This is a genomic window from Mycobacterium sp. URHB0021 (assembly GCF_054057895.1).
The window spans coordinates 346,030-402,354 of sequence record NZ_JBSRZT010000001.1; the positions used below are offsets into that span (position 1 = coordinate 346,030).

Below are 56,325 nucleotides of genomic sequence, written 5' to 3' on the forward strand. Positions count from 1 at the left end.
AGTGCATCTCGGAAGGACACCCATGAGCAAGCTCGCGCTGGCGATCGCCGAACTGCAACGAAGCGAACGCCGCCTCGCGCACAGCCTGCGCGTCGTCGCCGCCCGGCACCACAACGATCACGACATCAGCCACCTCGCGTGCGACCTGGCCGACTGGTCCGACGAGCACGTCGCCGCGCTGACCAGCCACCGCCGTCACCGCCGACTGCGGCTACCCTCGCGTCCACGACGGTTCGTGATGAGCGGCCCACTCCAGGAACGGCTCAGCGACCTACTGCGCCACCGACAGCAGCCCAGCCTGCTACTGCTCGCCGATCTCCGTCGCGTGCACCGCATCGCAGCCGGGGTATCGCTGGACTGGGAGCTGCTCGCCCAGGCCGCACAGGCCGCCAAGGACGGTGAACTGCTCGCAATCACCTCCCGCTGTCACCCTCAGACGCTGCGCCAAATGCGCTGGGCGAACACCATGCTCAAGGAATTGTCGCCCCAAGCACTCGCGAACTGACCGACAGGTAAGCCGCCTGACGGACCAGAATCCCAGCTGAGGATTGCTGCACCGGTGGCTCTCGCCACCTCACAACGCTACGTCCACGGCGCCGGCACCGACATCCGATCCGCTACCGAACTGAACTATCTCTACTACCTGCTCACAGAATCTAACAACGGGCGGCACTCGTAGGCTCGCGTATCGCCAAGCGTTACAGCGGCTCTCATGCCGCATATATATATATATATATATATATATATATATATATATATATATATATATATATATTATGTCGCCCTGGTGTGAGATATGCTGTCCGACAGCGCCGAGCGCGGCACTCCCGGGTGGGAGCCCTTTCAGATAATCCGACGCGCAATTGTGTTTAGCCTGATACCGGCGTTTCGTCAACCTAGCGCGAGAAGCTCTGTCCCACAGGCGATTAGCATTGTGATAATGTCCGGTCTCGAGGTATCTGGCGGTAATCGCACTGAACCTGGCGGACTTCGGACTAGTCGTGTTTTCTCAGTGGATCGGGCGGGTTCAGTTCATTTCCGCGAGCTGCCGATCGTTGATTCCACGATGCTGGGAGTGGCGGACCGACAATGCTGTTGGCCGCTCCCCCGCCGGGGGACTAGCGCGGATTACGGCGAGTGCGCCACCCTACATTCCGAACCTCGCCACCTTCGATGAGCCTCGAACCAGTGCCATCGAGGGTGTGGCCACCGCGCTCACGCCCATTGCGTTCTTCGAGACGGTCATGGTCAGACGTTGTGAGAACCTGGTCGACTCGGACACCAGGGTCGATGTGAACACCGGCATCGTCGCGGCGGGTCGGCTGCAGTCGCTGATCGATTCCAGGGACCGCAGGCCGCGATCTGTTGGTGATGAAGGACAGGTGACGCGGTCAAGTTCACATTGCCGCAGGAGATGTGGGTGGAGATCATCGAGAAGCTGGAACAAGCATCCGGAGGCGCTCGACGTCGGCGCGGACTCCTTCAATGATGCCGACGACGAGCCCTTCGATCCGACTGAGTTCCTCGACGAGGACGACGAGTTTTGACCTCCGCACCGCCCACCGTCACCGAGGGCACGTTGGGCCAGGCGTGCTCGCGCACACTGACCAGCATGTGGTCCAGCGCCTGATGCGCGCTGTCCAGGTCGGTGGTCGGGATCTCGCTGATCAGCTCGCCATCGCGTCATAGAGCCGGGCGACGTCACCGGGGCTGACCTGCTGCGGACAAGACTGGCGCAAGGATCGTAGCGGGGAGGCGATGCCTTGCAGCTCAGACCATTCAGCCTGGTGGGTGGCGAAGTAGGTGCGGATGGCGTTCTCATCGGCCGTGTTGACCGCCGCCTCCGCCTGTGGATGGGCGCTCAGCCAGGCCCCGGTGGAGCTGGCGACCTGGCCCAGGGCAGAGGACAACCCGGAGGCCGTACAGCCCGGCTGGGCGGTCGCTATGGGCATGCTGCTGGAAGCGATTGCGGCCCCCGCGATGGCGATGGCGGTCAGGGTCTTGATCATTGTTCTCCTTCGTGTCCTTTGAGCTGGGTGGTGGTCCAGCGGCGGGCCCTTCAACGCCACCGCCGATCCACGTCACGTGGAGCAGAGTCGGGACTCGCTTCGCGCCGCCCACGATTACCCGCACCCAACACCTCGAAACGGGCACACCAGTGGCGATGCCACTCGGATCACGGATGTCAGCACACCTCAAGGGATTTCGCCAACCTTTGCCGCGATCTGGGCGTCACCCAGTCGATGGGTGGCGTCGGGTCGAGTGCCGACAACGCGCTCGCCGAATCGTTCAACGCCACCCTCAAACGCGAAGTCCTCCAAGACCGCAGCTGCTGGCCCGACGCCGCTACCTGCCGCCGTGAAGTTTTCCGGTGGCTGGCCCGCTAAAACACGAAACGACGACACTCCCGCTGCCACTACATCAGCCCTGTCAACTACGAAAGGATCCGCGCACCCGCTACGCTGCCTGAAGCCGCATAATCACAAATCCCGTGTCCACTACCCGGGGTAAAGGCCCGGTGCCCTTGTCCGCTCGGCGATAGGATCCTGCCGACGTCCTGTGAGCTGTACGCCTCGTAGCGCGACATCGGCAATTTATAGTCAAGAATCCCGGTCGGCGTGGTCAGCAACACTGTGTCGTGCTGCACGTCCCGATAGATTCGTTTGAACTCCTCTAGGAGTTCAGCTTGCGTTGCGGTTGCTTCGATCAGCGTGTCAAGAAGCGCGTCGGGCGGGAGCGTTGGCTCCTCCACCAATATGTCCGCACTGGATTCCGCCCTCGATTGCACCTGATCGCGATCGACCAGAATCGTGACTATCAATACCCCGTTGTCCGTCCCAACCTGGCTCACCTTCGAGTAGATGGAGGCCAGTCGCAACTGTCGGCGCACTTCGCCGTAGCGACGCTCGTCGATAAGCGATTCGCTTTCCGCGTTCTGCGGTGGTCGAGCGGTATGCCTTGACTTCCAGAACGTGGCCGTCCACGCTCACATCGACGTCGGTCTCGCGGACCCCGGGCAGATCCATCGCCACAATCAGCTCATCACCCTCACGGACAGCGGAGATCGGTATTTGCTGGATTCGAGTCGCTACGGGCAACGTCGCGAGATAGCGTTGAACCACGTCGTGGCTGCGCCCGGTCTGCGTGGCATCTGGTCACCTTCCTGCACCATAGACCCATGGGTCGGTGCGTCTTCGACGTGTTTTCGCGAAGGGACCGCCGTGGGTGCCGCGGACGCCGTGCGACGGTCACTCGCTCGCCATCTCTTTGTACGTTTGCAATGTTAACTATCAAGGTCGTAGCGATCGTAGTGGCGGCGGGACCGGGCGCGGCATGGCCGCTCGGGGCGCCGTTGCCAGGCGGCGCGGATCCGGTGCGACCAAATTCGGCCACGAACGCCACGGCTTGCACGTGAGAGGATCGGTACTCGGTAACCATGCCCATGACGCGCCTAATTGAGCGACGCCGCCGGACTAGCGACCGGCGACACCGGCTCGCGGCGGGAGGCAGAGACCAGCCAGCGGCGGGTTTCCGGCCCGACATCGAGGGGCTGCGGGCCATCGCGGTGGTAACCGTCGTCCTGTTCCATGCCGGCGTCGTGGGAGTTGGTGGCGGATTCGTCGGCGTCGACGTCTTCTTCGTCATCTCGGGGTTCCTCATCACCGGGATGCTGTCCCACGAAGTCATCAGCACCGGCCGTCTAGGACTCGTCCGCTTCTACGGCGCCCGTGCCCGCCGCCTGCTGCCTGCCGGATGCACGGTGCTGATCGCCACCGCGATCGCGTCTGCCATTCTGTTACCGCGCATGCAAGCCCGGGATGTCCTCGGTGACGGTCTGGCCTGCGCGCTGTACGTCGGCAACTACCGGTTCGCCATGCACGGCACCGACTACCTGAACGCCGACGCTGCGCCGTCGGCTTTCCAGCACTACTGGTCGCTCGGTGTTGAGGAGCAGTTTTATCTGCTGTGGCCGGCGTTGATTATCGGCACGGCCTGGATCGTCCACCGCCGGTCGAGGTGGGCCCCGGCCAGCACGGCTCCCTTCATGCTTGTTCTAGCCGTCGTCGCTGCGGCGTCGTTCGCGATCTCGTTGGCCTGGACCCGCACGCTGCCGCCGTGGGCGTTCTTCTCGCTGCCGACGCGGGCATGGGAGTTGGCCGCTGGCGGTATGGTCGCGCTTACGGCCGCCGGATGGCGCCGGCTGCCGCAGTCCGCGGCCGTGATCGCAGGTGCGGCCGGGATGACGCTGATCCTCATCACCTGCACACAGCTAGATCAGAACACACCCTATCCCGGCACGGCCGCGCTCGCGCCCGTGCTAGGCACCGGACTAATGATCGTCGCCGGCGGCGCCGCGCCGGGGCAGGGCGTCAGCCGCTTCCTGTCGCTCGCCCCGATGCGGGCAATCGGACGACTCTCGTACTCGTGGTACCTCTGGCACTGGCCGGTGCTGCTGCTCGCACCACCACTACTGGGCCATCCACTGGGTCTGGCCGAACGGCTGGCCGCGACCGCAGTGTCCGGCGCACTGGCCGTGCTCACGCTCGTCTTCATCGAGAACCCCGCCCGGTTCGCCAAGCCGCTGCAAACCTCTGGGCCCCGCAGCATGGTTCTGGGCGGCGCCCTCACCGCCATCGCCCTATCTGCCGCTCTGGTGCTGCTGATGCTCAACCCGGTGCCGGTAGGGAATGGGGCGCCGGCCCCGGCCGTCACAGTCACCGCACCCGATCTCACGACACCCTCAACGAGCCCGTCGGAGGCGGCGGTGCAGCAGGCCACCGAGCAAGTCCAGGCCGCCGTCGCAGCGTCGGCCACCACGCACGAGGTGCCCTCAAACCTCTCCCCCTCACTTGCCGACGCACCGAGTGACAAGCCGTCGGTGTTCCTCAACGGGTGCGTACGCTCCTGGCGCGAAGTGGGGCAGGACGAGTGCGCATCCGGCGACACGGCCTCCCCCACCACGGTGGCGCTGGTCGGCGACTCTCATGCCGCGATGTGGAATCCGGCCTTTGAGCAGACCGGCGGACAGCGCCACTGGCGGCTTGAGACCCTGGGCAAGGTGACCTGCCCGCTGCAGGACCTCTCGCCGATCAGCAGTCCCTATCTGGGCCGCGAGTACACCGAATGCGAGCAGTGGCGCGGTGAGGTGATGTCGCGGCTGCAGGCGGAGCGTCCACGTCTGGTGGTGCTGAGCATGTCACGGCGTTACGGCGCCGACTTCGGCTTCACCTCATATGATGCCGCGTGGTTCGACAGCCTCACCCGCCTGGTGGCACAGCTGCGTGGCATGGGATCCAAAGTCCTTGTGCTTGGCCCGATTCCGGACCCGCACTCGACAGTGCCGACCTGTGTGTCGGGCCACCTGGATGATGCGAACGCGTGTTCACCGCAGCGGTCGGTGGCCGTCAACGACGCCGCCATCGCCAGCGAGGCGGCCGCGACGAGCGCGGGCGGGGGCCAGTATGCCGACATCACCGAGTTGTTCTGCACCGCCGAGCGCTGCCCGGTCATCGTCGGCGACAACCTCGTGTACCGCGACGACAATCATGTGACCATCGAATACGCCCAAGCTCTTGCCCCAGTCATCGCGGTGTTGACCGACCGCGCCCTGGCGCCGGCCTAGACAGCCGATACTGACCGACAACTCATCCGACTTGGCAGGGGTCGCAGTTCGCGCTGGCTGGGCCACAATCTGCCCGAAGTAGCCGAGCAGAAGCCGGCTCACCCGCGATGCGGGTGAAGCCTGCCAGCGGTTTGGTCGAGCCGTGGGGCATATCCACACAACGCTCCGCCAACGTTGACGTGGTGGGCCCTATGAACCGTCCCGCGTTTGATGCGCACCTCCTTTCTTGGGAAGGTGCATTTCATGCCGAGCAAGTACGACCCGGAGACGCGGGCCAAGGCCGTCCGTCTGGTGCTGGAGCATCGCGACGACTATCCCAGCGAGTGGGCGGCGATCACGGCGGTGTCCAAGCGGCTGGGGATGAACGCCGAGACGCTGCGGAACTGGATCCGGCAGTACAGGTCGACGACGGGCAGCGTGACGGGGTCAGCAGCGAGGCTGCCGCGGAGATCCGGGCGTTGAAGCGGCGCAATGCCCAGCTGGAGCAGACCATCGAAATCCTCGAGGCGGCCACGTCTTTCTTCGTGCGGGAGAGCGACCCGCACAACCGCCGCTGACCGGTTCGGTCTGCGCGTTCATCGCCAACCACAGAGACCGTTTCGGGGTCGCTCCGATCTGTCCCGTGCTCACCGAGCACGGCGTCCAGGTCGGAGGAATTGTCAAGACCTGTGGATTGGGATGTTTCAGGCGACCTCCGTTTCGGTTGATTCGGCCGGTTCGGGCGGTGTGATGTCCACGGGACGTTCGAGCAGTTTGCCCTTGTGAAACACCGCGCCGGCTCGGACGAGGGCGACCAGGTGGGGGGCGTTGATGGCCCGCCAACGGGCTTGCGCGGCATCAATGAGCTTGTAGGCCATGGCAATCTCGGCCGCGCGGGAGCTTGGGCCCTTGGTGACCTTGGTCCGCAACCGCACGGTGGCAAAAGTGCTCTCGATCGGATTGGTCGTGCGCAGATGAATCCAATGCTCGGCCGGGTACTTGTAGAACTCCAAGAGCACGTCGGCGTCCTCGACGATCTTGGCGACCGCCTTGGGATACTTGGCGCCGTAGTCGACCTCGAAGGCCTTGATCGCGACCTGCGCGTGGTCGATGTCCTCGGCGTTGTAGATCTCCGTGATCGCCGCCGACGCCGCGGGATGCGCTGATTTCGGCAGCGCGGCAAGGACGTTGGCCTGCTCGTGAAACCAGCAGCGTTGCTGCCGGGTGGCCGGGAACACCTCGCGCACCGCCTTCCAGAACCCCAGGGCGCCGTCACCAACGGCCAGCACCGGGGCGGTCATCCCGCGACGCTTACAGTCACGTAGCAGGTCGGCCCACGACTCGGTGGACTCGCGGTATCCGTCGGCCAGGGCGACGAGCTCCTTGCGGCCATCGCTGCGCACACCCAGCATCACCAGCAAACAGAGCTTCTCCTGTTCCAGGCGGACCTTGAGGTGGATGCCGTCGACCCACAGGTAGACGTAGTCGGTGCCGGACAAATCCCGGCCGCCGAACGTCTTGGCGTCGTCTTGCCACTGACTGGTCAGCCGGGTGATCGTCGTGGCCGACAGACCAGCACCCGTACCCAGGAACCCCTCCAACGCAGGACCGAAGTCACTGGTCGACAGACCGTGCAGATACAGCAGCGGCAGCACCTCGCTCATCTGCGGGGACTTACGCGCCCACGCCGGCAGGATCGCCGAGAAAAACCGCTGCCGCTCACCAGAATCAGGATCGACACGTTTGTCGTTGACCCGCGGCCCGCTCACCGCGACCGCACCCGCGGCGGTGAGCACCTCCCGCTCGGGGTGATACCCGTTGCGGACCACCAACCGGTGACCGTTCTCGTTGACCTCATGAGCATGGGCGTCGATGTAGGCGGCGACCTCGGCCTTGAGCGCTGCGGCCAGCATCTGGCGGGCACCGTCGCGGACGATCTCATCCAACAACGATCGACGGCCAGCACCGTCGTTTCCGTTGGGTGATTCCCCATCGTGAACTACCGTGAGCACGGGCGTGCCTTCCCGAACCAGCGCACCAACGCCGGCTCTTGATCAGACCAATGGACATTCAGATCATCCTCGGGAAGGTGCGCCCACTCTCACGCCACCTCACCGAGGCTCATCACAAGTTCTGATCATTGCTCTCCAGGTCGCCCGGCGCACGTTCTACGCGTGGGCCACGCGGGCGCCCTCGAAGCGGTCTATGTCGCGGCCATCACCGAAGTCCTGGCCGGCTTCTACGAGCCCGACCAGGATGGTCGCCGCCCGCCGGAGTCGTTGTACGGGTCGGAGAAGATGTGGGCTCACCTGCAGCGGCAGGGGTTTCCCGGTGGCCAAGTCCACCGTGGAGCGGCTGATGCGCCGCCACGGTTGGAAGGGTGTTTGTCGGCAGAAGTCGGTGCGCACGACGATCGCCGACCCGACTGCCGATCGGGCACCGGATCTAGTGGATCATCAGTTCCGGGTGCCCACACCGAACGTGTTGGTCGTCGCGGACTTCACCTACGTCAAGCTCGTCACCGGGGTGTTCGCCTACGTTGAGTTCGTCATCGACGCCTACGCCGGTACGATCATCGGCTGGGAAGCCGCCAGCACCAAGCCGACTCGGTTCGTGGAGTCCGCGATCCGTCAAGCCGCTGCACTGGGCGCCCGGCAAGGCCATCGGATCGACGGTGCGATCCACCACCTGATGCCGGATGACAGTACATCGCAATACGTTTGGGCGAGACGCTCTCCCTGTCGGGGTTGCGGCCCTCGATCGGAAGCGTCGGTGATGCCTACGACAACGCGCTGGCCGAGACGACCATCGGGCTCTACGAGAACGGATGCATTCGCGCCGATTCACCGTTTCGGCGCGGCCCGCTACGCAACCTCGCCGACGTCGAGCTCATCACCGCCGACTACGTCGCCTGGATTGGATATGCAGGTGATCGGCGCGCCTTCGAGGATTCTATGAGGCAGGCGCGGATCCTGTGATCGGGAGGTCGTCGTGTTCATGCCGTGCTTGGTACGACCGGTCGAGGATGGCGGCGTGCCACGGCTGGGGCACGGCTTGGTCGACGACTATCTCGAGATGGTCGCTGCTCGGACCCGGCCGAATACGGTGCTGGCCGCAGCGTTCGGTCTGAAGGTGTTCTTTTCGGTGGGTGGTAAACCCCGGAGGAAGTCGAGACCGCCGATGTGTTGTCGTTCATCGCCGAGCAGCGAAAGCCTCGTCGCGGTGCTGGGGTGGTTCGGATCTAGGATGGCGAAGCGGGGTTGTCGGCGCGCACGATCAAGCGCCGACTGGCTTCGGTCACCGGCTTATTCGACTACCTGATCGTGCGTGGCGCGGTAGTGAAACACCCGGTGCCGTGGGGGTTGTCGACCCGTACGCCGAGTCGGGTGGTGCGTGGGGTGCCGTTGATCCGCACGCCGCGCACCCTGCCGCGGGTGATCGACCCCGACGACGCTGAGGCCCTGGTGGCCGTGCTGCGGACGCACCGGGACCGGGCGATGGTGCACGCGATGCTGCTGGATGGACTGCGGCGCTGCGAGGTGTTGGGGCTGCGACTGGGTGATGTGCGGCCCGGCGAGAAGCGGCTGTTCATCGCCGAGGGCAAGGGAGGGCACCAGCGGATCGTGCCGGTCTCGCCGCGATTCTTCTCGACCCTGGTCGACTACCTGCAGCTGGAGCGGCCCGACACCGCGTCGACGGATCGCGTGTTCGTGGTACTTAAGGGCCAACGACGGGGAAACCCGTTGAGCGCCGCGGGGCTTGACGAGATCATCGCCGGTGCGCGTCGCCGCGCCGGGATCGAGCACCTGACCTGCCATCAGCTGCGGCACACCTGCTTCACCCGGCTGCGTGAGGCCGGGATGGCATTGGAGGTGGAGCTAACGGGCGCGCCGACTACCTCCTACTGCCGCGAGGGCCGGCGTTGAAAGTCCAATTCTGAGGCGCTCATCGAGCAGCTCGTCGACAGCCTCGGTGGTTGGCCGACCACCAGCATCCCTCGTCGCCGCGCGGACCATAACGAGGAGTCGGAGCTCCTCATCGATCACGTCCATGGTCCTCATACCGGCGGCGGATTTTAGTGGTCGATGCGAATCGGTTTGGTGTGTTCTTGGCGGTGTGATCGTCTCATGAGTTGATGAGGAGTGTGGTCGGCGAGCGTCTTTCTGGGTCGGTCGTTTAGTTCTGCGGCCACGTCGTGGAGCTGTTGACTGGTCCAGTGATGCAAGTCTGATCCTTTCGGGAAGTATTGCCGTAGTAGTCCATTGGTGTTCTCGTTGGTGCCTCGCTGCCAGGGTGAGTGTGGGTCGGCGAAGTAGATCCGCAGCCCGGTCGCTTCCTCGATACGGGCATGTTGGAACATCTCGTTGCCCTGGTCCCAGGTCAGTGTTCGACGTAAAGATGCTGGGAGTCGCGAGTATTCGGCAATTAATGCATCGGCGACGGACTGCGCTGAATGGCTGTCGGGAAGCCGGACTAGCTTGGTAACTCGGGTCTTGCGTTCGACCAGCGTCGCGATCGCCGAGCGCTGCCCCGCGCCGATGATCAAGTCTCCCTCCCAATGGCCGGCTTGCCGACGGTTTTCCACCGCAGCGGGGCGATCGTGGATGGACTTCATGGCTGTGCATTGCTTGAGGGCGCCGTCCTTGGTCCTGCCGCGGCCCCGCTTGTGCCGATAGGTCCGACCGGTGCGCAGCGTCGCAGCACAGACCGCGACGATGAGTTGGCGGTAGATGGCGTCGTAGATGGTTTCGGCGCACACATGCCAAGCCAGGCGTCGCGGGTAGCGGCGTCGCAGCCAACGGCTGATCTGTTCAGGCGACCAGCGTTTGGCCAGCTCGCCGGCGACGACGGAGGCCAGCGACGTCTGCTGGACGAGGATCGGCCGCCTAGGTCGTCGACGTCGCAGATGAGCCTGATTGTGGGCAAACCACGGCTGATAGGTCCCGTCGGGTTTGCGATTGCGTGCGATCTCCCGGTAAACGCTCTGGAAGCTCTTACCGATCCGCGCGGCAATGGCTTTTACCGGCTCGCCCGCAGCGAGACCGTCGGCGATCTCGATCCGATCGTCTTGGTTGATGTAGCGGGAACTGATCGGGCGCGTCTCGGTGATGCTCACGCTGCCAGCATCGATAAACCACAGCGAGCCACAGCTCATCGACACGCCTACCCGGCGAGCCGCTTCCGCCCTAGGCATCCCCGTCCGAATCAGTTCGAAGTACGACTGCTTGACCCGCACCGGTAGGCGGTTCTGTCCTCCACGTGGCATCGCTCATCTCCTGTCGAAGATTCGCAACGTCCGCTAGAGACTGCCGGCTATATACCCCCTTAAGGTTCAACTCGAACATGCTGGGCGCTCCGGACCGTACGACTCAGCCGTGTAGCCGCCGCCGAGGTTCGGCCCGCTGCCGGGAGAGTCGACGACGGGCCGAGTGTCCATGGCCATGAGAAAGTCCCCATCTATGGCCAGTAGGAAGTCCCCACTGGTGGCCAAGTAAGAGTCCCCACTCCTTTGCGGGCTCGTCGTGTCTTCTCCGGGAGCTGAGGGCCTGGGCGATGACGGTGATAGCGCCAACTGTCATCTCCATCGCCCAGGGAGCTCTATTGAAGTCTGCAGGGGAGCGTATGAACATCATTTCCGCTTATCACCAGGTCGGCACGTATCGCGGCGCGGCTGAGCTGGTGCGGCACAACCCACAAAACGGTCAAACGGGTCATTGAACGGACCAGGGCCGGCGGCCCGGCGCCGCGGGAACCGCGGCCACGCAACCTCGACGCGTTCACCGATCTCGTCGCCGCACGAGTGGACAAGTCGAACGGCAGAATCTCGGCCAAGCGGCTGCTGCCGGTGGCCCGCGCGGCCGGGTTCGAAGGCTCAGCACGCAACTTCCGCCGACTGGTCGGGGAGCAAAAGTGTTGTCGCACAAAAGAACAGACATCAGCGACGTCCAGCGGTCTGGTCACCAGGAGACTATCTGGTGATGGACTGGGCTGAAGCCGCACCGGAGTTGTTGGTGTTCTGCGCGGTCCTGGCCTAATCACGGTGGCGGTTCGTGCGCTTCGCCACCGATCAGAAACCCTCCACCACATTGGCGATGGTCGCCGAAGCCCTTGAGGCGATCGGCGGGGTCCCAGCCAAGATCCTGGCCGACCGGATGGGGTGCCGAAGTCGTCGTTGCCGGTGATGGGCGCGGTGTTGGGGACCGGCTCGGGTGTCTTGCCGGCGTCGCGCATGCTCCGGTAGGTCGACAGCGCGTCGGCCACCGGCGCATCGGCGTCCATCTCGGCCAACAGGTCACCATCACGGTCCAGGCGCTCGAGCACCTCCTCGAAACGCAGATGACGCAGATCGGGATCTTCGATCTCATCCCAGGTGCGCGGCGCCGCGACCGTTGGCTCTTCGCGGCCGCGCAGCGAATACGGCGCGATAGTGGTCTTGTTGCCATTGTTCTGGCTCCAGTCCACGAACACCTTGCCCGTGCGCAAGCTCTTGGTCATGGTGGCCGTCACCCGCTTGGGCATGGGCTTCTCCAATTGCACCGCGATTCGGCGGGCCAGCACCGACGCGCCGTGCGAGCTGATCGGCGTCTCCAGCGGCACGTACAGATGCAAACCCTTACTGCCGCTGGTCAACGGCAATATCGTCAGTCCGATGCCGGTGATGAGTTCACGCACCTCATGGGCCACCTCGCACAACTGCCCGAAGGTGACGCCCTCGCCGGGGTCCAAGTCGAACACCACCCGGGTGGCCAGCCCCGGCCTCTATTCGGCTCCGCCCTCACGGCTCCACGTCTTGACGAATCGCCATTGCGGCACATGGATTTCCAGCGACGCCTGCTGCGCGATCCAAGCAAGCGCTTCGGCACTGTTGATGATCGGATACGTCGTGGTGCCCGACTTGTGGGTGATCGACCCCCGCACCAGCCATTCCGGTGCCGACGACGCGAGCTGCTTTTCAAAGAACGACGGCTCATCAACGCCGTTGGGCCAGCGCTTGCGGGTACAGGCGCGGCCCGCGATGTGCGGCACCATTGCCGCGGCGACGCTGACGTAGTAGTCGAACACCTCCGCCTTGGTGGTACCCGTGGCCGGGTAAAGCACCTTGTCCGGGTTGGTCAGTTTCACCCGACCGAAGTGGTCCACCACCTCACGGTTTACCCACCCACGCACGCAAGCAGACGCCCAGTTCCCGTCTCGTCGGTGCGTCCGTCGTTGGCGTCACACCGCATTGGGCTGGGGGGCACCCCCCTCGCTGATCATGGTCAGCTGATCGCCTTCGAGTCGAGCGTGTTCTCGCCGACGCGGACACCGTGTGACGGATCAACGTTGCTGCTGTGATTGCGGCGCCCACGCCGCAAGGCAAGTACCTACGCGCTGAATCGTTGAGGACGCGGCAAGGCTGGGGCCTGACCGTAGCGGCGTAGGCGGGATTTGGCCCTGTGCTTGTGTGCTTCGGGCGCCGCGGTTCGGGTTGGAGCGGTCGAACGCCGACTAGACGGTATGGGGAGGCCCCAGCCTCCCCATACCGTCTAGACCGCTAGGGCATGCCCGCTTCGTCGACGACGGGAGGCGGCCCTGGGCGGGAAGAGCCATCCTGCTGACGCGGACACTGCAACGGTGTAGAACATATTCGTAGTACAATATTGGTGTGAGTGAAGTATCGATACGAATGCTCAACCAGGAAACATCAAAGGTGTTGGCCCGTGTGAAGCGCGGCGAGGAGATCACTCTGACAGAGCGCGGCGAGGTGATCGCGCGCATAGTGCCCGCGCACGCCGGCCCTCTGGACCAGTTGATCAGTACCGGCAGGGTGCAGCCAGCGTCGGTGCGCGGCCCGGCGCCCCGACCAATGATTCCAATGCGTGGAGGTCCCGACGCTGGCACTCTGCTAGAGCGTATGCGTGCCGAGGAACGGTATTAGGCCGTGATTTACCTGGATACCTCGGCACTGGTCAAGCTCATTCGCGTCGAACCCGAGTCTGACGCCCTGGGCGACTGGCTAGATCAACACACCGAAATGCGGTGGATAACTTCGACTTTGGCCGAGGTCGAGCTAGCCAGGGCCATCCGCGCAATCGCCCCCGAAGGGCTGTCTGCTGTGCCGTCCGTATTGGCCAGACTGGACCGCTTCCAGATCGACTCGGTCATTCGCGCCACTGCGGCGGCCTACCCAGATCCAGTCCTTCGCTCGCTGGACGCAATACACCTAGCCACTGCTCAAACCGCCGCATCGACTGCACCTTTGACGGCGCTGGTCACATATGACGGTCGCCTCAGTGAGGCAGCCGACGGCCTGGGGATCACTGTCGCCGCCCCCGGCCGGACGCCGTGAAAGCGTGCGGTGTGGGTATCGAGCTGTCCTATCCCGAAAGGATCGTTTGACCACACAGAAGAACACGTTGCGCCAGACACCTGACCCGAAACTCTGCACCGCTGTTCATGCTGGGCGTGACAACGTCGGCGTTGACCGATGATGCCGGGGATCGCGCTCTGGTGATGGGCCGCTACCTGGCACTCGGCTTATGCTGCGAGGCATGGCAACTCGACGAGGTGGCTACCGACGAAAGCGGTTCGGGCCGCGTCTGGAAGGACGGTGCGCGCAGGTGCTGAGCCCGGCGGCCGGTAACGCATCGCTGGCGCCGTCCTAAAGCGGTTCGGGCGCGCGTCCATTCCTTCGGTCTGGGTGAGCCACAGCAGATATCCAAGCGCGGCAGCACGATGACGGCGGCCAGCCCGACGGCCACCAGCAGTCCAGCCAGCGCGGCCTCGGCGCCAGCGGCGTCGGCGATGGTGACCTTGTCTACCAGCATCCCCGGGTACTGGCCGACGCCCCAGCCGGTGAGACGGCGGCGACGGTAAGGGTCTGGAGCCGCAGGCGTTGCGCGAGGGCGGTGTCGCCGGCGCGGGCGGCGTCCGCGGTCAGGAACACACCGGCCAGGAAGATGCAGGTGGCCACGGCTAGAACGCCGCCGGCAACTGGATACCGACCACTCCGGGCGCCCTCCTTTTCCATGCGTTGACACCGCGCAGTCGAGGTGGCCTTGCGGTAAGCCCCAGCACCGTCGAGCCTCCGTCAGCCCGCTTCGGGCAGGGCCGAAATCCATCCACCCGAGACGGCGACGATGTTGGACGCATTGATGACCTGGTCGCACCGGCACTCGGTTTAGCTATAGCTAGCACGCTGATGACCGTGATTCGCACGGGCCAGCCCTCCGAGGTGCGGCTTCGCGACGATTCTGGGCGGCTGACCGAGTTGACCAGGGCCAGCGGCGTGCGTGCAAAGAGCGGCTCCGAAGCCAACGCTGAGATGCAGGCACGGTACCTGGGTCCAGGCGGGGATCTGGTGAAGGGCCGAGGTACGGCGTTCAATACCGGCGACGGTCTTCAAGTGATCGGCATCGTCCGCTTGCCGCGTTTGTCCGCCGTTTCAGCGGGTGTCTCGTTGCCGCCGGTCAGCCAGTTCAGCGCTGGCAATCGGCGACATTTGGAACGCGCGCCGAAGACGTGCAGTGATCTGTCCCGCGTTGGTTTAGGGCAAATAGGTTGGGGCGGAGAACATGCGAACGAGGAGGAGTAATGACAACAGCACACGAGCACGACCTCATCGACGCATCAGTGATCACCGCGAGGTCGAAGCGGTATTCAACCAGATCCAGGCTGGCGGCGACGACGGCAAGCGTGACCTTGTCGAACATGTCATCACCGAGCTGGTGCGTCACTCGGTGGCTGAAGAACAATACCTGTATCCCACAGTTCGATTGGAGCTATGACGTCCACGACCGAATCGGCGGCACTGGCGTCATCGGTGTGCTGCGCAACGGACCGGGCTCCACGGTGCTGCTGCGAGCCGACATGGACGCCTTACCGGTGAAAGAGGCCACCGGACTCGATTACGCCAGCACCGTGCAAACCACCGACACCACTGGCAACGAAGTACCGGTCATGCATGCCTGCGGACACGACGTACACGTCGCCGCGCTGCTCGGGGCGGCCCAACTCTTGGCTGACGGCTCCGATCACTGGAGCGGCACCCTGATCACACTCTTTCTGCCTGCTCAGGAGACAGCCGACGGCGCCCGCGCAATGGTCGATGACGGCCTTGCGAACCTGCTGCCCACAGTCGATGTTGCATTCGCCCAGCACGTCCTGCCCGCGCCGGCCGGCCAGGTTGGCACCCGTGCCGGGGCTGTGCTGTCGGCCGCCGACAGCATGCGCATCACAGTTTACGGCCGCGGCGCACACGGTTCGATGCCGCAAGCCGCCGTCGACCCGGTGGTCCTCGCCGCGATGATCGTCATTCGGCTGCAGACCATCATCGCGCGGGAAGTAGCGCCCGGGGAGTCCGCCGTATTGACTGTCGGCACCATCCAAGCCGGAAGCAAAAGCAACGTCATCCCCGACCGCGCCGAGCTACAGCTGAACATCCGCACCTACAGCAGACAGACGCGGACCGCAATGCTCGACGCCATCCGGCGAATCGTCACTGCCGAATGCCAGGCCTCCGGATCACCCAGAGAACCCGAATTTGAAGTATTCGACCAATACCCAGTGACGGACAACGACCTCCCGACAACCTCTCGCGTAAGTGACGCCTTCACAACGTATTTCGGGGACCGTTGCCAGACGCTGCCAATGCAGACTGCAAGCGAAGACTTTAGTGACATCCCAAGCGCCCTAGGCGCCCCCTACACCTACTGGGGCATCGGCGGCATCGACCCTGTCGCCTACCAGAATGCCACTGACCGCGGACAAATCGGCAAAGACATTCCAGTCAATCACTCCCCCACCTTCGCCCCCGTCATCCAACCCACCCTCGACACCGGAACCCAGGCGCTCGTCGTTGCCGCGATGGCCTGGCTAGCACCCAAATGAGCTAAAACAGCCCTCACTACGACGGCCTTCCGGAGATGCACTCGCCAGAGTCGGACCGATGAACCCGTCTAAACGACTTCTCACCTAAAGGGGGATCCGCCATCAAGATTTGTGCTGGTTCTCCCGGGGGCTGTCAGATAAACGGTGGATTCTGATCTTGGCATTGGTTAGTTGCCAGTCGGAGTGATCCGGCCGTTGAAGGTGATCGCGAACGCATTTAGTGCGGGCTTTCACCTCATTGCCCATCGTGCCTTACCGCGGCCGGTGGGGTCTAGGGATCGGGTCACCAGGTAGAGACACTTCATCGCGGCCTGTTCGGTCGGGAAGTGCCCGCGGGCCCGAATCGCCCGCCGATAGCGAGCATTCAGTGATTCGATCGCATTGGTGCTGCAGATGACACGGCGGATCTCGACGTCGTAGTCCAGGAACGGCACGAACTCGCTTTAGGCGTTCTCCCATAGTTGGGTGATCGCCGGATACTGAGCACCCCATTTCTGGGTGAACTCGGTGAAGCGTTCCTTGGCCGCCGCCTCAGTAACTGCGGTGTACACCGGGCGGATGTCCCTGGCGATGTGGTCCCAATACTTGCGCGACGCATAACCAAACGTGTGGCGCAGCAGATGAATCACGCACGTCTGGACCACCGCCCGCGGCCACACCGTATTGATCGCGTCGGGCAGCCCTTTGAGGCCGTCACCGACCACGATGCACACATCGACAGTGCCGCGGTTCTTGATCTCAGTGAGCACTGAGAGCCAGAACTTCGCACCCTCGCCACCGTCGCCGGCCCACAGCCCGAGGATGTCGCGCTGCCCGGCGCATGTCAGCCCGATCGCGACGTAAATGGGCCGGTTGGTGACCTGGCCATCGCGGACCTTGACGAAGATCGCGTCGATGAACACCACCGGATACACCGGGCAGTCTCTAGCGGACGTTGCGAATCTTCGACAGGAGATGAGCGATGCCACGTGGAGGACAGAACCGCCTACCGGTGCGAGTCAAGCAGTCGTACTTCGAACTGATTCGGACGGGGATGCCTAGGGCGGAAGCGGCTCGCCGGGTAGGCGTGTCGATGAGCTGTGGCTCGCTGTGGTTTATCGATGCTGGCAGCGTGAGCATCACCGAGACGCGCCCGATCAGTTCCCGCTACATCAACCAAGACGATCGGATCGAGATCGCCGACGGTCTCGCTGCGGGCGAGCCGGTAAAAGCCATTGCCGCGCGGATCGGTAAGAGCTTCCAGAGCGTTTACCGGGAGATCGCACGCAATCGCAAACCCGACGGGACCTATCAGCCGTGGTTTGCCCACAATCAGGCTCATCTGCGACGTCGACGACCTAGGCGGCCGATCCTCGTCCAGCAGACGTCGCTGGCCTCCGTCGTCGCCGGCGAGCTGGCCAAACGCTGGTCGCCTGAACAGATCAGCCGTTGGCTGCGACGCCGCTACCCGCGACGCCTGGCTTGGCATGTGTGCGCCGAAACCATCTACGACGCCATCTACCGCCAACTCATCGTCGCGGTCTGTGCTGCGACGCTGCGCACCGGTCGGACCTATCGGCACAAGCGGGGCCGCGGCAGGACCAAGGACGGCGCCCTCAAGCAATGCACAGCCATGAAGTCCATCCACGATCGCCCCGCTGCGGTGGAAAACCGTCGGCAAGCCGGCCATTGGGAGGGAGACTTGATCATCGGCGCGGGGCAGCGCTCGGCGATCGCGACGCTGGTCGAACGCAAGACCCGAGTTACCAAGCTAGTCCGGCTTCCCGACAGCCATTCAGCGCAGTCCGTCGCCGATGCATTAATTGCCGAATACTCGCGACTCCCAGCATCTTTACGTCGAACACTGACCTGGGACCAGGGCAACGAGATGTTCCAACATGCCCGTATCGAGGAAGCGACCGGGCTGCGGATCTACTTCGCCGACCCACACTCACCCTGGCAGCGAGGCACCAACGAGAACACCAATGGACTACTACGGCAATACTTCCCGAAAGGATCAGACTTGCATCACTGGACCAGTCAACAGCTCCACGACGTGGCCGCAGAACTAAACGACCGACCCAGAAAGACGCTCGCCGACCACACTCCTCATCAACTCATGAGACGATCACACCGCCAAGAACACACCAAACCGATTCGCATCGACCACTAAAATCCGCCCCGATTCCAACGGCCGGTTGCACCATTCGGCCATCTCCTCAATCACCTTGTCGGTAATCCGGGAGATGGTGTCCTTGGCGACGGTGGCCCCATAGACGTCATCAAAGTGCGCCGCGATCTCCCGGGTGGTCAGACCCTTGGCCGTCAGCGACAACACGATCTCATCGATGCCGATCAACCTGCGTTGCCGCTTCTTGACGATCACCGGATCGAAGGTGCTGTTGGTGTCCCGCGGCACGTCGAGCTCAACCTGGCCGATCTCGGTGAACACCGTCTTCGATCTGCTGCCGTTGCGGGAGTTTCCGCTGCCGCGCCCCGCGGAGTCATGCTTGTCGTAGCCCAGGTGCTCGGTCATCTCGGCACCTAGCGCGGTCTCGAGGACATTCTTGGTCAGTGGATTGAGCAGGCCGTTCGGACCTACCAGTTCCACACCTTGTTCTTTAGCCTGCGCGAGCAACTGCTCGGCGAGCTGCTTGTGATCCACATCGATCGCCACGGATTCAGTGTTTCGGACATCATCAGTCCTTCCCGCCAAGCTCACGCCCGGCGTGTCAGACCACGACCAGATCAACCGTTATTCAGACAGTCCCTTCTCCCGCCATTGGTTGCGGGCGGTGTGCAGACGCGATCGCTACAACCACGAAAAGCCGGAACCTGATATGTGAGCGAATTTGTCAAGTGGGTAGGTGAAAGCCGCCCCCGACGAAGGTCGCCGGGGCGGCTTTCGTTTGGCTGCCCGTTGGCGGTGCTGACGGTCGTTGCTCACGACGGTGGTGTCCTGCTGAAATGCGCGGGTTGGGTACCGCAGGACGATGTTTCGGATGTGAACGTTACTGCTGTCTACAGACGAGCGTCACTGACGACCTTGGTCGAATCGTGTTGTGGCTCCTAGGTTCTCTGCAGGTTGGTTCACTCACCGCGTCAACGCCGCATCACCGGACCAGCCAAGTCTTCATGGCTGTCGGTTCACATGGTGGCCAGCGACCAGCACCAGCCCGACAACTCACGGGCGACCGCAACGTTGGCCACCAGGGGGTTCTTCTTCCGCTCAGTGAACCCCCGCCACCTGGAGTAGAGGCGCCGGTTGCCGGCGTGACCGCGGGCGCGCAGCGCGGGGTCCACCTTGGCCCACCGCACCCGCAGGCTCGGGCCTGACGTGCTGTAGGACTTGCGGTGATACCAGGCCGCTTCAATGAGCAATCGCCGCACATGGGTGTTGCCGGCCTTGTGATCGACCCCTGCACCCGTGAGGTGGCGGAAGAGTATTCGCTGGGCACCAGGCCGACGTAGGCGCCGATCGAAGAGCCGGTGAACCGCGACCAGTCACCGATCTCCACGGTCAAGGCCAGCCCGGTCAGCGCCGAGATACCGCGTAGGCAACCCAGCCGATTGACCCGGTCGGCGAAGCGTGCCGAGGCCGCCACCTCGAGGATCTGTTCGTCGAGTCGAGCCCGTGCGGCCGTCGCGGCCAGCACCGCGTCGAAACTATGGTCGAAAGCGGCTTTCAGGTGGTGGTCGGCGAAGCGTTGCTTGCAAAGCCATGCCTCGTGGACGCACGTCCATGGTGTCCCACCGGAGTACACGATGCCCTGGCGCAGAAGCAATTTCGACAGTCGATGCCCGACCCTCATCAGATCAGCGCGGGCATCGTCGCGGGCCCGCACCAGATCACGCACCGCCTCGATCTCCGGCGCCGGGACCGTCACGGGGGTGATCTCACCGAGCCGTAGCAGCCGGGCCAGGTGCGCGGCGTCCCGGGCATCGGTTCTTGATGCGATCCCCGGCCGGGCGTTGCAGCTTCGACGGGGCGCGACCAGGCATTCCATCCCGGCGCTGTGGTTGATCGCTCGGGCGAGTCCAAAGCCGGTGGGACCCGCCTCATAGGTCACCCGCACCGGGCCACGCAGCTGATGCAACCATCCCAGTACCTCTCCGTGGTCCGGGCATAATCGTGCCCGAGCGATCTTGCCGGTTTCCTCATCGATCGCGTGCGCAACCTCTGAAGCGCGTGCACATCCAGCCCAACACTCGTACCCTGAACAATCACCGGAGGCCTCCTAATCTGCAAATGTGGCTCTGCCAGCGTGAGTGTTCACCCACACCGGTAATCCACGAATCGTTTTGCAGCCCGAGGCCTTCGGCCTCAGCCAGCCCCATACCACCTTGTGTAATGGGCGGTAGGTGATCAGGGTCTGCAGCCATGATCGCCGACCACCGATCCGAGATCGCTCGCCCCATACCTGTCGCCCATGACCATGTGGGTTGACTCCTAGACGGCTTGCGCCTCGGATCGGTGCGCCCCCGCGAGGAGTGGCTGAAGAGAGGCCTGCAAAGCCGAAAGTTGGTGTGCCTTCCTCGCTTTCCATTCCGCAATCGAGGCGAGGAGACATACGTGTCGGCGATATCGATAACCCCTGAGCGCATGGTGATCGCGATTGATCCGCACAAGGCGTCCTGGACCGCCGCGGTGGTCGACGCATCGCAGCAGCCCGTGGCTACTATTTGAGTCCCAGTCAGCCGCGACGGCTACCGTGCACTGCGACGCTTCGCTAACCAGTGGCCCGACCCGACCTGGGCGATCGAAGGCGCATCGGGCCTGGGTGCGCCGCTGACAGCACGGCTACGCACCGACGGGGTCGACGTCATCGACGTTCCCGCCAAGCTAGCCGCCCGGGTACGGATGCTGTCAACCGGCCACGGCCGCAAGGCCGTGAGCGTGGCGATCGCTGCGCGAAGCGCGCGTACGTTGAATTCCGCTGCGGTCGACGGGGCCGTGACTGCCCTACGCGCAATTGTCGAGCACCGCCACGACCTGGTCAAAACCCGCACCCAAACCGTCAACCGGCTCCACGTCGTGCTCACCAACCTCATCCCGGCTGGCGCGCAGCGTGAGCTCACGGCCAACAAGGCCGCCGACGTTCTCCGCGGAACTCGTCCACGCGATGCGGCCGGCAAAACCCTGCGCGGGCTCGCCGCGGACTTGGACACCGAGATACGCCACCTGGACCGGAGCATCGCCAAAGCTGCCACCGAAATCGAGACCGCCGTGGCCGCGTCGGGCACCACCCTCACCGAGCTGTGCGGCGACGGTGCGAAATTTCTGCACGGATGTGGCGAACCTCAAATTGGTTCATCCCACTGATTCTGTCGGCGCGCAAGGCCGGTCCCGATCATTGGCGGATACAGGAGCGAAACCCGCTGGGACCGTCGTCCTTTCGCGTCTGGTACTCGATGCATGTGCATGTCGAAGCTAACGGTGACATGGTCGGTGAGGTCCGGCTCCTTGGCGTGCGACTACACAGCGTCATGAGTTTCGAGTCCGTTGACGACGGCACCCAGGTCGTAGAGCGGGTACGGATCGTCGCGCCGCGGCCATTGATTGGGAATATGCATCGCGAATCGCTCAAAGCGCACGAGGAGATGCTCGCGGCTATACGGCGCCACTTCGAGCAGCGCTAGGCGGGCGTGGCCGCCGTAACGAACTGGTGCCCTAAGGGAGCGAACAAGTCGGATTCCGCTCGAGTCCTCGCCACCCGCAGGACCATCCCCCACCGCACGCACCCCGAAGACCACCACCGCTACCACCGGCGGCAGCGAGTCACCGTCGGCTGTGGCCAGCCGGTATCAAAAGTTGCGCTCACACCTGGCCAAGCTCAAACTGCACGCCGCCGCCGAAGCCCTGCCAGTGGTCCTGGACCAGGCCACCGCAGAAGGACTGTCGCTGAGCCTCCGGCATTTCCAGGGCGTTTCAGTCGCCATACTCGCCGGTGCTGTCGTAACGCCACCGATGCGGATCGCGCTGATTGCCTCCGACCGCTTCCCGATCCGCTTCGTCATGCACTTCTCTCGTTGGCGGCACCCACGCCCAAGCCGCCCTGGCACATGAGCGCGCAGCGGCCTTACTAGTCGGCGATGCTTCTGCACACGAACGAGACGCAGGCATACACCGCGCTGAACGGCATGCAGACCTTCTCGCTGCTGCCCCTCTAGCAACCTGCGCAACATCGGAACAAATCGGTGCCCCGCGATGTCCGCCGAGGATCGCAATCGGGTTCCGGCGGAAAGTTCCGGCTGGCGCACTCCTCCAGTTTGTTGGTGTGCCGCATCGCCTTTCAGCCCTGTTCGGCTGGTGTACTGGTAGTGAAGTTTGCGACCAGCTCGCGCGCCACCTGGAGGGCTTCATCGGCGCAACGTGTAGTCAGCTCCTGCCAATCTTGCGCATCAACGTTAGCCGGCCATTTGTCGACCTCTTCACACCACCGCTGCTGGAGTGGGTCGAATCGCCGCCGGACAACGGGCTGCCGCTCGAGGTAGGCGCTGCCCAGATCGTCTCCTGCGACGGTTTCCAACAGCCGCTGAAACATCCACCAATAGGAGTCCGTCGAAAACGTGTCGGCCGCCGCACCTTCGGGGTTCGGTCCGGCGCCATGTTGCGTGCCTGCCTTGGCCAGAACTGCCGGCAGATCGGGCGCCATCACCGAGACCGGGAGATAGACGCTGGTGCACGGAGTGGCCGCGGCCCACCACATGAAGGGCTCTGCAGCCTCGGGAAGGACGGCGACCATCGAGGCCGCGGTGTTGCCCCAGGTGAACCCGGCGGGGTGGTCATGCATGCACAGCGTGAGGAAATCGGGCCGCGCCGGGTTGAACAAGGGACCGGCCAGGAAAGTGTCCTCGTAGTGGTCGCTGAGCACCCGGCGCGCGTCACCAAACCGCACCCGGCCGTGCGCCTTGAGTGTGTCGTCAAGCAGCTGACGCGACCGCTGCAGCCGAATGTGGGAAACCTGCAGCGGCACTTTGGGATCCAAGAATGTCGCAGCGAAATCGAGCTTGTCGGGTCCGACCGTCCAACCGTGGGCATCGGCGTGGCGGCGCAGATCGCCGGCGCACTCGTCCCAGTCGCCGCGGATCGTCGCCTCGTTGGACAGCGACCACGACGGCTCCACGACTTGACGTGCCGCCCAGCGCGATCCACTCGTCTCGAAAACCCACACCTGGCGAGGGTCGGCGATCAGATAGGCGTTGTCGTAGGCGGCTCCGGCGCGGCTGGCGCCGCGGGTACCTTCCCCCCACTGACCGTACTGCTCGACGAGATCGGCCATCACCGCAACGGCGTCGTGTGAGGTCGGGGCGCGTTCCAGGGCGAGCCTGACCAATTCCATGCCCAGGATGCCCGGCCGCGGCTCGTCACCGGCCTCGGCCCGCATGACGTTGGTGGCGAGGTCGCGGGTGAAGAGCGCTTCGTTGCCGATCGCCACACCCGCGGCGTTGAGGCCCATCTCGTGTCCCCAACACCAATACGGAGACGAGCCCAAATGCGCAAGGGTCTCCACGGTGTCGTCGATGTCGACGTAGGCGAGATGCTGGGTCGTGCCGGCTGGGCGGGCGGGCACCCGACGTAACGGCTGGCATTCTCGTGCCGGCCTGTCGCTGTTCTTGCCAAGTATGGTCCGCGCGTCGGTGGTCGGGCGCACGGCGAAGGTGTCACAACTCCACGGCCACACAGCGTCTGGCTTCACCGGACACCCTCCTCGGCGGTGGCCGGGCGCGAGTAGTACCGCCCGCCGGTGAATTTGGTGATCATCACATGCAGAATCGGTCCCAAAATCATCGCCACGAACGAGGCCAGGTAGATTGGATAGACCTCCAAGATGCCCAGCGCGCCGACAGCGACCGCGATGCCCAGCGACAGCAGGCCGCAGGGATTCCACCGTCTGACGTCGGACTCGTGGAATTCGATGTCCTCCGTGCGGCCCAGCTTCATCATGCGCCGGCAGATGAAGTAGTCCGCAAGGATGATCAGCACCCAGGTGTTGGTCAGCACCCCGGTAATGGCCAGGAACGTTCCGAGGTGGTTGATCACGTTGGTGGCGTAGAAGACGACGCCGAAGAACCAGACCAGGAACATCCACCACGGCCGTCCGGGTTTGAAATGCGCCGCTACCTCGAAGCCACTGGCGAGCGCGATGGAGCCCGAGTAGAGGTTCATGACGTTGATCCGGATCTGGGTGATAAGCACGAAGAACACCCCGGCCAGGCCCATGATGTGGACAAACATGAACCCGGGATCTTGAGCGTTGGACTGCGCATCGGGCCCGGTCAGTTCGTGGTAAAGCGTCGCGCCGATGAAGCAGCCGAGAAAGATCACCGTGAACATCGGAATCAGTTCGAGCAGCATGATCGTGGCCGTGCCGCGGTAACGGATCTGGCGGTCGGCGAATCTGCCGTAATCCGTCGCCATCAATCCCTGAAAAATCATCTGCCCGTTGGCCAAGCTCAAGGCGCTGAGCATGGCGGCCATCGTGACCGGGCCTGTCGCGTCCCACCCCAGCACTCCGACCGGGTCGTGGTTGGCCGCCAGTTCGATCAGCGCCCACGCGAGCAGAACGAGGAAGATCGGGAAGCCCCACGACTGCAGGAACGACATGGCGTGCATGCCTCGCCAGACAAAGACAATGGTGAACAAGCCGACCAAGGCGAAGATCACGATGCCGCGAACGGAGTTGATCGGGATGTCGAAGTAGATCGCGATGGCGTGCGAGACGATCGTTCCCTCGAACAGGAAGTAGTAGATGTAGTTCACCGCGTAAATGAACGACGTAACGGCGGCGCCTCGGCTGCCGAACCCGAGGCCGCGGCTAAGCAGGTTCTGAGACAGCCCTTCGCCGGACGCGACGCGCATAGTCAGCATGCCGACCAGCACGGCGCCGATGAAGAAGTAGCCAATGGGAATCAGCAGCCACGGCCAGCCGACCAGGAAGGTCTGTTGCGCGCCGAATGAGAAGAAGAACATGGCCGTGGCGTTGCCGAGCAGGACCATGCTGATCGCCGGAATCGGCCAGCGGAGGTTACCAGGGACACGTTCGGTGGCGAAGCTTTCGATCTGGTCATCCAGCGACGTCGTCGGTCCACGGAACCATCTCGTCAATACCCCAGCTGCCATGGCCGCCGCCTCCTACCCAACGGTTCTACCGAACAGCGGATCGTCAAACAAGGCTCAACGGCCCATCGCACCGGTCGGATCAGGCCGCACGGGAAGGCTTGCGCGGCATCGAGATTTAGGCCTATTAACTCAGGGGATGCCATGGGCTCGATCGTCTATCGAGCTTTATGGCTTTTTATGGATAGATTGCCATAACGCTCTAGAGTTCTAGATATGGATCGAGAGCTCAACCCCTTCAAGCCGGGTTCTGGGCTGCGACCACCCGCACTTGAAGGTCGTGACCAGCAGATTGACGACTTCGACTTAGTGGTCGCACGCAGCAAGCGCCGCACGTATGACCGCGGCATGATCTTGACTGGCCTGCGGGGCGTGGGAAAAACCACTCTGCTCAATGTGCTCGCCGATCACGCCGATCGGCAGGGCTGGCTCACCATCACCATCGAGGCACGCGCGAATGAAGCCGGCACAACGACCGTGCGCGCACGATTAGCACAGGAACTCACCATCGGTTTACGCCGATACAGCCGGATACACCGACTCCACCAACTGATCGACCCGCTCATCGAACTGGCCCGGGGCTTTTCGGTCGGCGTGGGACTGGGACCGGCGAACCTCACCTTCCAATCACGCGCCCAAACCGCGGCGAGCGGAGACATCAGCCTCGACGTCGAGGAACTCGTGGAACCAATCGCCTCCGCGCTCAAGCCCAGGGCAAGCACCTTCGGGCTATTCATCGACGAAATGCAAGACTTGGACCCAGACTTACTCTCCGCGCTACTAGTGTGCTGCGCCTGAAATCCGTGCTATATATTTGGCGAGGGAGTCGAGGATCTCTTCGGCGGTTTTGGTCCAGCGGAACGGTTTTGGGTCATCGTTCCATGCGGTGATCCAGTCGCGGACGTCGTTTTCCAGTGCAGCAACGCTTTTGTGGACGCCGCGGCGCAGGAGTTGGTCGGTGACCAGTCCGAACCAGCGTTCCACCTGGTTGATCCAGGACGAACCGGTCGGGGTGAAGTGCATGTGAAAGCGGGGGTGTTTGTCGAACCATTCGTTGATCGCCTTGGTCTTGTGGGTGGCGAGGTTATCGCAGATCAGGTGCACGTCCAGGTCGGCGGGAACCGCCTTATCGATGGCGATCAGGAACCTTCTGAACTCCACGGCCCGGTGCTGGGGGTGCAGTTCGGTGATCACCGTGCCGTCGGCGATGTTGAACGCCGCGAACAGGCTGGTGATGCCGTGGCGAGCGTAATCGTGGGTGCGGCGCTCGGGCATGCCGGGCATCATCGGCAGCACCGGCTGGGACCGATCCAGCGCCTGCATCTGGCTCTTCTCGTCCACACACAGCACCACCGCTTTCTCCGGTGGATTGTGGTAGAGGCCAACGACATCGACGACTTTGGCGACAAACTGTGGGTCGGTCGAGAGCTTGAACCCGTCGACCAGATGCGGTTTGAGGTCAAAGCGGCGCCAGATCCTCCCGACCGTCGAGGGTGACAGGCCGGCACGCTTGGCCATTGAGGTCCGCGACCAGTGCGTCGCATTGGCCGGCGCCTCCTCCAGCGTGGCCACTACCACCTTTTCCACCTTGTCCAGCAGGATCGACGGCGGCCGACCCGGCCTCGGCTCGTCGACCAAGCCGTCCAATCGTTGGTCGACAAACCGGCGCCGCCACTTGGCGACCGTGTGCTCCATCACCCGCAAGTCGGCCGCGACCTGCTTGTTGGTCGCCCCGGATGCCGAGCAGGCCAAGATGATCCGGGCACGCAACGCCAACGCCTGCGCCGACTTCGCCCGCCGCGACCACCGCGTCAACTGCTCACGTTCGCCGGGGGATAACACCAGGTCGGCCTTGGGCCGGCCGGGGCGCTGCCGGTCGATGAGACCGGCCAGGCGGTCCTCGGCAAACCGTCGCCGCCAGACCTGCACCGTCATCCGCGACACACCGACATCGACCGCGACTTTCTCGTCTGACACGCCAGGGTCCGCGCACCCCAACACAATCCGCGCCCGCACAGCCAACCGCGACGAACCACGCGACCACGCCAACAACTGGTCATGCTCTTCATCACTCAACACCAACCCGACACCCCGACCGACCGAATGAGACATGCTGATAGTGTAGCTATCTACAGCATGAACTTACGGCGCGACACACCGGTCGAGCTCGGCCCCGAAGAAAATCGCCGCTGCTTTCAAGATCTCATTGGCCCGACGCAAGCTCAGCGATCTCCTTGCGCAGCGCCTTGTTCTCATCGGCCATCTGCGAGGTCACACCCGGACGCTGTCCGGTATCGACCTCCGAGCGGCGGATCCACGTCCGCAACGTCTCCGGTGTACCGATGCCCAACACGCCCGCCACCGCGGTGATCGCCGCCCACTGCGACGGGTACTGCGGACGCACCTCAGCGACCATGCGTACCGCACGCTCACGAAGCTCGTCGGGGTACTTGCTGACACGTCCCATAACCCAGATCCTCCCAAGATCGGAAGTCTCCGGAAACGCCGGGAGGAGTCAGCACGTCCAGCTCAGCGGGAATTTGTGCGTCCAGTTTGGCCAAGAACTTCTTGAACTCGACGGCGCGGTGGCGGCGATGGATCGAACCGTAGATTTGCCCGGAGGCCACGTCCAACGCGGCGAATAATGTGGTGATGCAATGACGTATGTAGTCATGAGTCCGACGCTGCGGCAGTCCGGGCATCATCGGCAGCACCGGCGCCGAGCGATCCAAGGCCTGGATCTGGGATTTCTCGTCCACGCACAGCACCAGGGCTTTTCCGGCGGATCCAATTACAACCCCACGACGTCGCGGACCTTGTCGATGAACTGAGGATCGTTGCTGAGTTTGAACGTATCGACCAGATCGGGTTTGAGCCCGAATGCCTTCCAGATCCGTTCCACGGTCGATCTCGACAACCCGGACTCCTTGGCCATCGACGCCCGCGACCAGTGCGTGGCATCGGCGGGCTGGCGTTCCAGGGTGTCCACCACGACCTGCTCGATCCGCACGTCATCGATCGTGCGTGGAGCACCTGGACGCGGCTCGTCGGTTAGCCCGTCGAGTCGACTCTCCACAAACCGTTGTCGCCACTTACACACCGTCTGCGGCCACACCCCCACTTCAGCGGCACCTCCTTGTTGGATTTCCCTGCCGCACAACCCAACACGATGCGACAGCGCTGCGCCAACGCCTGCGAGGACTTCGCCCGCCGCGCCCTTCGCTGCAACGTCTCGCGCTCCTCATCAGTCAATACCACTGCAGTCACTGGACGGCCACGTTTCGCCACCCACCAAGTCTACAATTAATCAATTAACTTCCGGCGCAGGACACTAGCTGCCCAACACCGGGCCAGCCAACGCGAATGGCCCTTCTTCGTCATCGGCGCCGGACTGCCAAATCTGCCCGCTGTGCTAGCCGAATCACGCTCCTATGCCGAGCGGCAGTTTTCCTACAGCACCATCGGCCCGCTCACCGACGCTGCCGCGGTCGATGCCCTCCAAGTGCCCGTGCAACGCTTCGGAGGCGACTTCACACCGAGGCGCTTGAAACCATTGTCGCCGCCAGTGGCAACCACCCATACTTCCTGCAGGAGTTCGGTCAGGCCATCTGGAACGTCCCGCGCAAACGCCCTTTGACGACGAGGACGCCCAGCTGGCCGTCGAAGTCGGCCTATCCCGTCTGGACGAAGGATTCTTTCCGTCGCGACGGCGCCGCGCCACCGACCGCGAACGCCGCTTCATGACCGCGATAGCCAGGACAGGAGCAGAACAACCACGCTCGAGCCAGGTGGCTCAACTCATGGGATCCACGGCCACCGCGGTAAGCGACGTTCGCGATTCGGCCCTCAAGAAAGGCCTCATCTGGGCACCCGAACACGGGCGAATAGCATTCACCGTGCCCCATATGGCCGACTTCATCCGCCGACAAACAACCGACGACGGGTGAACTGCAAGATCTCAGACGTGGGCACCATAGTGAGCCGTGACCGCGCGCCGTGCCGCCAAGCTCTCGATTCGATAACCGAAATTTTACGAGTCCGCCACTATCGGCCCGAATCACAGCCATGCCACTGGATTTCAACTGAACCGACGCGATCGTTCCCAAACCTATGGCCATGGCCCTCGACCGACCTACCGTTAGAGGATCGGCGCGTGCTGATTGCGCTCGCGGAAACAAACAACGGGCGGCGTTCCTAGACTCGCGTATCGCCAAGCGCTACAGCTTCTATGCCGCATATATATGACCTCAACCTAGCACGAGAAGCTCTGTCCCACATGCGATTAGCCTTTGTCCGGTCTCGATGTATCTGGCGGTCTTCGGACTAGTCGTAGCTTCTCAGCGGATGTGGCGGTTTCTGTTCATTTCTGCGACCGCGACTACGACTGCGACGGCTGCGGATCGTGATGCCGCGATGCTGAGACTGGCGGAAACAATGCTGTTGGCCGCTCCCCCGCCGTGGGACAAGCGCGGGTCTCGGCAAGTGCGCCTTCCTTTCATTCCGAACCTGCGGCCGGACATGACAGTCACGATTTTCTGGTGCTGTTAGGAGCGCATGTCGATGACGATACGTTCGAGGGTGCACCGGCACCCAGCGCTCATGGTTGGGCTGGTGTCGACGTAGTACCAGACGGCACCCATCGCTTGCTGGAAGGCCCACGCCCGTCCTCTCTGCCATTCCGCGTCGTCGCAGCCGAGGTGGTCCCTGAGTAGTTGGCGAGGCCGGGCATCCAATAGGTGCCAGGCGCTGACCAGATCGAGCGCTGGATCGGCAGCGCAGAGCCCTCCGACATCAAGGACGCCGATGACGCGCCCGCCGGCAACCAGCATGTTGGGGGGAATGAGGTCGGAGTGGTTCATGACGTCGGGGGCATCGCCGCGCGGGAGATCCCGCATCTCGGCCCCGACCGCTCGAAGAGTGGCGACGCCAAGCAACCCTTCGCAGTGGGTCAAGCATTCCTGCATCCAGTCGTCGTGGGAGAACAGATCGCCGCCGCGACCGTTCCCATCCTAGATTCGTTTGCGGGTGTCGATAGCGCGCACGGCGGCGACGAACTTGCTCAAATCGGTTGCAAAGGAATAGGATTCACTAAAGGCCTCAGCAGCCGCGGGCTCACCGGGGAGCCAGGTGTAGACCGCCCACGGCAAGAAATAGCCGACACCAGGCTCGCCGATGGCGATTGGTCGAGGGGTGGCGAACGGCGTCTGGCCCATCAACTCCTCGGCGGCTGCCGCCTCACGCTGTAGTCGCTCCCCTACCGCCGCATCGTCGTCAGGTTCCAGCGGGAAGCGTGCCACGAACCGTTCACCGATGCGGAAGATGGCATTCACAGTGCCCGGACTCGGTACCGCCTCGATGGGCAGCTGCTGCCACCGAGGGAACTGCTCGGCGATCAGGGCGCGCACAGCGAGCGGCGAAACCGACAACTGGCCGGGATGCATGTCCACAGCCGCAGCGTGGCACGCGCGGCTACCATCGAACAACTGATTTCAGGGGCCGCGATGGTGCGCAGTTTCCCAAGCCATGTCTCGCCTCTAGAGATTTTCAGGACCGATCACATCTCGGATGAACTGGACCTATCTGATCTAAGTCAACTCTGCGGCCTCAACGGTTTGGGCTGCGCGCCGCGGGCGTTGGAGTCCGACACGTTGACGACGCTGGCGTTGTGATCGCTTTCGCGGCCGGTCAGCGTCATGTATCCGTCGTGCCATTTCTTGCGGGCTGCGGGGTCCGTGACCCCTCGGGCGTCCAGGGCGGCGTCGATGGCCCGCGACATCGCGGCTGGACCCTTCGGGAAGGTGCCCCGTCCTGCGAAGCTGACTTCGCCGACGGGAATTTTGGCGGCCGACGAGGCGGGCGCCGCACCTCGAGTAGCTGGGCCGCCGCGGGCCGACGTTGACGATGAAAGACTGGGAATCTTGTCCGAGAGCCCACTGAGGGCGCTAAGCGGCGATAGCCCGGCAGGCCCGCCCATACCGCCGCCCATCGGCGTGCCCGCGCCGCCCATACCCGCACCACCCATGGGGGCACCGCCGCCGTAGCCGCCGCCGGCAGCGCGAATCATGTTCGCCATCGCGATGTTCGTTGTTTGGACTGGGTGAGTAGGGCTTTGGCGCGGTCGAGTTCGCTGCCGAGGTGGTGGACCAGAACCTGCTTGCCCGCTGGGGTGTCGGTGCTGGGCGCGATCGCATTGACCCCGTTGCGGGTATCGCTGACGACGCTGTTCATCCCTGACCGGCCATCACGGAAAATCGGTGGAGGCCGCCACCACTTGCGGACCGACACGGCCATCGGCACCAATCACGTTGTCCAGGGCGGCGATCCCGTTGCCACCAGAATGCTGGTAGCCCTCTGCCCCACTGCCCCACCACGTCGTCGGCACCGCATCGACGGCCACACTCAAATCGGTCTTCACACTCTGCAGCCCAGCCGTGGACGGCAACCCCGTCGCCGTGGCCGCCGGGCCATACATTTCCCGCGCACCACCCAGCGCCCTCGCCGTCGCATCAACCAGGCCCTGCAAGGACATAAGCGGCAGTATCACCCACCACCACCACCAACGACCACCACCAACGGCCGATTCGATCTGCCTTTCCGGGCAGGGCTTTGCTTGGTCGATGCGGGTTAGGCGGGGCCGCTCCAGTAATCAAAAGGGCATTCGGTGGTTGCCATCAGCGAGTGACGTAAGCCGTGGTTAAGTACCTGCGTACCGGCCGCCGAGGGAGTGATGCCGCGGACGAAGTGCTGACGGGGCTTACGCTCCATGGTGGTACGGATTGTCGCAGACACACGTGACGCGGTCTTGCGGCTGCAATCGCCGACTTCCAGCGGTACCGGGCCGAGGGTGCGGCGATATTTAGTTTGGCCACCCCCGTACGGCGCGTGCGAAACCGCGAACCCGAGAGCAGCCTGGGTCACGTCCGTGCACGCGCAGCCGCTAATGTCGAATACCTATCCATCTTTATGGCTATTTATGGAATCGGTGCCATACTCGACTAGAATCGCAGATATGGATAGGGAGCTCAACCCGTTCAAGCCCGGTTCGGGCCTGCGACCACCCGCGCTCGAAGGCCGCGCTCGCCAAGTTGAGGACTTCGACTTGCTTGTAGCACGTAGCAAGCGGCGCATGTATGACCGCGGCATGATATTGACCGGCTTGCGGGGCGTCGGGAAGACCACTCTGCTCAACGTGCTGGCCGATCGTGCCGACCGGCAAGGTTGGCTCACCATCACCATTGAGGCGCGGGCGAATGAGGCCGGCACAGCGACCGTGCGCGCACGGTTAGCGCAGGAACTCACCATCGGTCTGCGCCGATACAGTCGAGTCCACCGACTCCACCAGCTGATCGATCCACTCATCGAACTGGCTCGAGGCTTTTCGGTCGGCGTGGGACTGGGCCCGGCCAACATCACCTTCGAGTCACGCGCCGCGGCCGCAGCCAGTGGAGACATCAGTCTCGATGTCGAGGAGCTTGTCGAGGCAATCGCTACTGCGCTCAAGCCACGGGCAAGCACGTTCGGCTTATTCATAGACGAAATGCAGGATTTGGATGGAGATTTGCTCTCAGCGCTACTCGCGGCTCAGCATCGGTCTAGTCAACGCGAATGGCCTTTTTTCCTCATCGGCGCCGGGCTGCCAAATCTCCCGGCCGTCTTAGCCGAATCTCGCTCCTATGCGGAGCGCCAGTTCACCTACAGCACCATCGGGCCGCTCTCTGACGAAGCGGCCGCGGATGCCCTGCAGGTGCCGGTGCAGCGCTTCGGAGGAGACTTCACACCCGAGGCGCTCGAGACGATCGTCGCCGCTAGTGGTGGCTACCCGTATTTCCTCCAAGAGTTCGGTCAGGCCATCTGGAACGTCGCCGCACAGACGCCTTTTGACACCGAAGACGCTCAGCTGGCGGTGGAGGTAGGACTGGCCCGTCTCGACGAAGGGTTCTTTCCGTCGCGATGGCGCCGCGCGACTGACCGCGAGCGCCGTTATATGACAGCGATGGCCAGGACGGCCGAAGAACAGCCGCGCACTGGCCACGTGGCTCAACTTATGGGATCAGCGGCGACCGCGGTGAGCGACGTCCGTGATTCGGCGCTCAAGAAGGGCCTCATCTGGGCTCCTGAACACGGGCGAATCGCCTTTACCGTGCCACACATGGCCGACTTTATTCGCCGTCAAGCACACGAGGATGCGTGAGCCGCGCGACGCGACACCGCCATCAATCGTCAACGGCGGCTGGCCGGCCGGTCAGTTGCAGCGATCGCAACCTTCGAATCGGCTACACACGTAGTCATCGAGTTCAGTAACTCCTGGGTCGCAGCGCACTGCCACTGAATGCCCTACAACCGACAGCGACATCGGCGGCCGCCACTATAGGCACTTGTTGCTGCGCATCCTCGGCTACGACGGATCCGAGGCCGACAGCAGGCAGGCCGCGGTGTTCCCACCGAGAACCCTCTCGCCTCTCGCCTGCCTGACGCCGTTCGGCGATCTCCCCACCACACCGGACTCGGTCACCAGAGGCGCAGCGAGCTGGCCCGGCGATTTGGCCTACCCGGACGTCGTGACGATCCAGAAGGTGGAAGCTGATGAAGGCGCGCAGGACGACACCACACGGGTGAGCCGACACACGCATGCGCCAGTGCGTCCGTCGACGAGAGCGTCAACAAGGGTGAGCAGCGGCAACCGATTCCGTGGCGGCGGCTCGGATTGATCGGCCTGCACCGCCGGCCCCCATCAAGCAAGTCAGTTTGCTTCGCGGGGTGTTGCGAAGCAGGGCGGCGCCAGGGGCGGCACGCCCGGATAGGTCGGATCAGGATGCGGCACGGACCGTACGTAACGTGCTCTCGCGCAGCAGCTGCTGCACGCTGATGCCGCGGCGGTCGGCCTCGAGCTTGAGGGCGTCGAGATCAGCCGGGGTGAACCGAACGAACACACCCTCGGTCAGCTGGCGGGTCTCGCTTTTCGTCCTGGCCATGGTCACTCCTCTCGGCGGCCGACTGAGTCAGGATGCGGCGCGCACAGTGCGCAGTGTCGTCTCGCGCAGCAGCTGCGCGACGCTGATGTTGCGGCGATCGGCCTCGACCTTGACAGCATCCAGGTCGGTCGGGGTGAACCGAACGAACACACCCTCGGTGAGTTGGCGGGTCTCGCTCAATGCACACTCCTCTAGCACCGTCGTTAGCAGCGCCCCGAGGCGCGTGCCTCAAGTTTACGACATCAATGCCGTTATTTAGCGACATGAGTGCATCTCGGCATGCCGGATGTCGTTAGAATGCTCCTGCTTAAGAGCATAATGCTGTTACTCGCGAAAGGTCGCCCTACCAGGCCTAGAACCAGGAATGACGCAACCGAAACAACCCCCGCCCGGCGTGGAGACGACACCACAGGGATCCGTGGTGCCGTTGAAGGAGGCTGCCGCCCGGCTGGGCAAGGACCCTCGCACGGTGATCCGCGCAATCACAGCCGGCGAGATTCGCGGTGGCGCCTTGCCCCGACCCGAGCGTCTGCGTTGGTACGTCTATGCCGAGGAGCTGCCGCCCGCGGCCGGCTCATCCTCAATCGCTCCCCCGCCAGCGGATGCGGTGATGCATGATCTGCGGGCCCAGATTGTTTCGTTGACCGAAGCCAACCGCCTGCTGATCGCCGCCCAGCAGGACCTACTGGATGCCGACCAGTCCAGCCACGAGGCATCCGAGAAGTACCGCGCCGTAGCCCGGCGTTACCTCGATGCCCTGGGTCAGTTCATGACGCCGGGGCACCTGGGCGACCTCGCCGATCTCTGAGAGCCCGGTAAAGGCTTGTTTTCGTTGGGCTTCCGCGACCGGCCGGTACTGGCGTTGATCAGTAGTTGACGGAGGCCGTCACGGCACCTGCCCGCTCGGCCAACAACGTCACCAGCGTTTCGAGTCCGCGGTCACCCAGGTAGCCGTGTAGCGCATCGGCGAGAGCGACAGGGTTGTGATCGAATTCCCTGAGTGCCTTCGCGACGATACGAGAGGGCGCCTGCGGGCGCTTGTCGGTTTGGCTCTGATCCTTCGTCTTGTCCCTCTTGTCTTGCGCTGCCTGCCATCTGGCGACCTGCTCCCACTGGGGAACCCGGGCCAACGTACGGGCCTCGCGCAGCGCCAGTTCTCCGCGGCGCAGAGCGGCCTGAAGTTCGGGAGCCAGCTGTAACAGGGCGCGCCGTTGCGACACCCAGCCTTCGGTCTTGTGTAGCCGGATGGCGGCTTCCTCCGCGCGGCCACACTCGGCCACGAGCGACTCGACCGCCCGGGCTTCCTCGATGACATCGAAGTCCTGCCGGTCGACGTTCTCGGCGATCGAGGCCGATATCAGAGTGATGCGGTCACGAGCGATGTCGTCGTTGACGACGATCGCCAGATCTGTTCTGCCGTATTTGTGGGCGGCGGCCAGTCGGCGACAGCCGTTGATCACGACGTAGCGTGTGCTGATCACATCGTCGGGATACAGGCCTTGGTAGGCTTTTTGGGTCACAACCACGGCGGGCTGTAGTTGGATGTCGGCGATCGACGCGAGGTCGGCGAGATCACCAAGGCTGTCGCGTGGATTATGGGGATTGGGCGTCAGGTCATCGAGGAGCGCGGCAGCCTGACGAAGCGCGTCCTCGGTCCTCGTCGTGCTGCGCTCGACCGGCGACTGGTCGCCGGTCGAAGCGACAAGGTCGGCGAGGTTGGTGCGTTGTCCTCTTGCCATCAGCGGCCTCCCCCGACGTTGAGTTCGAGTGCGAATTTGTAAAAGTCCTCACGCGCCTGCAACGCCACCCGGTTGAGCGGGTACTCAGTGACCACCTGACCGTCGGCGCTGGCACGTGCGTGCAGTTTGTAGTGACGAATCACGGTGTTGGCCAACGGCCATCCGTTGGCTTTGACGAAATCCTTCGTCTGGTTGAGGTCTTGAATGCCGTCACGCGGATCCCAGTTGTTGATGACCACGATGTAGCGCAGCCCGCGGGGCTCGAGCACGGTCTTGATTGTCCGCGCGGTTGGGTCGAAAGAGAGCGGCTCGGTTTCGATCGGCACGATCACTTGATCGGCCATATCGAGCACCGCACGTAGGACGTCGGCCGCAGGCCCCTTGCCCAGCGGGTCGGAGCCACCGTCCTCGGGATCCAAGTCGATCCACCCGGGAGTGTCCACGTAGACGTGTTCGATGCCGGGTAGATCCTTGAGCTTTCTGAGGCCGGGGATGTCGTCGTGCGCCTGGGCGATGTGGAAGGGCAGATCGTTCATCCGCGACGCCCACCACACCGCCGAGCCCTGGGGATCCACAGACAGCGCCAGAACCGGCGAGCTTGCGTCGGGGTCATCGCCCTTGTTCAGTACGTCGGCTGTCACCGCGGCGAGATTCACCGAGATGGTGCTTTTGCCGACGCCGCCCTTTTGATTGAGCACGACATGTACAGCCACAGAAGGCCTTCCGTTTGCTTCCCCCGCATAGCGGAGTACTTCGGATCAGACGAAAATCACTTTACTGGCTAGGTGCGGTTTCTACCGGCCGGCGGCCGCGTATCGGCGTGTCATCAACAGAAGCTGGGCGCTCGTTGCTCATTGTCAGTTTGCTGCTTTACCGCGGTAAAGCGCTCGGCGACGGGCGCGTGGGCCCTGCCACGCTTGCCTGAAGGCGCTGTTCACCAGCGAAGATGGCCGCGTGATACTCGAATACAGCAAACTTTGATTGAGGCTATGTCTCGATTATTAGGTTTGCTGCTTTACCGCGGTAAACCAGCGAACTCGCACGGCGCTCGAGCGCAGGTCCATCTAGCGAAAGCCGGGTAGCGTCGCCGGCAGTGGTGGCGACCAAGCCAGTTGGCGTGAACCGGTGACGTCACGCCGGATCCCGCGAGTAACTGGAGGCCAGTGTAAGAAAACCCCTCCCGACGAGTCATGGCCGAGGTGTACGGCCTGGCGAATGCGAAGATTCCGCCGGGTTACGCGGGCCGCGCTCATCGCCGTCGGACTCAATCGGCCCTCCTCAACTTACCGACCGCGTCCGGTCACCACTGCGGTTGGCGTGGCCGGCGATCGCGGCCTCCCCGTCGCGCGAATGGACCCACGAGCTGCCGACGAACCGACAAAGAGGTAGGGCGCTTAGGTATGAGGTGACAGCTTCTTACCACCGCGTATGTCTGTGGCGCCGTCGGATTGATGGACCTCCGGGCGTCAGCGTCTCGAACAATTACGAGACCGCGCGGGCAGGGCTCCGGCGGCCGGCATTCACCTTCGCCGCGGTTCGACGCCCTCGGCTAAGCCGCGGGCCGGACGCGATTCGTCTATTCCGCGCTCGCCGGGACCAGCTGGGGCGTCGCAACAACCATCGCCGAGCGGTGCGCGTCGGCATACCCATGAGCCTCGACAGCCGCGGACCGTCGAGTTGGTTCTTCACATCGACGCGCCCGTCTGCGGTAGTCGATACGGTCGACCCACAAACCCGTCGCCGGCCGATACGACCACTCCCCCGACGTGCACACGAGACGTGCGGGCGACAGTCAGTTCAGCCGGCAATAGCGAGAGGCCGTCTCTGTGATCGAACGCTAGCAGCGGTCAGTTTGAATAGACGGCCACGTAACTGCCTCGCAGCCCAGCAGTGATATGCCACCAGGTCATCGCCTACTTACTGTCAACGGTTGCCACGGCCGCAAGGTGGCGTCGCTGTGATTCGCTGACGTGGTGCGTAAATGGCGTGGCGGCGTCACTGACGCTTCTTGGTGATCTTCTGCCGTGATCGCTCCGTTACACCGTCACACTGTCACACGGCGACGCGGTCACTTGATAACGCAGTGACAGCCCATACGGTGTGTGGGCGATCGGAAAACGGTGTGACGGTGTCACCATGCCGCTTGGTGATCGACTGACGTCATCGCTGCGTCACTGCATTGCACGCAGACTCCGCGACACAGTCGCTCCATCACCAGATATCGTGATCGCATGGTGTTGCGATCACTGCGTCGTCACAACACCAGGTGATCGCTCCACGCCGTCACGAGGCGATTCTGTCACTGTGAGACGGCCGAACCCGATCGCGCGGCGACGCAATAACACCGCCATTACATGATTGCCTCACCAGGCCACGTCATCACGTGATCAATCGGCCACGCAATCACGCCGTCATTAGGCAACAGAATGGCAGCATGATCGTGCGACCAGGCCACCGGGCGATTCGGTGACCCCCTCACACCGTCACACCCTCAGAGGGCCACGAAGTCACGCCGCAACAGTGCAACGCAATCACGGCATGATCGAGTGGCTCGACCACTTGATCACAGGGTGACTTGGCGAACGCCTCACGCCATCACGCAGTCGCACGGCGTTCTTGTCACCCCGTGTCGCGATCACCAATTCGCACCGCAACGGCATCACCGCAACATCGGTAGACACCGTCACTGGGCAACGTCGTGACTAGATCGCTCGCTGCCGCAGTTCCGCCATCACACCCTCACGTCGTGATGATGTCGCACCGCCACCGCGTGCCTCTGTCGCGTAATCATCTCGTCGCGGGGTAACGAGAACACCACATAACCGCGACACACCATCGCTCGATCACGCTGCTACGGGGCTCCACCTGCTGTAATCGTGATATCCAAGTTAAAGGAGTGTCTGCTGTGAAAGCAGAGGTTATTGCGATTGCGAACCACAAGGGGGGAGTCGGCAAGTCGTTCACCGCAGTGAACCTGGCCGCCGGCCTCGCCCGCGGCGGTTGGCGGACTTTACTTGTCGACTGCGACCCACAAGGCAACTCGACGTCCATGTACGACCCTGACGATGACGTCGAGTACGACATCTATGACCTGGTCAAAGACGAGGTTCCGCTGACGAAGGTGATTCGCCAGACGCGGATCGACGGTCTCGACCTCGTCCCATCCACCCTCGCCGTCGCAAAACTCGACCAGGAGCTGGTCACCATGCATCGTCGGGAAGATCAACTCACGATTGCGCTCGAACCGGGTTATCCCGATTACGACGCGATGGTGCTCGATCTTTCGCCCAATCTCGGCCAGCTCGTCATCACCGCCCTCAATGCCGCCGATTGGCTGATCGTTCCGACCGATGCCAGCAAGTGGGGGAGACGCGGGGTCAACATGTTCCTCGAGTGGTCCGGGATGTTGCGCAGGCACCAGGTCTTATCGGCGCACTTTCTTGGTGTGCTGCTGACGAAGTACGAGGCCCAAACGGTCATCAGTCGCGAAACGCTGGCGGCACTTCGCAATGACGGCCTGCCCATGTTCAACACCATCGTGCCGAAGCGCACCGCCGCCGAGCGGATGGTCAGTGAGCAGGTAGTTCTGGGCGATCCGGGCGCTGATCCAGATCTCGCTGAGGCCTATGCGAACTTCACCGTAGAAGTGATGAAGCTTGTCGACGAAGGACGACAGAATAGAGGAAAGCACCATGCCTAAGAAGGACACTGCGAGCGCAGTCCTCGGAATGCTGTCGAGCGCGGGCGCACAGACCCGCCGTCCTGCGGCGGCACCCACTCCGTCGAAAGCGCCGCCCGTGGAGCGGGCGCCGGAGCCGGCGCCTGCACCCGAGCCGATAGCGCCAACGGTTGAACCGGAACCGGAACCGGCGTCGGCGCCGTCGGCATCTGTGAGCACCTTGCCGTCCAACCGCAAACCCGCGAGCACGGCCGAAGAGCCGGCGCCGCGCACGCTTCGCCTGCGTCCGGATACGGCTACGGCGCTGCGAGCGGCCTGGTTGGAGGCGAAACGCGACGACGTGTTGCTCACCGCCCAGGATTTCGCTTCATCGTTGATGGAGGACGCTCTAGCACGCCATCACCGCCGGCGCGCAGCGGCCGCGGCGTCGCAGTAGCCGACACGGCCGGCGCCGGCCCGCCACTTTACCGCGGTAAAGTGGCAAACCAGGGGTGCGATGGCTTTTGGGTTATTCTGCCCGCTCAACGGCGTCGGGAACGTCACCAAACACGGCTGCAAGCTCTTCTAGCAACTGTTCTGCTCGAGCGTTCACGGTGTCCAGGATGTCCTCGACCTCGGCGAGCTCGGTGTGGGCCCGTCGTCGCGCCTCGAGGCCTCGGCGATGGTAGCGATCGTCGAGGCGCACGGACCCGCGCATATCAGGCTGAGTCTTCGGCGGCGCGATCGAGGCTGGCCTTGGCCGAGTGCGGCGTCGGTGCGACGGCGCCGTCCCGACGAGGTGGGAACAAGCGATGCCCGCGACCGACTGCTCGGTCATCGGCGTCGGCAGCAGCGGCGTGTATCCCCAGCGGTCGATCCGCACGATAAGGGGTTCGTCGGCGGATTTCTCCGTTAACGGCGGTATGGCGGTCTGCGCGAGACGGTCGTGGGTTTGATCGAAGTAGTAAGCGAGCGTCCGCGGGCTGGCAAAGCCATCCAATAGTGCCTGAACCTGGGTCCAACGGCGATAAACCGCGACCGGGTCGGCGGGGCTATCGATAACCGACTCGAGAACACATTGTCTCCGGGCGTCGATTTCGATCGCATCGCCGGATTGCCGCAGCTCGCCGCGGCGGAGGGTGGCGACCTCCGTATAGGTCAAGCCGGCTCTGACCAAGGTGAGGATCAGCGCGTCGCGCCGGCCGAACATCCCTGCCGGCCAGCTCGTCGTCGGCAGGAGAGCGATGCGCTGTTCGATAAGGTTGTCCAACACACTAAGGCGCTCGGCGCGCCGCGCCGCAAGGGCGGCTTGGACGGCGTGGGCACGGCCCGGTTCGGGCAGGTCACGGCGCCGGTGCACGCCATCGATCGCTGCGACGCGCCGCCGTTGGGTGCCCAGGCGGGCAGGATGGTCAGACAGAAATTCTGCGAGGGTCTGCGGGGATGCCGGCAGCGGATCGAGGTCGCAGGCGGCGCACCAGTCTGTGAACAGCATCCATGTCCGTTGCGTGGTCCGGTCGGCCACTGACGACTCGGTCCAGCCTCTGGAAGCAGTCATAGGCCGAGGTCAACTACGGCATTGTGGACGCCGAGATCCTGTGCGACGTAGCGCTGGACAGAGCTTGGGTTGGCATGCCCGGTCTGCCTCATGATCGAGGTTGTATCCGCGCCGTTACTCCAGGCTTGGGTGATGAATCCGGTGCGCAGCGAGTGCACACCCAGCGTGGCAACGAACGCTTCATCGAAGCCGGCCAGCTGCGCTCGGTGCCGGATCACCCGGTGAACCGAAGAACCCGCGAGCGCGGTCGCCGAGATATTTCCGTTGCGGCTGATGGACCGAAAGAGAGGCGCGCTGGCACGGGCGCGGGATCGCGCTGAGCCACAGACGTGTCGGTCGAAGATTTCACTGGTCTTGAGCAGTCGGATGGCGGCGCGGCGACCGCCCGCATCGAATGCCGCCACCACCTGTAGCCAGCGGACAACCGCGCACGGTGGGCAGGTTTCGTGGGACTCGCTGGCGGGCAGCGGTCGCAGGCTGCCGGCTCGGTCGTGCGGAGCGATACGGAGCTCGATCCCGTGAGGTTGGCGCCTGGGGACATCTGCGCAGGTTAAGGCGACGAGCTGAGCACGACTGAGCGCCCCCGCGTAGCCGATCAGCAGAAGGGCGCTATCGCGGCGCTCATAGACTTCGCTGGTCCAGCCGGTGGTGGACTTGCGGGCAAACTCGATGATGGCGACGAGATCGTCGGTGCGTAACGGCGCGGCTCGTCGCGCGGTCTGCTGGCTTGCATTCGCCCGGCGGCTCTTGATCCTCGCGATGGCGGCTGCCACGACGTTGCTAGCGGTGGGGGAGGGGTACCCCGCCCGGCGATGGAGATGGGAGATTGCGGCCGCCCGCCGCATTACGGTGGCGGGCGCATATCTTGTTGCACCGCTGCGGAGATAGTCCGCGACCACGTGCGGCTGTGCAGGCAGCGAATCGTGGCCCTCTTGTGCACACCACGTGACGAAGCGGTGCCAGTCCGCCTCGTAGGCGCGGCAGGTGTTTAACGACAGTGGCCGGGCGGGCGCAGCGGAAACCGTTGCGTGGACCTGCGATTCGGCGTCATAGTCGGACGGCCGGACTGTGCTGGGGGGCACGCGGCCAAGATTACCTCCGATCGGCATGCTGCATCCGCAGCGACATACGTGTCTGACGAGGGAATTCCGACGACTGGTTGCGATAATCCGTAATATGGCGCGCGAGAACACAGATTTCGCGAGTGACTATGCCTCTCGCCGCAGATCACGCGGTTCGGCGGCCAGTGCCCCACGACCTGGAGCCACGACGTCAGCCCTGAGTAGAAGCGGGCTGATGTCGCTCGTGCCGTTCGGACGCCAGCACCGCTGACCCGCCCGAATCCAGCATCATCCAGCGGCTTTGACGCCAGTAGAACGGTGTGTCGGCCGGGTCCCCGCGGGCTTCGACAAGATAGCCGAGGCGGTGTGCAAGCTCCTGGTGCATATTTGTCACCACTTGCCGGCATCGACGGCAGGCGACGTAACCTGCTGCCGTGTCGCATAATTCGGATGGCAGTCGACCCGGGATCCGGGTGCAAATGCCGTCGGAGTCGAGTAGGCAATTTGGCGCCAGGATCTCGCAGTGGCCCGTTGAACGCGCAGTGATCAGTGCCGCCACGCTGGCGCGAGCTGCCGAAACCCGAGTAGAAACCCGCCGTACGGGTGCTGCCGGCACGCCGGTGGGCGCCGCGGTGACGGTCGCCGCCGGCGGTGGGGGAGTAGCCGAAGGCGAAATTTCGACGATGGCATGGAGGTAGTGGGCGGCGTCTGCGAAGTTGCGGTCGATCCAGATGCCCGCCCACATCCCGAACACCGGCCTCACCGCAAGGGCCTCGCCGGCACACCACGGCCTCGCCGGACACTGAAGGCAACCGGCCAATGCCCGGGTGCGGTCGGTCCGATCAAACCACCGCTCCGGATCCTGCTGACAGGCTAACGGCTGAGCATTGGCCGCGAGCGACTCCGAAGTCGAGGTCATCGCGCACCGCCACCGTCGTTGTTCCGCCTGCGCAGCCGGGCCCGGTCAGCGATGTCTTGCAGGGCTTTTCGTGCCGCCTCACGCCCGGGGCCGGCCAGTGCCGCGCGACCGACATCGCGCCCGCGCGCATTGGCCTCGCGGCCGGCGAGCTGCGCGGACACTCGCGCACGGGCTTCGGCAAGCTCGGCCTGCTCGCGCGCGATATCCAGGGCTGCGGGGCGATCGTCGAGGTTGCCGTGTGCTGCCAAGATCGCGCCCAGCAGGCCGATCGGCTTGTGCGGCGCGTCAGGAATCCAGTGTCCCGTACCGATCCAGTCGGTGATCAGCTGGTTGATGTCGCGGGGAGTCCAGCCATGTCGAGCCGCGCCCGCCAGAACTCGAGCCCACGGAGTTCCAGTTCGATATCGCCTCGCCCACGGTGGACTTTGCTCGTCGGCTACCCACCTGTTTGCCAAGGCGAGGCCCTTATTGTCGAGGATTGTTCGGCGCGCAGCGCCGCTGCTACCGGCGGCTTGCCGACGGTGTGGGGTAGTGAGAACTGATTTAGGTGAGGTTTTATATGTGAACTGAGACCCTCCGGGATGGGGTGACAGCCTATGAAACCGCCAATCGTGCAAGGCCCACACCGACGCCCAGCCTCGGCCACGGTCCCCAACCCGCCAGCTGGCGAAGCGTTCGTCGCGGGTACGCTGCCGACCTCGCATGACTTCGGTGGCCACACCGAGCAGTCGCAGTGCGGTCGAGGCGCGCTGCACTGTCCGCACCGATAGACCGGTGAGTTGGGCGAGTCGGTCGTTTGTCGGCCGGCAGTTACGGCCCGTGCGATGATCTGCGAACGAGGCGCGTGCTTCGGCAACAGCGACAAGCGATTTCAGGCTCACCGGGTTGTTGGGCATGGCGGGCCGGACGTGGGTGTCGTATCGCTCACGGTAGGCGGCGGGCACGGTCTCTCGTGCCCAGCGGCGGGCCCTGCCGCTCCAGCACGGGATGGCTCCCCATGCAGCGTCGACCTCCAGGACGATCCGCGGCAGGCGATCAAAGCAGTGGCCACTGGCACGGCGAATCCATACCGGTGCGGTGCGCGCGGTACCACGCCGCGGTGACCGCGACGTAGAGCCGTGGTATGGCCGGGTGGCGGTAGCCGAGATGTCACGGTGCGCAATAACTAGACCGGGTGAAGGGCGTGCGCTACCGTGGAATGCGTCTTTCATGACGATTCCCTTTCAGCGGGAGAGCGCGAAAGCACCTCGGTTTGAGCGGCAACTCAAACCGGACGACCCTCGGTCCTTCGGACCGGGGGTTTCGCCGTGTGGGGGCTTCGCGAATGCGTATGAAGATGTGGTCTTTGGAATTTCAGCCGCTGGGACGGCTAGCCATGACTCCTGTCTCTTGTTGTACGCCGGGCTGACCGACGGATATCCGTCACGATGCAGGGCGACGGATATCCGTCACGGTCTTGAGCGACGGATATCCGTCGCCACGTCTGAGCATGCCGTAGACACAAAGGGATGTGGCGATGACACGCCGCATCACCTTTCACACCCGTCACGCTCAAGATCGAATCGGCACACGTGGCGACGGCTGGTTCGGGCACATGACGCCAGGGGAAGACTGCACGGCTTGTCACCCCACCGGGAACCGTCTTGATTCCTGCCCGGACGCGATGCTGCCGCCGGCCGAGTTGTGAACATCTTGTGCATAACCAGCTCGATGAACATCGTTTCCCGATCTCAGTCGATACCTTTCAGCTCTCGTTTCTTACATGTCGTTGGGTTGCAGTAGCGGGCTACGCAGCTGCTTGAGAAAGGAGCGGCTTTGGACTTCACGAAGGCATCGAATCCCTCGAGCCGACGAGCGCGGTGCCGTCGGCACGTGTTTGTAGGCATGTGTCGCTTCCGGTTGAAGACTGAGTCTCTGGTTCCGGGTGAATCCTGACCCACTCCGTGAACGATCATGAGGTGTTGAAGGTGGAGGACTGGGCGGAGATTCGCCGGTTGCATCGGGCCGAGGGGATGGCTGTCCGTGCGATCGCGCGGCGGCTGGGAGTTTCGAAGAACACGGTGAAGAAGGCGTTGGCGTGCCACGAGCCGCCGCGCTATGAGTGGGCGCCGCAGGGGTTCGGCGGTGGACGGGTTCGAGCCGGCTGGGCAAACCGGCGCACATGTCGGCCCGCCAAGTGGCGGCCGAGATCGGCGCGCGCGCCGCACGAAAGGGAGCTGCCGCCGTTGAAGCCGACCACCGGGCCCGGGCCGAGCTCGTCGCACGGGTGCGCGGCCGCGATTGACGTGCCTCTTTGACAACCGGCTGCCGCGCGTGCTGCGCACGCTTGCTACGTGAATCAATGTGGTTGCGCTCCAGGGCATCCATCCGGCGGATTCCTTGCCTCGTCAGGGCTTTGCAGCCGAGGGTTGCCTGCGTGGGAGAGACCAGACGGCGACGATTCGGCCAGCTACAAGACCGGGGCCATCCCCGAGGGATACGTGCTGCGGCCGGTCGAGGGATACGCCACCGACAGTGGACTCCTCGACGCGCCGCGGCATCGCCACGCCGCGCTAGGCATCCGGCCGCGGAGGTGCTACGTACCGCTCACCGGTCACGTCAGGGTCAAATCGCGGATCGGTAGGCACAAGGTATTTCACGAACAGGGAGTGCATCTGATCGGTGAGCTGGTTGCGTGTCTCCCTCAACACATCGGCGATCAGTTGCTCGAGTTCGACGTTGGTGTACGTGCTCAGCGCCTCCGGCGCAATGTCGAGATCGACCAGCTCGCCATTGCTATCGAAACGCGCGCGTACCGCATCGTGCAGGGACGGGATGTCAATGCCGTCAACAGCGTCGAGGAACGCCTTATTGCGGGCACGCATGTGCGCCAGTGCTGCCTCGGCTTGCGCGACGTACTGATCGTCAGTGAGCGTCATCAGGGCTTATCCCTTCTCTCAGAACGTGATTCGCGCGCTTCCACACGGCCTTTAACCGGCTCGGCGTTCGGCGGCGTGGTCAACCGCAGCCGCTTCTCTTCGTACAGGCGCTTTTCATCGTCGCCGCTACCGCCTCGGCCGGGTCCACCCATAATCGGCGGCATCATCCCACCGCCCATCGGCGCACCCATCCCCGCGCCGGCCCCCGAGGCGCTCACCGCCGGAGTCGCGGAGCCGAAGGTCGGGGCTGGCGCCGCAGCGGGCGCGGCGGCCGCCGACGCCGGTGCCGCCGCGAGCGGACCGTCACCGGCCGAAGCAGGCTCGGTATCGCCAGGCTCCGCGCCGCCACCGCCGTCACCTATCCCGAGGTCGCCGGATTCGCCGTCATCACCGGAGGGCAACCCGGGACTTCCCGGTTGGCCACCCGAGAGGCCCTGCAGAGCGGACGCGCCTCCTTGGGCCAGTCCCCCGACGAGCTGCGAGCCGGTCTGCTGGACCTTGTCGGCAGCGCCGCTGAGAGCCCCCAATAGACCGCCGGCCGCGCCGGCCACCACCCCGAGCACGGTGGGCAGCACCGACTGCATCAGGTCACCGGCGCCGCCCGGAGGGGCGCCGAGAGCGCTGGCCGCAGGATCGGTACCGAGCACAGCATCGGCACCAGGCTCAGACGCCTCCTCGCTGCTGGGCTCGCCTCCAGGCTCACCGAGGCCGGCCGGCTTGGGTGTAGTGGTTGCGACGCCCGGTTCGAGGGGCTTGGCTTGTAGCTGCCCGCCGGCGGTGTAGGTGGTGTAGCTGTTGACCGCCTGCCGATGGGCAGCGGCGAGATCAGTTTGAAGTTTGGTGACCATCGCGGTGTAGCGGCCAAGACTGTTCGGTGCCGCGTTAGCCGCCGCGGCGGCCTGCAGTCGGCGTTCTAGATCGGCGAAGTATTCAGGCCTCGGGGTGTTCGCGCGAGCTTGACGAAAGTTGTTCGCCTGCAAGGTTGCATCTCGCGACAGCGCCCGTGACTGCTCAGCATGGCATGTGTACGTAGATTCCAGTGTGGCCAAGTGGGCACTGGCCTGCTGGGCGGCTGAGGAATCCCAATTCTGCTCGCTGGTCCACCGCGCAGAACGCAACGACTGTGCGGCGGAGTCGAGCTGCGTCGCGTGGGCGTCCAGCGCCTGAGCTGCCGACTCCAACGCCTCCGGCCCGGCCCCGCGATGCATGAGCGCGGCGATTTCCTTGCCAGATACCGGCTGTACGCCAGGAGACGGAATCGGCGGGGCCAGCAAAGCCGGGGCCATCGCTGCCGGGGCATCGCCGATCGCCACGGAAGTCGGCCGGCCCCTCGACGAGCTGGCCAACGCCGCGGCGTTGGCCAGCTCCTGGTCCTCGTAGGTCAAGGCGTTGCGGCTCAGCCGCGCCGCGGCCCGCGCGGTCTCCTGATGCAACGCCGTTGTGGCATTGACCAATTCGCTGATGGAAGTAGATAGTGCATAGGCAATCTTCACCGAGGTGGTGTCGGCCGCGCACGGCGTCACCGCCGGCGGTGCCCCGCCGCCCGACGAGCTGGCCGTCGACAGACCAGCCCCGGCGGCGCGAACACCGTCAGGGTCGATGTAAAGGTTCGCACTACTGGCCATCAAACAACCGGGCTTAAGTCCTCAGCGCCTGCTGGTTCTCATGCTCCTGATCGGCGTAGGTCTGCAGATCACGGCGGATGTGGCTGGCCACCGCCTGCGCATTCGCCGCCAGTCGTTGGCCGAGTTCGTGCCGCGCCGCCAACGTCGTGGCGTAGGCCTCCCCGACTGTCGACGAACCTATCTTGCCGAACGCGTGGCGGGCGGACTCCAGGGTGTCGCTGTCGACCGCCATGCGCTGGAGCGCGGCCTGGCCCTCGTTCTCCCACCATGAGGCGTGGTCGTCCCAGGCCTCGAAGTCCACCGTTAACCGGTCCGCCATAACTAGTCCTTTCTCCCAACAGGTCGTTTGCCCAGGGTAACCCTGATTTGTAGCGGTTAGCGCGGCCCTAAAAATCCAAATGCTGTGCGCGATAGGCGTGGATGTCGGACTCGCCGGGGTAGGTGTCGTCCGGCGGCATATCGGCGCCCATCTCGTTCATGCGTTGCCGCTGGGCGTAGCGGGCTCGCATGAGCGCTAAGCGGTGCAGATGCAGCAGCCGCTCGGCGAGAGTGTCAGCTGACCAGGTTGCGTTCACCTCGGGTTCGAGCTGAACGCGCACCACACCTCCGCTGCCGTCGAGCTCGACCAGCAGCACCCCGGTGCGCGACGTCTCGACGTAAGTGCGCTCCTGGGTCTCAGCTTCTGACTGCATGCTCGCAGGCTCCCCTATGCCGTGTGGTTACCGATAGGCGGTGACGCCGGGGTAACCGAAGCTGGTGCCGGTGTGCCAGTTGGTGGCGGCGGCACCGCCGCCTGCGTCCCGCCCCCAGCCGCCGGCGGTGCGGTCCAGCCCAAGAACTCCGACGAACTCGGCAGGGCAGAGACTGGCTTGAGCTGTCCATCCAGCCAAATCTTGCCATTGCCCATGTACATCACCGCCGGTTTGGCCTCGAACTGGGCGTAATCGCCGGGACGAAGACTGTCGCGGTCGACAGGGTTCATGACGGGCGACCCTGCCGGCGGAATCTGATCACCGTAGGCGGCACCTACCGAGGACCCGTTGACCACGGCTTTCATCGCCGCCGCGCGCTGGTCGTCAGCAGCGGTGACCGACGTCCCATCAGGCAGGGAGACGGTCTTCGGATCGGCGGCGGGTGCGGCGGCTGGTGCGGCAGCCGCCGCGGTATTGGACACCGGCTGCGCCGGCGCCGGATCAGCCGGGCCCTCGGCGCCGTCCTTGCCGGGCTCGGTCTTGGAAGTGTCGGGCTTGCCCTGGTCGTCCTTGAAGTCCGCATCTTCGGGCTTGTCGGCCTTCGCGTCGCCCTTGGTGTCGGAGAACTTGTCATCAGGCCCGGTCTGGTCCTGGCCAGTTTTGTCAGCGAATTGCGACGCCAGCCCGGGAAGGGTCGAGCCCAGACCGCCGAGAGCCGGGCCCAACGCGTCCAGCGGAGAGCCCCCGCCGCCGCCCAGGCCGCCAAGCATCCCGGGCAGCGCCGAACCGAGTCCGGCCAGCGGCGACATGGGGTACATCCCGCCGCCCATGTCCATGGGGCCCATACCGGCGAGCGGATCGGTGAACGGGTCAGCACCGGCTGCGCCAGTATCGCCCACCGCGGCCGCGCCGCCGTCGGCCGGGAGTGGTGCACTGTCACCGCCGCCGCGACCCGACGAGTCGCCACCGGTGCCGCTGTCACCGCCCCTGGGATCCTTTTGACCGTCCGGCGGCTTCGGGCCATTGGTGCGGTACTCCTCGCCGAGGGCATCCATGATCGATGCCTGCGTCTTGGCGTCTACCTGCGAATCGGCGAGCAGTTTCTGGATCTCGGCGAACTTCTGATCCATGAACTTCTGGAATGCCATCACCGAGGATGGGTCGCCCATCTCGGGTGCGATCTGCTTCGACTTGGCCTGGATGTCGGCCAGGATCGCATTCACTTTGTCGCGGGCCTGTTGATTGGCTTCGAAGATTTGCTTGAGCAGTGCCGCCAACTTGTCGTCGGTCAGGGCCGCTCCATCGACGTTCTTGCTGTACTGATCGCCGGCATTGGCAGCCCCGTCGTTCAACCCGCCGGCGTTGCCGGACGGGGTTGGCGGTACCGGCGGCGGTGCCGCTGGTGGGCCGACCGGACCGAACAGCGCAGTGTTGCTGCGCTGCAACGGAGTTTGCGATTGCGGATGGTCGCCGTCGGAGAACACCCGGCCTACGGCGGTCACGACTTTGACCGCGTTCTCCATGGCAGGCTCGAGCACGTCCCCCACAATGTTGGGAAGACTCGGAAGACCAAAAGTCACGAGCGGACGTCCTCTCTGTTCACCACCTCGTTGCCGCTTATGACGCTAAGCCCGGCACAGGATCGATAGCTACGGGCATAGGAACTAGATCCGGCCGGTCGCGGACCACTTCGGTGGCGGTCTGGCGCAGTCGGGCGATGACATCGTGGTGTCCGACGCCGACCTCTTCACCGATGGCACGCAGCGACATCTTCGGGCGTACCTCAAACAGTCGCCACAGTGCCTGGCTCAGTGTGGTTTCGGAGTGAGTGGTCAGTCGGCCCCGGTTGTGGATCTCGCGGGCCAACGCAAGCCACCGCTGGCCGCGGTCGTACTGCTGCGCCCGCGCGGGCACGGTGGTGGTGCGAACCGGCGACGAGGCTGATTCACGGGAAGGGTTGAATCGCCACAAGATCTGGACCGCGTGAGTCGATCCCAAAATGCCCGCCGGCGGAACGCACGCCACGGCGAAGGCAAGGGCGGTCGGCAGCGGCGCCGTGGCAGACAGGATGGCGTGCAGCGCGTTACCGCCGATACTCACCAGCGCTCCAATGCCGAGCATCGCCCAGAAGAACTGCCTGTTTTTGCGCTGGTCTGGGTACGCAGCGGTAGTCAGGATCCCCATCGTCGCCAAAACAATTGCCCCATCGACGATTCCGGGCCACAGATACGGCAGCCAGCCCGTCCAGCTGCCCGTCCGGCGAGCCAAATCGCTCAGCGCGGCAAAGGACAAGATGAAGCTGGAGACGGCAATGGCCGCGGTGATGGCCACTGCGACCGCCCGACTCGCTCGGACCAGCGCTGGCGCCTCCACAGGTCCGGGGTCTGCACCGCCGTCATGAAACCACGCCTCAACGTTGTCCGGCAGCGGGGGGTGGATGTCCGCCTGGTCGTCATCGGCGAAGGCGATCATGTCGTCAACTGCGGTCATGGGTCTCACTGCTTTCAGGGAGAGGGTGCTGTCACCACAGGGGACTCACACAGGGTTGCCTACAGCCCACCACCGTTGTGCCCGCACACGCGGGAGCCTGTGTCCAACTCATATCCAACAACCCCGACTGCACCCTTAGCGACGCGCCAAAAAACGTGGGCGCAGGACCGTCGCGCGCGACGCTGCCCAGAATCCCGCGGGCAGCTGTCACCGTTTGATGAGGCCGATCGACATCGACGCGTTCAAAAGAATTGGATGTGACCAGTCCGCGTTGAAGTGACATTGGGCAAGGCCGCCTCGTCGGCGTTCCAGTTCGTAGCGCACGTCAGGATGTACACGCACCGTGGCATCGGCCTTGCGCTCCCTGAGCCGGCGGCGACGCGGCGTCGGCATCTCGGGCTGATTGGCGACTTCGTCGAGCAGGCATTGCACAGTGGCTTCACTCAGCACGTTGTCGACCAGCATCAGCTGCTCGGGCTGGGGAAGCAGATCCCGGTGGCCGGCGTGCTCGGTGAGCACCACGCCGAGGAAGGCAGAGCGTTCCAGATCGCCGCGCAACACGTCGACGACCGCCAACTCCTTCTTGCCCAAGGCTGCTTTCACGACCACGCGGTCGCCCAGCGACGGGTGTCCTCTGCGGGGCGATCCCACGCCTGAAGCAGTGTCACCCTTCCCCGCGGTGATTTCTGGAAAGCCATGCCGTCGCGCTTGTCGATGGAGCAGTGATGTGAACCTCGCCAAGCCGGGTGGTCGTGATGCTCTTGTGACTGGCGGCGTGGTTCCTCGGGAATACCGTTGGCGAGGGCCTATTCGGTAACGATCGGGATAAGGCGGGCCCCTTCGGTGCGCTCAGATGATCGGCCGCAGTTTCTGGTTCAGGCGGGGCGTAGGGATCGAATCGTGGAGCGGCGAAGCGGCACGGCGCGTACACAACGCGTTGGGGTCGCGTGCATGGGTCCGTCTGTGGATGCGAGGTGCGCAACTTCAAGCGCCGGGGTTCCAACCTTGGCGCAGGTACAGTGCGCTTGGCGGCCGAAGAGACCGACTTCGACCCATGTCTGTGGCGGCGCGGGGCAATGGGCGTACCGACCGTCATCGTCATCGGCGGTTCCGGATCGGGTCAGGCCGCGCAGGTGTGCACGTCGGCACTGGTGTGCATATCGGTGCTGGCGCGGCGGCGGCGCACCGACGTTGACGGCATCGCAGGGGCGGGAAGATTGGGCAGCTCGATGCTGCGGCGGCGTTCGAACTGCGCGAGCAGGTACGCGTAGGCCGATTCGAGCAGCTCGGGGTTGCCTTTGTCGCCGGGCAGCGACAGGCCGCCCCATACGCCGAACTCTTCACGCCCGGCGACGGCGTTGTATCCGCAGCGGCCGATGAAGGGGCAGTCCTGGCAGGCGCGTACCGCCACAATCCGGTCCTTGAACTGCGAGAACCACAGTTCTTGGCCGTTTCGCGCCCTGTTTGGATCTACCGTGCGGCACGGCGTGGCCTGTTCGGTGTTGTACGTCCGCACCTCGATTTGGCTGTGGCGATCAACACCGCGCGCCCTGCAGGCGGTCTGGCCGGTGGCGGTCTGAGCGTTCATGTCCCGGGTCATCCTTCCTTCGATCAAAAACATGATTTTTCATGCTCGGCATTGTTACCGTAGCAGGATTTCTCACGCTTCTGCATCGTTGTGACCGTGATTTCCCGCAAATTACACACTCAGGCGTAACTCGCGCTTGACATCAACGCAGCTCACTGAACATTTAGAGGGACCGGCTCCGCTTCTCCACCAACCGTGATTTTTCACAGTATGGACCCGGAGACGCCAGGCCGAGTTGCACGACCGGGCTTCGGTCGACAACCGGGCCCGGTGCGGGCTTGCCATCGGGCGCATCGACGCCGGTTCATTCGACTGAGCGCATGGCTGGAGCCGTGATCAATCACAGTTTCACACCGCAGGAGCGGGTTTTTTCCCGGTCTTTAAGGCAAAATGTGGCGCAACATGTCTTGGGATCAGCTCGCGGAGGCGGTCCGGGCGCGGCGCACGGAGTTGGGCCTCAAGCAGGTCGACGTGGCCACGGCCGGCCATGTCTCTGTTGACGTGATCCGCAACATTGAGCACCGCCGGCGCACGCCCAAGCGAGTAAATCCGCGTACGGCGCGCGCAATCGAAGATGCCCTGGATTGGGAACCCGGCAGCATTGAGGACACTCTCGCCGGCGGGAAACCGACGCCCGTTTCTAAGGCTCGCCAGCCCACGACGGGGGCGGGCCGTAAACCACCGCCGGTTAGGCCAAGCGCGGCGGACGATGCGTCGTCGGAGTCAGCAGAGCTGCAAGGTGCAGATAGCACCACGGTTCGAACTGGTGCGGGAGTTGATTCGAGCGAGGCCCGCACAGGGCTGGATGCCGGGGACCGCTTCGCCCTTGCCCGGCAAATCGTGGCTTTGCGCTCGACTCTGTCCGAGCACCAGCGCTCCATCAGCGCCGAGGCCCGCGAGGCGTTGATGACCGAGGTGGCCAACTCCGCCCGCGAAGCCGAAGAGATCATCGTACGGATGATGACTTGGCTCGACGACGCTGAGCGCGGAGAAGCGATTCGGCTTCTCGTTCAACTCCGAGAACCGTTGTCCTAGCACGTGTCTGCCGACGAATTCCACCAACAGGGGTTGCGCCGGGCTTGCCGGGGTTACTGATAGCCACGGATTGTGGTGCCCGCGTTCTACAGTGAGCCATTGCCTAGGCGCGAATCGTCACCGTGGATGCGGCGGGCGGTACCACAAGCCGGGAGCCATCTGTTTGGTGTCGAAGGGCGCTAACTGCCCTTCGGGTACCTGGACGAGGTCACGCACGTCGATCGGGAACTCGGGCAGCTTGTCGGACGCGCCGACCAACGCGCCCGGTTGCGGAACCCAAGTGCCTGAGTCGGGGATGAGTTCCTGGTAATAGGAGGGGCCTAGTGCGTCTGGTGCGAGCTGCACGATCTCTTGAAGTCCACCGGCGCTTTCGCTGGGCCAGAGGGGTTTCGGGATACCACACCCCGCAGGGGGGGAGGAGTTCGCGGTAACCGTTGGGGCCCAACGTGCTGGGGTCCTGGACCACCATCTTGCTCAGATTAAGCACATACTTCTGAGAATCATCGGGCGAGGGGGGTGCCAGTGGTGCATCGAGCGCCTGTGCCCCGCCGGCGGCCAGGCGGGGCGGTGGCTCCAGCGGAGCGCCAACCAACAAAGAATTCTCCGGCGCTGCGCGCGTAGTCGGCATACTGCGCTATGGCCTTGAAGTGCAGACCACCGAGTTCGGTTTGCAGCGCAGACACCACGGGTGCGTAGCGCCCCATGTTGGCTGGGTTGGCGTTCGCCTGGGCAGCTTGCTAGAGGCGGTTCTCGGTGTCCTCGAACTGTGCCGGTGTGGGGTGTTCGCGCGGGCACGGGAGTAGGCATCCGCGTGGAGTTCCAACGCCGTCGCTGTGGCCGCTGCATGCTCACCGTGGCGCTCGTACCACTGGCTCAGCTCCTAGATCGGTCGCGACGCTTGATCTCCGGCGCTTGACTGCCAGTCCGCAGTCAAGGCGGTGCTCCGGCTGTGGAGTAGGCGGGCTGTGCTTTGCAGCTCGGTGGCATGCGAACGCATCTGCTGGGCAGCGCTGTAGAGGCCGGCCGGGCCCGGCCCACCGTGGAGCAACGTGGTGATGTCTTTGCCGTTGGTTGTGGGTGTGCCGACCTGCGGTGCGGCCACCGTAGGAATAGTCGGTGGCGCGCCCTGGCTGAGGCTTCCGCTGGAATACCTGAGGCTGGAGGCGTTGAGCTGCTCTTGCTCGTCGTACGTGCTGGCGCTGCTGGTCAGCACGGACCCGCGTGCCTGCGTGATCGCCTGGGCCAGGAGGGTGTATCCCGTGACCGCGGCACAGCGTGCTTGCAACGTCTGGGCGACAGCGGCCGACACCGGATCGGCAGCCGGTGCCGTGATAATGACCCCAGATGAGGCGGTCGACGATGACGCCCCCGCCACCGTCGCGGCCGTCTGGGTGACCGCGGCGGTGTCGATGTCCAGTTCTGCCAGGCTGACCTCCTTCACTGCCCGCATGAGTGGGCGCACGGGGGCTATCACCTGCGCCAGCAACGTTTAACGGCTCTCCCGAGGGTTTTGCATCGCCTAAATACGAGCAACTGCCGACGAGCGGGCAATCCATTGGGGTGAGCGTGCCTCGCTCACCGACAGCTGCAATCCGCGCTCTATGGGCGTCGCTATGTGTCTGACCCATATTCGATACTGCTGCCATGTGGTGGGAAGAGCAGCTTCGAAACGGCCCGGCGACGCCAGGTGGCGACCTGTGCGTACTGCCTGCTGCGCCGGTCCCTGCCTCGGGCCCGCAGCCCATTGGGGCTGCGCACCCACGACCGGGGCGGGCTGCACGTCCCTCGACCGATCCCTGGCAGTGGTGGTGGGACCACGCACGCCACAGTGCGAAGTCTTTCCTGGCCGGTCACCCGCCCGCGGAGATCGCCATCTTCGGTCCGGTCCTTAATGAGGGTGAGTCCGGCCTGCTCGAAGCCGACCTCACCTTGAGTTTGCTGTACGGCGGCGATGGCGAGTACGTGCGAAGCGATTACTTTGTGCTGGCCCGGCCGGCGGTGATGGTGGGTGCACTGGCCGTTAATGCAGCCGTCAACCGGCGCCGCAAGCGCGCAGCACAGCGCAATGCCGAGCCGAGCTGGCGCGACCACCAGACCGCCCATATCTGGAGCACGACCTACCGTCTGATCTGGGATGGACCCTCCGGGCTGCAGAGCCTCTGGTACGGCGACATCTCCGGCTTCTATCCCGACCTCGACAGCTGGACACTCACGCTGGACACCGGCGATGGGCAACCACCCGTGCGACTGGCCGGCCCTGCCGTGCCGATGGTGTCGCTGTGGACGGCGACCGCGGTGCTGGGACAGCGCTGGGCGCACGATCCGCGCCTGGCCGCCCTGCTGCGCTGACGGGACACAGATCACGCAAACGACGTCCTCGAAGGCCCCGGCGGTAGTTCCTGGGGCGGTGTGTCTGACCTGCTCCGCAGGTAGGATCAGGCCCATGCCCGCGAGAACACAGATCGACACCGAGGCCGCCGGCACGGGTCTGGCCGCCTC

The 56,325-nt window shown here is 64.2% G+C and carries 53 protein-coding genes and 13 pseudogenes (2 of these 66 cut by a window edge); 27 read left to right on the forward strand and 39 right to left on the reverse strand.

Annotated elements, in window-relative coordinates:
- The 3 genes from ACVWWN_RS01670 to ACVWWN_RS01680 all read left to right on the forward strand — a co-directional run.
- Positions 1-26, forward strand: partial view of a molybdopterin oxidoreductase family protein gene (locus tag ACVWWN_RS01670; RefSeq protein WP_457142310.1) — the 3' end only. Its footprint begins 2,416 nt before the window's first position; only the last 26 of its 2,442 coding nucleotides appear in the window; its start codon lies beyond the left edge, outside the window; its stop codon occupies positions 24-26.
- Entirely contained in the window at positions 23-505 is a 483-nt protein-coding gene (locus ACVWWN_RS01675; protein ID WP_457142311.1) for a hypothetical protein, read from the forward strand. The genes ACVWWN_RS01670 and ACVWWN_RS01675 overlap by 4 nt, the downstream gene beginning before the upstream one ends.
- 697 nt (positions 506-1,202) lie before the next feature.
- Positions 1,203-1,547 (forward strand): hypothetical protein, encoded by a 345-nt coding sequence (locus ACVWWN_RS01680; RefSeq protein ID WP_457142312.1) that lies wholly within the window; start codon positions 1,203-1,205, stop codon positions 1,545-1,547.
- 120 nt (positions 1,548-1,667) lie between these two features.
- Here ACVWWN_RS01680 and ACVWWN_RS01685 read toward each other — a convergent pair whose 3' ends face one another.
- Entirely contained in the window at positions 1,668-2,009 is a 342-nt protein-coding gene (locus ACVWWN_RS01685) for a hemophore-related protein (protein ID WP_457142313.1), read from the reverse strand.
- A 159-nt stretch (positions 2,010-2,168) separates the two neighbouring features.
- Between ACVWWN_RS01685 and ACVWWN_RS01690 the strand changes: the two are divergent.
- Positions 2,169-2,480 (forward strand): annotated as a pseudogene (locus tag ACVWWN_RS01690) (transposase); the annotation flags it as partial.
- Here ACVWWN_RS01690 and ACVWWN_RS01695 read toward each other — a convergent pair.
- Positions 2,435-2,851 carry a hypothetical protein gene (locus ACVWWN_RS01695; protein WP_457142413.1) on the reverse strand — a complete coding sequence of 139 codons (417 nt, stop codon included), beginning with the start codon at positions 2,849-2,851 and terminating at the stop codon, positions 2,435-2,437. The pseudogene ACVWWN_RS01690 and the gene ACVWWN_RS01695 overlap by 46 nt on opposite strands.
- Positions 2,852-2,930: 79 nt before the next feature.
- Positions 2,931-3,122 (reverse strand): annotated as a pseudogene (locus tag ACVWWN_RS01700) (Hsp20 family protein); the annotation flags it as partial.
- A gap of 314 nt (positions 3,123-3,436) precedes the next feature.
- On the opposite strand from ACVWWN_RS01700, the gene ACVWWN_RS01705 reads away from it, so the two are divergent.
- Together ACVWWN_RS01705 and ACVWWN_RS01710 are read left to right on the forward strand one after the other, a co-directional pair.
- Positions 3,437-5,623, forward strand: coding sequence for an acyltransferase family protein (locus ACVWWN_RS01705; RefSeq protein ID WP_457142314.1), 2,187 nt, complete (start codon positions 3,437-3,439; stop codon positions 5,621-5,623).
- Between the two features lie 243 nt (positions 5,624-5,866).
- Positions 5,867-6,272 (forward strand): annotated as a pseudogene (locus ACVWWN_RS01710) (transposase); the annotation flags it as partial.
- A 34-nt stretch (positions 6,273-6,306) separates the two neighbouring features.
- Here the strand turns inward: ACVWWN_RS01710 and ACVWWN_RS01715 are convergent.
- Positions 6,307-7,614 carry an IS256 family transposase gene (locus ACVWWN_RS01715; RefSeq protein ID WP_457142315.1) on the reverse strand — a complete coding sequence of 436 codons (1,308 nt, stop codon included), beginning with the start codon at positions 7,612-7,614 and terminating at the stop codon, positions 6,307-6,309.
- 130 nt (positions 7,615-7,744) lie between these two features.
- On the opposite strand from ACVWWN_RS01715, the pseudogene ACVWWN_RS01720 reads away from it, so the two are divergent.
- A pseudogene (locus ACVWWN_RS01720) lies at positions 7,745-8,517 on the forward strand (IS3 family transposase); the annotation flags it as partial.
- A 345-nt stretch (positions 8,518-8,862) separates the two neighbouring features.
- The gene (locus ACVWWN_RS01725; protein ID WP_457142316.1) at positions 8,863-9,528 is read left to right on the forward strand and encodes a tyrosine-type recombinase/integrase; all 666 of its coding nucleotides are present in this window, start codon (positions 8,863-8,865) and stop codon (positions 9,526-9,528) included.
- A gap of 149 nt (positions 9,529-9,677) precedes the next feature.
- Here ACVWWN_RS01725 and ACVWWN_RS01730 read toward each other — a convergent pair whose 3' ends face one another.
- Entirely contained in the window at positions 9,678-10,718 is a 1,041-nt protein-coding gene (locus ACVWWN_RS01730; protein ID WP_457142317.1) for an IS30 family transposase, read from the reverse strand.
- 485 nt (positions 10,719-11,203) lie between these two features.
- Here ACVWWN_RS01730 and ACVWWN_RS01735 point away from each other — a divergent pair.
- Positions 11,204-11,763, forward strand: a pseudogene (locus tag ACVWWN_RS01735) (IS21 family transposase); the annotation flags it as partial.
- Positions 11,764-11,767: 4 nt separating this feature from the next.
- Here ACVWWN_RS01735 and ligD read toward each other — a convergent pair.
- Positions 11,768-12,745: pseudogene (gene ligD, locus ACVWWN_RS01740) on the reverse strand (non-homologous end-joining DNA ligase); the annotation flags it as partial.
- A gap of 502 nt (positions 12,746-13,247) precedes the next feature.
- Between ligD and ACVWWN_RS01745 the strand changes: the two are divergent.
- From ACVWWN_RS01745 to ACVWWN_RS01755, 3 genes are all read left to right on the forward strand, one after another.
- Complete coding sequence (locus ACVWWN_RS01745) at positions 13,248-13,520, forward strand: type II toxin-antitoxin system Phd/YefM family antitoxin (RefSeq protein WP_457142318.1); 273 nt, start codon at positions 13,248-13,250, stop codon at positions 13,518-13,520.
- Positions 13,521-13,523: 3 nt separating this feature from the next.
- Positions 13,524-13,931, forward strand: a complete 408-nt coding sequence (locus tag ACVWWN_RS01750) for a type II toxin-antitoxin system VapC family toxin (protein ID WP_457142319.1) — start codon at positions 13,524-13,526, stop codon at positions 13,929-13,931.
- 107 nt (positions 13,932-14,038) lie between these two features.
- Positions 14,039-14,209 (forward strand): hypothetical protein, encoded by a 171-nt coding sequence (locus tag ACVWWN_RS01755; RefSeq protein ID WP_457142320.1) that lies wholly within the window; start codon positions 14,039-14,041, stop codon positions 14,207-14,209.
- A gap of 190 nt (positions 14,210-14,399) precedes the next feature.
- Here ACVWWN_RS01755 and ACVWWN_RS01760 read toward each other — a convergent pair whose 3' ends face one another.
- Positions 14,400-14,612, reverse strand: a complete 213-nt coding sequence (locus ACVWWN_RS01760; RefSeq protein ID WP_457142321.1) for a hypothetical protein — start codon at positions 14,610-14,612, stop codon at positions 14,400-14,402.
- A gap of 171 nt (positions 14,613-14,783) precedes the next feature.
- On the opposite strand from ACVWWN_RS01760, the gene ACVWWN_RS01765 reads away from it, so the two are divergent.
- Together ACVWWN_RS01765 and ACVWWN_RS01770 are read left to right on the forward strand one after the other, a co-directional pair.
- Positions 14,784-15,176: a hypothetical protein gene (locus ACVWWN_RS01765; protein ID WP_457142322.1), complete on the forward strand. Its 393-nt coding sequence runs from the start codon at positions 14,784-14,786 to the stop codon at positions 15,174-15,176.
- Complete coding sequence (locus ACVWWN_RS01770) at positions 15,176-16,471, forward strand: amidohydrolase (RefSeq protein WP_457142323.1); 1,296 nt, start codon at positions 15,176-15,178, stop codon at positions 16,469-16,471. Before ACVWWN_RS01765 ends, ACVWWN_RS01770 begins: the two co-directional genes overlap by 1 nt.
- A 167-nt stretch (positions 16,472-16,638) precedes the next feature.
- Here the strand turns inward: ACVWWN_RS01770 and ACVWWN_RS01775 are convergent.
- Positions 16,639-17,385, reverse strand: a pseudogene (locus ACVWWN_RS01775) (IS256 family transposase); the annotation flags it as partial.
- 197 nt (positions 17,386-17,582) lie between these two features.
- Here ACVWWN_RS01775 and ACVWWN_RS01780 point away from each other — a divergent pair.
- Positions 17,583-18,623, forward strand: coding sequence for an IS30 family transposase (locus ACVWWN_RS01780; protein WP_457142317.1), 1,041 nt, complete (start codon positions 17,583-17,585; stop codon positions 18,621-18,623).
- A 12-nt stretch (positions 18,624-18,635) separates the two neighbouring features.
- Here the strand turns inward: ACVWWN_RS01780 and ACVWWN_RS01785 are convergent.
- The 3 genes and pseudogenes from ACVWWN_RS01785 to ACVWWN_RS01795 form a co-directional block, all read right to left on the reverse strand.
- Positions 18,636-19,147 (reverse strand): annotated as a pseudogene (locus ACVWWN_RS01785) (transposase); the annotation flags it as partial.
- Between the two features lie 450 nt (positions 19,148-19,597).
- Positions 19,598-19,831 carry a hypothetical protein gene (locus tag ACVWWN_RS01790; protein ID WP_457142324.1) on the reverse strand — a complete coding sequence of 78 codons (234 nt, stop codon included), beginning with the start codon at positions 19,829-19,831 and terminating at the stop codon, positions 19,598-19,600.
- A gap of 80 nt (positions 19,832-19,911) precedes the next feature.
- Positions 19,912-20,616: pseudogene (locus ACVWWN_RS01795) on the reverse strand (IS110 family transposase); the annotation flags it as partial.
- Between the two features lie 551 nt (positions 20,617-21,167).
- On the opposite strand from ACVWWN_RS01795, the gene ACVWWN_RS01800 reads away from it, so the two are divergent.
- Positions 21,168-21,773, forward strand: a complete 606-nt coding sequence (locus ACVWWN_RS01800; RefSeq protein WP_457142403.1) for an IS110 family transposase — start codon at positions 21,168-21,170, stop codon at positions 21,771-21,773.
- 369 nt (positions 21,774-22,142) lie between these two features.
- Positions 22,143-22,361 (forward strand): annotated as a pseudogene (locus ACVWWN_RS01805) (hypothetical protein); the annotation flags it as partial.
- 382 nt (positions 22,362-22,743) lie between these two features.
- Here the strand turns inward: ACVWWN_RS01805 and ACVWWN_RS01810 are convergent.
- Positions 22,744-24,150: a hypothetical protein gene (locus tag ACVWWN_RS01810; protein WP_457142325.1), complete on the reverse strand. Its 1,407-nt coding sequence runs from the start codon at positions 24,148-24,150 to the stop codon at positions 22,744-22,746.
- Positions 24,147-25,574 (reverse strand): purine-cytosine permease family protein, encoded by a 1,428-nt coding sequence (locus ACVWWN_RS01815; protein WP_457142298.1) that lies wholly within the window; start codon positions 25,572-25,574, stop codon positions 24,147-24,149. Before ACVWWN_RS01815 ends, ACVWWN_RS01810 begins: the two co-directional genes overlap by 4 nt.
- A 213-nt stretch (positions 25,575-25,787) precedes the next feature.
- Between ACVWWN_RS01815 and ACVWWN_RS01820 the strand changes: the two genes are divergently transcribed.
- Positions 25,788-26,369 (forward strand): ATP-binding protein, encoded by a 582-nt coding sequence (locus tag ACVWWN_RS01820; RefSeq protein WP_457142326.1) that lies wholly within the window; start codon positions 25,788-25,790, stop codon positions 26,367-26,369.
- On the opposite strand, the gene ACVWWN_RS01825 is transcribed toward ACVWWN_RS01820, so the two are convergent.
- The 8 genes and pseudogenes from ACVWWN_RS01825 to ACVWWN_RS01860 all read right to left on the reverse strand — a co-directional run bounded on the left by ACVWWN_RS01825 (position 26,352) and on the right by ACVWWN_RS01860 (position 32,100).
- Positions 26,352-27,683 (reverse strand): IS630 family transposase, encoded by a 1,332-nt coding sequence (locus ACVWWN_RS01825; RefSeq protein ID WP_457142327.1) that lies wholly within the window; start codon positions 27,681-27,683, stop codon positions 26,352-26,354. The genes ACVWWN_RS01820 and ACVWWN_RS01825 overlap by 18 nt on opposite strands.
- Positions 27,684-27,714: 31 nt before the next feature.
- A pseudogene (locus ACVWWN_RS01830) lies at positions 27,715-28,038 on the reverse strand (transposase); the annotation flags it as partial.
- Positions 28,001-28,330 carry a hypothetical protein gene (locus ACVWWN_RS01835; RefSeq protein ID WP_457142328.1) on the reverse strand — a complete coding sequence of 110 codons (330 nt, stop codon included), beginning with the start codon at positions 28,328-28,330 and terminating at the stop codon, positions 28,001-28,003. The gene ACVWWN_RS01835 and the pseudogene ACVWWN_RS01830, both read right to left, overlap by 38 nt.
- Before the next feature lie 32 nt (positions 28,331-28,362).
- Complete coding sequence (locus ACVWWN_RS01840) at positions 28,363-28,692, reverse strand: helix-turn-helix domain-containing protein (protein ID WP_457142329.1); 330 nt, start codon at positions 28,690-28,692, stop codon at positions 28,363-28,365.
- Between the two features lie 1,423 nt (positions 28,693-30,115).
- Positions 30,116-31,012: pseudogene (locus ACVWWN_RS01845) on the reverse strand (aminoglycoside phosphotransferase family protein).
- Between the two features lie 149 nt (positions 31,013-31,161).
- Positions 31,162-31,644 (reverse strand): hypothetical protein, encoded by a 483-nt coding sequence (locus ACVWWN_RS01850; RefSeq protein WP_457142330.1) that lies wholly within the window; start codon positions 31,642-31,644, stop codon positions 31,162-31,164.
- A complete protein-coding gene (locus tag ACVWWN_RS01855; protein ID WP_457142331.1) occupies positions 31,632-31,799 on the reverse strand; it encodes a hypothetical protein in 168 nt (55 codons plus the stop codon). Before ACVWWN_RS01855 ends, ACVWWN_RS01850 begins: the two co-directional genes overlap by 13 nt.
- A 13-nt stretch (positions 31,800-31,812) precedes the next feature.
- A complete protein-coding gene (locus ACVWWN_RS01860; protein ID WP_457142332.1) occupies positions 31,813-32,100 on the reverse strand; it encodes a hypothetical protein in 288 nt (95 codons plus the stop codon).
- 480 nt (positions 32,101-32,580) lie between these two features.
- Here ACVWWN_RS01860 and ACVWWN_RS01865 point away from each other — a divergent pair, with 480 nt between their 5' ends.
- Together ACVWWN_RS01865 and ACVWWN_RS01870 are read left to right on the forward strand one after the other, a co-directional pair.
- The gene (locus tag ACVWWN_RS01865; RefSeq protein ID WP_457142333.1) at positions 32,581-33,762 is read left to right on the forward strand and encodes an ATP-binding protein; all 1,182 of its coding nucleotides are present in this window, start codon (positions 32,581-32,583) and stop codon (positions 33,760-33,762) included.
- A 184-nt stretch (positions 33,763-33,946) separates the two neighbouring features.
- Positions 33,947-34,279, forward strand: a complete 333-nt coding sequence (locus tag ACVWWN_RS01870; protein WP_457142334.1) for a hypothetical protein — start codon at positions 33,947-33,949, stop codon at positions 34,277-34,279.
- Between the two features lie 99 nt (positions 34,280-34,378).
- On the opposite strand, the gene ACVWWN_RS01875 is transcribed toward ACVWWN_RS01870, so the two are convergent.
- A complete protein-coding gene (locus ACVWWN_RS01875) occupies positions 34,379-34,543 on the reverse strand; it encodes a hypothetical protein (RefSeq protein WP_457142335.1) in 165 nt (54 codons plus the stop codon).
- A gap of 27 nt (positions 34,544-34,570) precedes the next feature.
- The gene (locus tag ACVWWN_RS01880; RefSeq protein ID WP_457142336.1) at positions 34,571-34,723 is read right to left on the reverse strand and encodes a hypothetical protein; all 153 of its coding nucleotides are present in this window, start codon (positions 34,721-34,723) and stop codon (positions 34,571-34,573) included.
- 184 nt (positions 34,724-34,907) lie between these two features.
- Between ACVWWN_RS01880 and ACVWWN_RS01885 the strand changes: the two genes are divergently transcribed.
- Positions 34,908-35,351: a hypothetical protein gene (locus ACVWWN_RS01885; protein WP_457142337.1), complete on the forward strand. Its 444-nt coding sequence runs from the start codon at positions 34,908-34,910 to the stop codon at positions 35,349-35,351.
- Positions 35,352-35,409: 58 nt separating this feature from the next.
- Here ACVWWN_RS01885 and ACVWWN_RS01890 read toward each other — a convergent pair whose 3' ends face one another.
- Complete coding sequence (locus ACVWWN_RS01890) at positions 35,410-36,282, reverse strand: ParB/RepB/Spo0J family partition protein (RefSeq protein ID WP_457142338.1); 873 nt, start codon at positions 36,280-36,282, stop codon at positions 35,410-35,412.
- Positions 36,282-36,995: a nucleotide-binding protein gene (locus ACVWWN_RS01895; protein WP_457142339.1), complete on the reverse strand. Its 714-nt coding sequence runs from the start codon at positions 36,993-36,995 to the stop codon at positions 36,282-36,284. The genes ACVWWN_RS01890 and ACVWWN_RS01895 overlap by 1 nt, the downstream gene beginning before the upstream one ends.
- Positions 36,996-39,187: 2,192 nt before the next feature.
- On the opposite strand from ACVWWN_RS01895, the gene ACVWWN_RS01900 reads away from it, so the two are divergent.
- On the forward strand, positions 39,188-39,982 hold the full coding sequence (locus ACVWWN_RS01900; RefSeq protein ID WP_457142340.1) for a ParA family protein: 795 nt from the start codon (positions 39,188-39,190) through the stop codon (positions 39,980-39,982).
- Entirely contained in the window at positions 39,975-40,397 is a 423-nt protein-coding gene (locus ACVWWN_RS01905) for a hypothetical protein (protein WP_457142341.1), read from the forward strand. The genes ACVWWN_RS01900 and ACVWWN_RS01905 overlap by 8 nt, the downstream gene beginning before the upstream one ends.
- Positions 40,398-40,469: 72 nt before the next feature.
- Here the strand turns inward: ACVWWN_RS01905 and ACVWWN_RS01910 are convergent, their stop codons facing one another.
- From ACVWWN_RS01910 to ACVWWN_RS01925, 4 genes are all read right to left on the reverse strand, one after another.
- Complete coding sequence (locus ACVWWN_RS01910) at positions 40,470-41,465, reverse strand: hypothetical protein (protein ID WP_457142342.1); 996 nt, start codon at positions 41,463-41,465, stop codon at positions 40,470-40,472.
- A 29-nt stretch (positions 41,466-41,494) separates the two neighbouring features.
- Positions 41,495-42,580 carry a tyrosine-type recombinase/integrase gene (locus ACVWWN_RS01915; RefSeq protein ID WP_457142343.1) on the reverse strand — a complete coding sequence of 362 codons (1,086 nt, stop codon included), beginning with the start codon at positions 42,578-42,580 and terminating at the stop codon, positions 41,495-41,497.
- A gap of 190 nt (positions 42,581-42,770) precedes the next feature.
- Positions 42,771-43,478: a WhiB family transcriptional regulator gene (locus tag ACVWWN_RS01920; RefSeq protein ID WP_457142344.1), complete on the reverse strand. Its 708-nt coding sequence runs from the start codon at positions 43,476-43,478 to the stop codon at positions 42,771-42,773.
- Positions 43,475-43,933 (reverse strand): hypothetical protein, encoded by a 459-nt coding sequence (locus ACVWWN_RS01925; RefSeq protein WP_457142345.1) that lies wholly within the window; start codon positions 43,931-43,933, stop codon positions 43,475-43,477. Before ACVWWN_RS01925 ends, ACVWWN_RS01920 begins: the two co-directional genes overlap by 4 nt.
- A 1,503-nt stretch (positions 43,934-45,436) precedes the next feature.
- On the opposite strand from ACVWWN_RS01925, the pseudogene ACVWWN_RS01930 reads away from it, so the two are divergent.
- Positions 45,437-45,620, forward strand: a pseudogene (locus ACVWWN_RS01930) (helix-turn-helix domain-containing protein); the annotation flags it as partial.
- A gap of 410 nt (positions 45,621-46,030) precedes the next feature.
- On the opposite strand, the gene ACVWWN_RS01935 reads toward ACVWWN_RS01930, so the two are convergent.
- The 8 genes from ACVWWN_RS01935 to ACVWWN_RS01970 form a co-directional block, all read right to left on the reverse strand.
- Positions 46,031-46,396 carry a YbaB/EbfC family nucleoid-associated protein gene (locus ACVWWN_RS01935; RefSeq protein ID WP_457142346.1) on the reverse strand — a complete coding sequence of 122 codons (366 nt, stop codon included), beginning with the start codon at positions 46,394-46,396 and terminating at the stop codon, positions 46,031-46,033.
- Entirely contained in the window at positions 46,396-48,021 is a 1,626-nt protein-coding gene (locus ACVWWN_RS01940; RefSeq protein ID WP_457142347.1) for a PPE domain-containing protein, read from the reverse strand. Before ACVWWN_RS01940 ends, ACVWWN_RS01935 begins: the two co-directional genes overlap by 1 nt.
- 13 nt (positions 48,022-48,034) lie before the next feature.
- Positions 48,035-48,340: a hypothetical protein gene (locus ACVWWN_RS01945; RefSeq protein ID WP_457142348.1), complete on the reverse strand. Its 306-nt coding sequence runs from the start codon at positions 48,338-48,340 to the stop codon at positions 48,035-48,037.
- A 67-nt stretch (positions 48,341-48,407) separates the two neighbouring features.
- Entirely contained in the window at positions 48,408-48,713 is a 306-nt protein-coding gene (locus ACVWWN_RS01950) for a YbaB/EbfC family nucleoid-associated protein (RefSeq protein ID WP_457142349.1), read from the reverse strand.
- 14 nt (positions 48,714-48,727) lie between these two features.
- Entirely contained in the window at positions 48,728-50,251 is a 1,524-nt protein-coding gene (locus ACVWWN_RS01955; protein ID WP_457142350.1) for a DUF4226 domain-containing protein, read from the reverse strand.
- 79 nt (positions 50,252-50,330) lie between these two features.
- Positions 50,331-51,203 carry a DUF2637 domain-containing protein gene (locus tag ACVWWN_RS01960; protein WP_457142351.1) on the reverse strand — a complete coding sequence of 291 codons (873 nt, stop codon included), beginning with the start codon at positions 51,201-51,203 and terminating at the stop codon, positions 50,331-50,333.
- A 207-nt stretch (positions 51,204-51,410) separates the two neighbouring features.
- The gene (locus ACVWWN_RS01965) at positions 51,411-51,779 is read right to left on the reverse strand and encodes a hypothetical protein (RefSeq protein ID WP_457142352.1); all 369 of its coding nucleotides are present in this window, start codon (positions 51,777-51,779) and stop codon (positions 51,411-51,413) included.
- 544 nt (positions 51,780-52,323) lie between these two features.
- A complete protein-coding gene (locus tag ACVWWN_RS01970; RefSeq protein ID WP_457142353.1) occupies positions 52,324-52,791 on the reverse strand; it encodes a WhiB family transcriptional regulator in 468 nt (155 codons plus the stop codon).
- Between the two features lie 390 nt (positions 52,792-53,181).
- Between ACVWWN_RS01970 and ACVWWN_RS01975 the strand changes: the two genes are divergently transcribed.
- On the forward strand, positions 53,182-53,826 hold the full coding sequence (locus tag ACVWWN_RS01975) for a helix-turn-helix domain-containing protein (protein WP_457142354.1): 645 nt from the start codon (positions 53,182-53,184) through the stop codon (positions 53,824-53,826).
- 117 nt (positions 53,827-53,943) lie between these two features.
- Here the strand turns inward: ACVWWN_RS01975 and ACVWWN_RS01980 are convergent, their stop codons facing one another.
- Both ACVWWN_RS01980 and ACVWWN_RS01985 read right to left on the reverse strand, forming a co-directional pair.
- Positions 53,944-54,171, reverse strand: coding sequence for a hypothetical protein (locus ACVWWN_RS01980; protein WP_457142355.1), 228 nt, complete (start codon positions 54,169-54,171; stop codon positions 53,944-53,946).
- A gap of 535 nt (positions 54,172-54,706) precedes the next feature.
- Complete coding sequence (locus ACVWWN_RS01985) at positions 54,707-55,288, reverse strand: PPE domain-containing protein (protein WP_457142356.1); 582 nt, start codon at positions 55,286-55,288, stop codon at positions 54,707-54,709.
- 182 nt (positions 55,289-55,470) lie between these two features.
- Between ACVWWN_RS01985 and ACVWWN_RS01990 the strand changes: the two genes are divergently transcribed.
- Both ACVWWN_RS01990 and ACVWWN_RS01995 read left to right on the forward strand, forming a co-directional pair.
- Entirely contained in the window at positions 55,471-56,175 is a 705-nt protein-coding gene (locus ACVWWN_RS01990; RefSeq protein WP_457142357.1) for a hypothetical protein, read from the forward strand.
- Positions 56,176-56,269: 94 nt separating this feature from the next.
- Positions 56,270-56,325: the 5' portion of a hypothetical protein gene (locus ACVWWN_RS01995; RefSeq protein ID WP_457142358.1), read on the forward strand. Its footprint extends 214 nt past the window's final position; the window shows 56 of its 270 coding nt (coding positions 1-56); it begins with the start codon at positions 56,270-56,272; its stop codon lies beyond the right edge, outside the window.

Excerpts from the sequence above, each read along its gene's own strand:
- ACVWWN_RS01675 (WP_457142311.1), top strand. The coding sequence starts at position 23 with ATGAGCAAGCTCGCGCTGGCGATCGCCGAACTGCAACGAAGCGAACGC.
- ACVWWN_RS01685 (WP_457142313.1), bottom strand. The coding sequence starts at position 2,009 with ATGATCAAGACCCTGACCGCCATCGCCATCGCGGGGGCCGCAATCGCT.
- ACVWWN_RS01705 (WP_457142314.1), top strand. The coding sequence starts at position 3,437 with ATGCCCATGACGCGCCTAATTGAGCGACGCCGCCGGACTAGCGACCGG.
- ACVWWN_RS01755 (WP_457142320.1), top strand. The coding sequence starts at position 14,039 with ATGCTGGGCGTGACAACGTCGGCGTTGACCGATGATGCCGGGGATCGC.
- ACVWWN_RS01760 (WP_457142321.1), bottom strand. The coding sequence starts at position 14,612 with ATGGAAAAGGAGGGCGCCCGGAGTGGTCGGTATCCAGTTGCCGGCGGC.
- ACVWWN_RS01765 (WP_457142322.1), top strand. The coding sequence starts at position 14,784 with ATGACCGTGATTCGCACGGGCCAGCCCTCCGAGGTGCGGCTTCGCGAC.
- ACVWWN_RS01770 (WP_457142323.1), top strand. The coding sequence starts at position 15,176 with ATGACAACAGCACACGAGCACGACCTCATCGACGCATCAGTGATCACC.
- ACVWWN_RS01815 (WP_457142298.1), bottom strand. The coding sequence starts at position 25,574 with ATGGCAGCTGGGGTATTGACGAGATGGTTCCGTGGACCGACGACGTCG.
- ACVWWN_RS01820 (WP_457142326.1), top strand. The coding sequence starts at position 25,788 with ATGGATCGAGAGCTCAACCCCTTCAAGCCGGGTTCTGGGCTGCGACCA.
- ACVWWN_RS01825 (WP_457142327.1), bottom strand. The coding sequence starts at position 27,683 with ATGTCTCATTCGGTCGGTCGGGGTGTCGGGTTGGTGTTGAGTGATGAA.
- ACVWWN_RS01850 (WP_457142330.1), bottom strand. The coding sequence starts at position 31,644 with ATGGCGAACATGATTCGCGCTGCCGGCGGCGGCTACGGCGGCGGTGCC.
- ACVWWN_RS01855 (WP_457142331.1), bottom strand. The coding sequence starts at position 31,799 with ATGAACAGCGTCGTCAGCGATACCCGCAACGGGGTCAATGCGATCGCG.
- ACVWWN_RS01860 (WP_457142332.1), bottom strand. The coding sequence starts at position 32,100 with ATGTCCTTGCAGGGCCTGGTTGATGCGACGGCGAGGGCGCTGGGTGGT.
- ACVWWN_RS01865 (WP_457142333.1), top strand. The coding sequence starts at position 32,581 with ATGGATAGGGAGCTCAACCCGTTCAAGCCCGGTTCGGGCCTGCGACCA.
- ACVWWN_RS01875 (WP_457142335.1), bottom strand. The coding sequence starts at position 34,543 with ATGGCCAGGACGAAAAGCGAGACCCGCCAGCTGACCGAGGGTGTGTTC.
- ACVWWN_RS01885 (WP_457142337.1), top strand. The coding sequence starts at position 34,908 with ATGACGCAACCGAAACAACCCCCGCCCGGCGTGGAGACGACACCACAG.
- ACVWWN_RS01890 (WP_457142338.1), bottom strand. The coding sequence starts at position 36,282 with ATGGCAAGAGGACAACGCACCAACCTCGCCGACCTTGTCGCTTCGACC.
- ACVWWN_RS01905 (WP_457142341.1), top strand. The coding sequence starts at position 39,975 with ATGCCTAAGAAGGACACTGCGAGCGCAGTCCTCGGAATGCTGTCGAGC.
- ACVWWN_RS01920 (WP_457142344.1), bottom strand. The coding sequence starts at position 43,478 with ATGACCTCGACTTCGGAGTCGCTCGCGGCCAATGCTCAGCCGTTAGCC.
- ACVWWN_RS01935 (WP_457142346.1), bottom strand. The coding sequence starts at position 46,396 with ATGACGCTCACTGACGATCAGTACGTCGCGCAAGCCGAGGCAGCACTG.
- ACVWWN_RS01940 (WP_457142347.1), bottom strand. The coding sequence starts at position 48,021 with ATGGCCAGTAGTGCGAACCTTTACATCGACCCTGACGGTGTTCGCGCC.
- ACVWWN_RS01945 (WP_457142348.1), bottom strand. The coding sequence starts at position 48,340 with ATGGCGGACCGGTTAACGGTGGACTTCGAGGCCTGGGACGACCACGCC.
- ACVWWN_RS01950 (WP_457142349.1), bottom strand. The coding sequence starts at position 48,713 with ATGCAGTCAGAAGCTGAGACCCAGGAGCGCACTTACGTCGAGACGTCG.
- ACVWWN_RS01960 (WP_457142351.1), bottom strand. The coding sequence starts at position 51,203 with ATGACCGCAGTTGACGACATGATCGCCTTCGCCGATGACGACCAGGCG.
- ACVWWN_RS01970 (WP_457142353.1), bottom strand. The coding sequence starts at position 52,791 with ATGAACGCTCAGACCGCCACCGGCCAGACCGCCTGCAGGGCGCGCGGT.
- ACVWWN_RS01975 (WP_457142354.1), top strand. The coding sequence starts at position 53,182 with ATGTGGCGCAACATGTCTTGGGATCAGCTCGCGGAGGCGGTCCGGGCG.
- ACVWWN_RS01990 (WP_457142357.1), top strand. The coding sequence starts at position 55,471 with ATGTGGTGGGAAGAGCAGCTTCGAAACGGCCCGGCGACGCCAGGTGGC.